This is a genomic window from Saccharopolyspora sp. NPDC003752 (assembly GCF_053605825.1).
Genome location: NZ_JBSGJZ010000028.1, coordinates 1 through 55,934 on the forward strand (window position 1 = coordinate 1; position 55,934 = coordinate 55,934).

General features: G+C 70.6%; 51 protein-coding genes, 2 tRNA genes, 1 pseudogene and 1 riboswitch. Of the genes and pseudogenes, 22 read left to right on the plus strand and 32 right to left on the minus strand.

Going from position 1 to position 55,934, the window contains the following annotated elements:
* Window positions 1-99: 99 nt before the first annotated feature.
* Together ACWEV3_RS29725 and ACWEV3_RS29730 are read right to left on the minus strand one after the other, a co-directional pair.
* Complete coding sequence (locus ACWEV3_RS29725; RefSeq protein ID WP_093265895.1) at window positions 100-693, minus strand: TetR/AcrR family transcriptional regulator; 594 nt, start codon at window positions 691-693, stop codon at window positions 100-102.
* A gap of 174 nt (window positions 694-867) precedes the next feature.
* The gene (locus tag ACWEV3_RS29730) at window positions 868-1,836 is read right to left on the minus strand and encodes an acyl-CoA desaturase (protein WP_452617044.1); all 969 of its coding nucleotides are present in this window, start codon (window positions 1,834-1,836) and stop codon (window positions 868-870) included.
* Between the two features lie 418 nt (window positions 1,837-2,254).
* Here ACWEV3_RS29730 and ACWEV3_RS29735 point away from each other — a divergent pair.
* From ACWEV3_RS29735 to ACWEV3_RS29750, 4 genes are all read left to right on the plus strand, one after another.
* Window positions 2,255-2,325 (plus strand) — tRNA-Gln (locus tag ACWEV3_RS29735).
* Between the two features lie 77 nt (window positions 2,326-2,402).
* On the plus strand, window positions 2,403-4,169 hold the full coding sequence (locus ACWEV3_RS29740) for a tetratricopeptide repeat-containing diguanylate cyclase (protein WP_452617045.1): 1,767 nt from the start codon (window positions 2,403-2,405) through the stop codon (window positions 4,167-4,169).
* Between the two features lie 342 nt (window positions 4,170-4,511).
* The gene (gene glmU, locus ACWEV3_RS29745) at window positions 4,512-6,026 is read left to right on the plus strand and encodes a bifunctional UDP-N-acetylglucosamine diphosphorylase/glucosamine-1-phosphate N-acetyltransferase GlmU (RefSeq protein WP_452617046.1); all 1,515 of its coding nucleotides are present in this window, start codon (window positions 4,512-4,514) and stop codon (window positions 6,024-6,026) included.
* 38 nt (window positions 6,027-6,064) lie between these two features.
* Window positions 6,065-7,036 (plus strand): ribose-phosphate diphosphokinase, encoded by a 972-nt coding sequence (locus tag ACWEV3_RS29750; protein WP_218157324.1) that lies wholly within the window; start codon window positions 6,065-6,067, stop codon window positions 7,034-7,036.
* A gap of 432 nt (window positions 7,037-7,468) precedes the next feature.
* Here ACWEV3_RS29750 and ACWEV3_RS29755 read toward each other — a convergent pair whose 3' ends face one another.
* Together ACWEV3_RS29755 and ACWEV3_RS29760 are read right to left on the minus strand one after the other, a co-directional pair.
* The gene (locus ACWEV3_RS29755; RefSeq protein WP_452617047.1) at window positions 7,469-8,083 is read right to left on the minus strand and encodes a malonic semialdehyde reductase; all 615 of its coding nucleotides are present in this window, start codon (window positions 8,081-8,083) and stop codon (window positions 7,469-7,471) included.
* A gap of 127 nt (window positions 8,084-8,210) precedes the next feature.
* Window positions 8,211-8,846, minus strand: coding sequence for an NAD(P)-dependent oxidoreductase (locus tag ACWEV3_RS29760; RefSeq protein ID WP_452617048.1), 636 nt, complete (start codon window positions 8,844-8,846; stop codon window positions 8,211-8,213).
* Window positions 8,847-9,212: 366 nt separating this feature from the next.
* Between ACWEV3_RS29760 and ACWEV3_RS29765 the strand changes: the two genes are divergently transcribed.
* Window positions 9,213-9,815 (plus strand): 50S ribosomal protein L25/general stress protein Ctc, encoded by a 603-nt coding sequence (locus ACWEV3_RS29765; RefSeq protein WP_452617049.1) that lies wholly within the window; start codon window positions 9,213-9,215, stop codon window positions 9,813-9,815.
* 90 nt (window positions 9,816-9,905) lie between these two features.
* Complete coding sequence (gene pth, locus ACWEV3_RS29770; protein WP_452617050.1) at window positions 9,906-10,481, plus strand: aminoacyl-tRNA hydrolase; 576 nt, start codon at window positions 9,906-9,908, stop codon at window positions 10,479-10,481.
* A gap of 64 nt (window positions 10,482-10,545) precedes the next feature.
* Here pth and ACWEV3_RS29775 read toward each other — a convergent pair whose 3' ends face one another.
* The 13 genes from ACWEV3_RS29775 to ACWEV3_RS29835 form a co-directional block, all read right to left on the minus strand.
* Complete coding sequence (locus tag ACWEV3_RS29775; RefSeq protein WP_452617051.1) at window positions 10,546-12,198, minus strand: fatty acyl-AMP ligase; 1,653 nt, start codon at window positions 12,196-12,198, stop codon at window positions 10,546-10,548.
* Window positions 12,199-12,305: 107 nt separating this feature from the next.
* Window positions 12,306-14,087: an ABC-F family ATP-binding cassette domain-containing protein gene (locus tag ACWEV3_RS29780; RefSeq protein WP_452617052.1), complete on the minus strand. Its 1,782-nt coding sequence runs from the start codon at window positions 14,085-14,087 to the stop codon at window positions 12,306-12,308.
* 119 nt (window positions 14,088-14,206) lie between these two features.
* On the minus strand, window positions 14,207-15,163 hold the full coding sequence (locus ACWEV3_RS29785) for a 4-(cytidine 5'-diphospho)-2-C-methyl-D-erythritol kinase (RefSeq protein ID WP_397526056.1): 957 nt from the start codon (window positions 15,161-15,163) through the stop codon (window positions 14,207-14,209).
* Between the two features lie 342 nt (window positions 15,164-15,505).
* Window positions 15,506-16,318: a MetQ/NlpA family ABC transporter substrate-binding protein gene (locus ACWEV3_RS29790; RefSeq protein ID WP_452617053.1), complete on the minus strand. Its 813-nt coding sequence runs from the start codon at window positions 16,316-16,318 to the stop codon at window positions 15,506-15,508.
* A 78-nt stretch (window positions 16,319-16,396) separates the two neighbouring features.
* Window positions 16,397-17,080 (minus strand): ABC transporter permease subunit, encoded by a 684-nt coding sequence (locus ACWEV3_RS29795; protein WP_165968414.1) that lies wholly within the window; start codon window positions 17,078-17,080, stop codon window positions 16,397-16,399.
* The gene (locus tag ACWEV3_RS29800) at window positions 17,077-18,093 is read right to left on the minus strand and encodes a methionine ABC transporter ATP-binding protein (RefSeq protein ID WP_132492852.1); all 1,017 of its coding nucleotides are present in this window, start codon (window positions 18,091-18,093) and stop codon (window positions 17,077-17,079) included. Before ACWEV3_RS29800 ends, ACWEV3_RS29795 begins: the two co-directional genes overlap by 4 nt.
* Window positions 18,094-18,337: 244 nt before the next feature.
* Window positions 18,338-18,425, minus strand: a riboswitch (SAM riboswitch).
* A gap of 175 nt (window positions 18,426-18,600) precedes the next feature.
* On the minus strand, window positions 18,601-19,470 hold the full coding sequence (gene rsmA / locus ACWEV3_RS29805) for a 16S rRNA (adenine(1518)-N(6)/adenine(1519)-N(6))-dimethyltransferase RsmA (RefSeq protein WP_452617054.1): 870 nt from the start codon (window positions 19,468-19,470) through the stop codon (window positions 18,601-18,603).
* A 387-nt stretch (window positions 19,471-19,857) separates the two neighbouring features.
* Window positions 19,858-21,354 (minus strand): transglycosylase family protein, encoded by a 1,497-nt coding sequence (locus ACWEV3_RS29810; RefSeq protein ID WP_452617055.1) that lies wholly within the window; start codon window positions 21,352-21,354, stop codon window positions 19,858-19,860.
* A gap of 583 nt (window positions 21,355-21,937) precedes the next feature.
* Complete coding sequence (locus ACWEV3_RS29815; protein WP_452617056.1) at window positions 21,938-22,294, minus strand: transglycosylase family protein; 357 nt, start codon at window positions 22,292-22,294, stop codon at window positions 21,938-21,940.
* Window positions 22,295-22,475: 181 nt separating this feature from the next.
* The gene (locus ACWEV3_RS29820; protein WP_452617057.1) at window positions 22,476-23,315 is read right to left on the minus strand and encodes a TatD family hydrolase; all 840 of its coding nucleotides are present in this window, start codon (window positions 23,313-23,315) and stop codon (window positions 22,476-22,478) included.
* Between the two features lie 95 nt (window positions 23,316-23,410).
* Entirely contained in the window at window positions 23,411-25,204 is a 1,794-nt protein-coding gene (metG, locus tag ACWEV3_RS29825; RefSeq protein WP_132492860.1) for a methionine--tRNA ligase, read from the minus strand.
* Between the two features lie 317 nt (window positions 25,205-25,521).
* Window positions 25,522-26,373, minus strand: coding sequence for an esterase/lipase family protein (locus tag ACWEV3_RS29830; protein WP_452617058.1), 852 nt, complete (start codon window positions 26,371-26,373; stop codon window positions 25,522-25,524).
* A gap of 195 nt (window positions 26,374-26,568) precedes the next feature.
* Window positions 26,569-27,594: a DUF4185 domain-containing protein gene (locus ACWEV3_RS29835; RefSeq protein WP_452617059.1), complete on the minus strand. Its 1,026-nt coding sequence runs from the start codon at window positions 27,592-27,594 to the stop codon at window positions 26,569-26,571.
* Between the two features lie 197 nt (window positions 27,595-27,791).
* Here ACWEV3_RS29835 and ACWEV3_RS29840 point away from each other — a divergent pair, with 197 nt between their 5' ends.
* Window positions 27,792-29,060: an aminodeoxychorismate synthase component I gene (locus ACWEV3_RS29840; RefSeq protein WP_452617060.1), complete on the plus strand. Its 1,269-nt coding sequence runs from the start codon at window positions 27,792-27,794 to the stop codon at window positions 29,058-29,060.
* A gap of 88 nt (window positions 29,061-29,148) precedes the next feature.
* Here ACWEV3_RS29840 and ACWEV3_RS29845 read toward each other — a convergent pair whose 3' ends face one another.
* On the minus strand, window positions 29,149-29,547 hold the full coding sequence (locus tag ACWEV3_RS29845; RefSeq protein ID WP_452617061.1) for a VOC family protein: 399 nt from the start codon (window positions 29,545-29,547) through the stop codon (window positions 29,149-29,151).
* A 93-nt stretch (window positions 29,548-29,640) separates the two neighbouring features.
* Between ACWEV3_RS29845 and ACWEV3_RS29850 the strand changes: the two genes are divergently transcribed.
* Window positions 29,641-30,630 (plus strand): helix-turn-helix transcriptional regulator, encoded by a 990-nt coding sequence (locus ACWEV3_RS29850; protein ID WP_452617062.1) that lies wholly within the window; start codon window positions 29,641-29,643, stop codon window positions 30,628-30,630.
* Window positions 30,631-30,714: 84 nt separating this feature from the next.
* Here the strand turns inward: ACWEV3_RS29850 and ACWEV3_RS29855 are convergent, their stop codons facing one another.
* Together ACWEV3_RS29855 and rsmI are read right to left on the minus strand one after the other, a co-directional pair.
* A complete protein-coding gene (locus ACWEV3_RS29855) occupies window positions 30,715-31,299 on the minus strand; it encodes a cysteine hydrolase (protein WP_452617063.1) in 585 nt (194 codons plus the stop codon).
* A 33-nt stretch (window positions 31,300-31,332) separates the two neighbouring features.
* Window positions 31,333-32,169, minus strand: coding sequence for a 16S rRNA (cytidine(1402)-2'-O)-methyltransferase (rsmI, locus tag ACWEV3_RS29860; RefSeq protein WP_452617064.1), 837 nt, complete (start codon window positions 32,167-32,169; stop codon window positions 31,333-31,335).
* An 83-nt stretch (window positions 32,170-32,252) separates the two neighbouring features.
* On the opposite strand from rsmI, the gene ACWEV3_RS29865 reads away from it, so the two are divergent.
* Entirely contained in the window at window positions 32,253-33,827 is a 1,575-nt protein-coding gene (locus tag ACWEV3_RS29865) for a dolichyl-phosphate-mannose--protein mannosyltransferase (protein WP_452617065.1), read from the plus strand.
* Window positions 33,828-33,907: 80 nt separating this feature from the next.
* Here ACWEV3_RS29865 and ACWEV3_RS29870 read toward each other — a convergent pair whose 3' ends face one another.
* Together ACWEV3_RS29870 and ACWEV3_RS29875 are read right to left on the minus strand one after the other, a co-directional pair.
* Window positions 33,908-34,627 carry an ABC transporter permease gene (locus ACWEV3_RS29870; protein WP_452617066.1) on the minus strand — a complete coding sequence of 240 codons (720 nt, stop codon included), beginning with the start codon at window positions 34,625-34,627 and terminating at the stop codon, window positions 33,908-33,910.
* A complete protein-coding gene (locus ACWEV3_RS29875; RefSeq protein WP_452617067.1) occupies window positions 34,624-35,517 on the minus strand; it encodes an ABC transporter ATP-binding protein in 894 nt (297 codons plus the stop codon). Before ACWEV3_RS29875 ends, ACWEV3_RS29870 begins: the two co-directional genes overlap by 4 nt.
* 140 nt (window positions 35,518-35,657) lie before the next feature.
* Here ACWEV3_RS29875 and ACWEV3_RS29880 point away from each other — a divergent pair, with 140 nt between their 5' ends.
* The 7 genes and pseudogenes from ACWEV3_RS29880 (at window position 35,658) to ACWEV3_RS29910 (ending at window position 42,136) form a co-directional block, all read left to right on the plus strand.
* The gene (locus ACWEV3_RS29880) at window positions 35,658-36,851 is read left to right on the plus strand and encodes a sensor histidine kinase (RefSeq protein WP_452617068.1); all 1,194 of its coding nucleotides are present in this window, start codon (window positions 35,658-35,660) and stop codon (window positions 36,849-36,851) included.
* Window positions 36,848-37,444 carry a response regulator transcription factor gene (locus tag ACWEV3_RS29885; RefSeq protein WP_452617069.1) on the plus strand — a complete coding sequence of 199 codons (597 nt, stop codon included), beginning with the start codon at window positions 36,848-36,850 and terminating at the stop codon, window positions 37,442-37,444. The genes ACWEV3_RS29880 and ACWEV3_RS29885 overlap by 4 nt, the downstream gene beginning before the upstream one ends.
* 335 nt (window positions 37,445-37,779) lie before the next feature.
* A complete protein-coding gene (locus tag ACWEV3_RS29890; protein WP_452617070.1) occupies window positions 37,780-37,899 on the plus strand; it encodes a keywimysin-related RiPP in 120 nt (39 codons plus the stop codon).
* Between the two features lie 521 nt (window positions 37,900-38,420).
* Window positions 38,421-39,731, plus strand: a pseudogene (locus tag ACWEV3_RS29895) (asparagine synthase-related protein).
* A 16-nt stretch (window positions 39,732-39,747) separates the two neighbouring features.
* Entirely contained in the window at window positions 39,748-39,996 is a 249-nt protein-coding gene (locus ACWEV3_RS29900; protein ID WP_452617071.1) for a lasso peptide biosynthesis PqqD family chaperone, read from the plus strand.
* Window positions 39,993-40,415: a lasso peptide biosynthesis B2 protein gene (locus tag ACWEV3_RS29905; protein WP_452617072.1), complete on the plus strand. Its 423-nt coding sequence runs from the start codon at window positions 39,993-39,995 to the stop codon at window positions 40,413-40,415. The genes ACWEV3_RS29900 and ACWEV3_RS29905 overlap by 4 nt, the downstream gene beginning before the upstream one ends.
* Entirely contained in the window at window positions 40,412-42,136 is a 1,725-nt protein-coding gene (locus ACWEV3_RS29910; RefSeq protein ID WP_452617073.1) for an ABC transporter ATP-binding protein, read from the plus strand. The genes ACWEV3_RS29905 and ACWEV3_RS29910 overlap by 4 nt, the downstream gene beginning before the upstream one ends.
* A 163-nt stretch (window positions 42,137-42,299) precedes the next feature.
* On the opposite strand, the gene lat is transcribed toward ACWEV3_RS29910, so the two are convergent.
* Both lat and ACWEV3_RS29920 read right to left on the minus strand, forming a co-directional pair.
* Entirely contained in the window at window positions 42,300-43,667 is a 1,368-nt protein-coding gene (lat, locus tag ACWEV3_RS29915) for an L-lysine 6-transaminase (protein WP_452617074.1), read from the minus strand.
* A 173-nt stretch (window positions 43,668-43,840) separates the two neighbouring features.
* The gene (locus ACWEV3_RS29920) at window positions 43,841-44,695 is read right to left on the minus strand and encodes a spermidine synthase (RefSeq protein WP_452617075.1); all 855 of its coding nucleotides are present in this window, start codon (window positions 44,693-44,695) and stop codon (window positions 43,841-43,843) included.
* A gap of 355 nt (window positions 44,696-45,050) precedes the next feature.
* Between ACWEV3_RS29920 and ACWEV3_RS29925 the strand changes: the two genes are divergently transcribed.
* Window positions 45,051-45,254: a helix-turn-helix domain-containing protein gene (locus ACWEV3_RS29925; RefSeq protein ID WP_452617147.1), complete on the plus strand. Its 204-nt coding sequence runs from the start codon at window positions 45,051-45,053 to the stop codon at window positions 45,252-45,254.
* A 1,347-nt stretch (window positions 45,255-46,601) separates the two neighbouring features.
* Here ACWEV3_RS29925 and ACWEV3_RS29930 read toward each other — a convergent pair.
* From ACWEV3_RS29930 to ACWEV3_RS29950, 5 genes are all read right to left on the minus strand, one after another.
* Window positions 46,602-46,674 (minus strand) — tRNA-Ala (locus tag ACWEV3_RS29930).
* Window positions 46,675-46,748: 74 nt separating this feature from the next.
* Entirely contained in the window at window positions 46,749-47,516 is a 768-nt protein-coding gene (sepX, locus tag ACWEV3_RS29935) for a divisome protein SepX/GlpR (RefSeq protein ID WP_452617076.1), read from the minus strand.
* 270 nt (window positions 47,517-47,786) lie between these two features.
* Window positions 47,787-48,452 carry a GNAT family N-acetyltransferase gene (locus ACWEV3_RS29940; RefSeq protein ID WP_452617077.1) on the minus strand — a complete coding sequence of 222 codons (666 nt, stop codon included), beginning with the start codon at window positions 48,450-48,452 and terminating at the stop codon, window positions 47,787-47,789.
* A 7-nt stretch (window positions 48,453-48,459) separates the two neighbouring features.
* Entirely contained in the window at window positions 48,460-49,683 is a 1,224-nt protein-coding gene (gene glp, locus ACWEV3_RS29945; protein ID WP_452617078.1) for a molybdotransferase-like divisome protein Glp, read from the minus strand.
* A gap of 46 nt (window positions 49,684-49,729) precedes the next feature.
* On the minus strand, window positions 49,730-50,632 hold the full coding sequence (locus ACWEV3_RS29950; RefSeq protein ID WP_452617079.1) for a UTP--glucose-1-phosphate uridylyltransferase: 903 nt from the start codon (window positions 50,630-50,632) through the stop codon (window positions 49,730-49,732).
* A 37-nt stretch (window positions 50,633-50,669) separates the two neighbouring features.
* On the opposite strand from ACWEV3_RS29950, the gene ACWEV3_RS29955 reads away from it, so the two are divergent.
* The 4 genes from ACWEV3_RS29955 to mscL all read left to right on the plus strand — a co-directional run bounded on the left by ACWEV3_RS29955 (window position 50,670) and on the right by mscL (window position 53,119).
* Window positions 50,670-51,266, plus strand: coding sequence for a 5-formyltetrahydrofolate cyclo-ligase (locus ACWEV3_RS29955; protein WP_452617080.1), 597 nt, complete (start codon window positions 50,670-50,672; stop codon window positions 51,264-51,266).
* A gap of 97 nt (window positions 51,267-51,363) precedes the next feature.
* Complete coding sequence (locus tag ACWEV3_RS29960; protein WP_452617081.1) at window positions 51,364-51,672, plus strand: FmdB family zinc ribbon protein; 309 nt, start codon at window positions 51,364-51,366, stop codon at window positions 51,670-51,672.
* Between the two features lie 214 nt (window positions 51,673-51,886).
* Window positions 51,887-52,537 (plus strand): SAF domain-containing protein, encoded by a 651-nt coding sequence (locus tag ACWEV3_RS29965; RefSeq protein WP_452617082.1) that lies wholly within the window; start codon window positions 51,887-51,889, stop codon window positions 52,535-52,537.
* Between the two features lie 120 nt (window positions 52,538-52,657).
* The gene (gene mscL / locus ACWEV3_RS29970) at window positions 52,658-53,119 is read left to right on the plus strand and encodes a large conductance mechanosensitive channel protein MscL (RefSeq protein WP_452617083.1); all 462 of its coding nucleotides are present in this window, start codon (window positions 52,658-52,660) and stop codon (window positions 53,117-53,119) included.
* Between the two features lie 14 nt (window positions 53,120-53,133).
* On the opposite strand, the gene ACWEV3_RS29975 is transcribed toward mscL, so the two are convergent.
* Window positions 53,134-53,319, minus strand: a complete 186-nt coding sequence (locus ACWEV3_RS29975; RefSeq protein ID WP_452617084.1) for a hypothetical protein — start codon at window positions 53,317-53,319, stop codon at window positions 53,134-53,136.
* Between the two features lie 149 nt (window positions 53,320-53,468).
* On the opposite strand from ACWEV3_RS29975, the gene ACWEV3_RS29980 reads away from it, so the two are divergent.
* Complete coding sequence (locus ACWEV3_RS29980) at window positions 53,469-53,747, plus strand: antitoxin (protein ID WP_452617085.1); 279 nt, start codon at window positions 53,469-53,471, stop codon at window positions 53,745-53,747.
* Window positions 53,748-53,820: 73 nt separating this feature from the next.
* Here the strand turns inward: ACWEV3_RS29980 and ACWEV3_RS29985 are convergent, their stop codons facing one another.
* Window positions 53,821-54,321 carry a MogA/MoaB family molybdenum cofactor biosynthesis protein gene (locus ACWEV3_RS29985; RefSeq protein ID WP_132492910.1) on the minus strand — a complete coding sequence of 167 codons (501 nt, stop codon included), beginning with the start codon at window positions 54,319-54,321 and terminating at the stop codon, window positions 53,821-53,823.
* 256 nt (window positions 54,322-54,577) lie between these two features.
* Window positions 54,578-55,912, minus strand: coding sequence for a S1C family serine protease (locus ACWEV3_RS29990; protein ID WP_452617086.1), 1,335 nt, complete (start codon window positions 55,910-55,912; stop codon window positions 54,578-54,580).
* Between the last annotated feature and the right edge of the window lie 22 nt (window positions 55,913-55,934).

Consider the following 55,934-nt stretch of genomic DNA (forward strand, 5'->3'; position numbering starts at 1 on the left):
CCATCTACCAGGAGCTTCACCATTTCCCCCGCAGCGACACGCCTTCCCGCCCACCTCACCTGCAAAGATCAGGATGAAAAAGGCTCAATGGAAATTGCGTCACTTCGTGGACAGGCGGGGCTTGTGCTCCAGGTGGGAGAGGCCGTTCCAGGCGAGGTTGACCAGGTGCGCGGCCACCTCCTCCTTCTTCGGCTTGCGCGCCTCCAGCCACCACTGGCCGGTCAGCGCCACCATGCCGACCAGCGCCTGGCTGTACAGCGGGGCGAGCTTCGCGTCGTAGCCCCGCGCGCTGAACTGCAGGGCGAGGATGTGCTCGACCTGGCTCGCGATGTCGTTGAGCAGGCTGGAGAAGGTGCCGCTGTTGCTGGCCACCGGCGAATCGCGCACCAGCACCCGGAAACCGTCGGTGTTGTTGTCGATGTAGTCCAGCAGCGCCCGCGCCGCCTGCTCCAGGAGATCCCGCGGATGCCCCGCCGACAGGGCGGAGACGACCAGGTCCAGCAGGTTGCGCATCTCGCGGTCGACCACCACCGCGTAGACGCCTTCCTTGCCGCCGAAGTGCTCGTAGACGACCGGCTTCGACACCCCGGCGCGGTGCGCGATCTCCTCGATGGACGTGCCGTCGAAGCCCTTCTCCGCGAACAGCGCCCTAGCGACGTCCAGCAGCTGCTGCCGACGTTCCTTGCCCGTCATCCTGACCCGTGCGGTGCGCCCTTTCGGCCGCGCCTCGGGTTCGGGCGCAGTCCGCCCGCGTCGCCGTGATACCACTCGCACAACCCTAAGGTGCTGGCCCGACACGCATGTCCAGGCCTGATGAAAAAGTGCCCGCGCGATTTCGCCGCGCGGGCACCTCGAACCGGGTGGGGATCAGCCCTTGTACTCGGTGACCGAGATCCGGGCGAGCCGCTTCTCGTTGGACCAGCGGACGTTCCAGGCCCAGCCGAGCTTCTCGAAGATCCAGATGACGCGCGCCGAGATGTCGATCTGGCCGCGCAGCACGCCGTGCCGGGCGCAGGTCGGGTCGGCGTGGTGCAGGTTGTGCCACGACTCGCCGAAGGACAGGATCGCCAGCGGCCAGAAGTTCGCCGCCTTGTCCCGGCTCTTGAACGGCCGCTCGCCGATCATGTGGCAGATCGAGTTCACCGACCAGGTGATGTGGTGCAGGAACGACACGCGCACCAGCCCAGCCCAGAAGAACGCCGTCAGCGCGCCCCACAGGGACCACGTGAACAGACCGCCCAGCAGCGCGGGAAGCACGAAGCTGAGGGCCGTCCACACCGGGAACAGCCGGTTGACAGCAACGATGTCGCGGTCCTTGAGCAGGTCAGGAGCGAACCGGTCCTCGTTGGTCATCTCCCGCTTGAACATCCAGCCCATGTGGGAGTGCCAGAAGCCCTTGGTCAACGCCAGCGCCGAGGTGCCGAACAGCCAGGGCGAGTGCGGGTCGCCCTCGCGGTCGGAGAAGGCGTGGTGGCGCCGGTGGTCGGCGACCCAGGTGATGACCGGCCCCTGGACCGCCATCATCCCGGCGATGGCCAGCGCGATCTTCACCACGCGGTTGGCCTTGAAGGAACCGTGCGTGAAGTACCGGTGGAAGCCGACGGTGACCCCCAGGCCGCTGATCAACCAGAAGAGCACGGCGAGGCCGATGTCGACCGGCCCCACGCCCCACCCCCAGGTGACGGGGACCGCAGCGATCAGCGCGGCCATCGGGATCAGGAGAAACGCGTACACCAGCGACGCCCGTCCAGCGCCCTGCGGACCCGTGGTCAGCGGCTTCGGCCCGGACTCGGCGCCGGCGTCCGGAGCGGCAACGCGCTCGGTTGCTGCGGTCATACTCAATACCTCGAATGGCTTGGGGAGGTGGGAAAACTGCGGTCAGCACCGGGAACGCACGGCCCCGCAACACCTCCACCCTACGGGACCGTAACCTACGCAAGCGTAAGTTATTCGATGCCGAATCGTCACCCCCGGACGGCAACATTGCGGCGTGTCGCACCCCTCCGGGCGTGTCCGAATCGCCCTCGTTCACCCGAACAGCGGTGATCTTGTACGCAACCGGTGGACGCCGGCGTACGTCCCATCCACGTGCCAGCGCGCGAGGAAACCCGAGAACCCGCAAGCCCGACGCCGACCCGGCGGCGGAGGCATGCCACGATGTCGGCCGGGTACCACCGCCTGTCGGCCCGGGCCGGTAAGCTCGGGCCGCGGTGCCGGGGATCACAAGCCGGCATCGCGGGCAGACAGCGCCCGATCCGCCGTGGTGTAAAGGCAGCACCTCGGATTTTGGTTCCGATGGTCCAGGTTCGAATCCTGGCGGCGGAGCGAGCGGTCCTCCCGGACCCGGCGCGGCGCGCAGCCCCTCGTGAGGCCCAGCGCGCCGCCCAGGCCGCCGGGGAGCGATGGTGAACAGGGGGTGTGCGCCGCTGCGCGACGACACGACCGCCGTGCGCGAAGACCCGATGACCACGCTGAGCGAGGTGTCCGACGCCTGGCTCGTGGGGCGCGCACGCGAACTCAACGCAGTCGGCCAGCACAGCGATGCGTCCGGCCAGCGAAGCACCATCCGCGAGGCTGACGACCTGCTCGCCGAGGCCCAGCGGCGCGGCGAGCCGCGCATCGTCGGCCAGCTCCTGCGGCACTGCGCCTCGATGCGGCTGGCGACGCCCGGCCTGGTCGACAGCGCTGATCCGCTGCTCGACGAACTCCTCATGCACACCCGCCGGCACGGGCTGAGGGTCCTGGAAGCCGATGCGCACGCGCTGCGCAGCCGGCGCGCGCTGATCGGCGGCAGCGAGGACAGCGCGCTGACCGAGGTGGCGCACGGCCTGGCGATGCTCGACGACGAGCTGGTCCCGGACCGCACGCTGGGCCGCCGGTCGTGGGAGCGGCTGCTGGCCACCTCGCTGATCGACATCGGCCTGGTGCTCACCCAGCTCGGCGTCTACGAGACGGCCGACGAGGTGATGACCCGCGCCCACCAGCGGATCCGGGAGAGCGGCGGCCCGCACGAGATCGCGGTGCACATGATCAACCGGTGCCGGATGCTGCTCGGCTGGGGCCTGCGGCTGGAGCGCATCGGGCAGTACGAGGAGGCGAACACCCGGTTCGACACCGCCTCGCAGATCGCCGTCGCGGTGGAGGGCCCGTGGCGGGAGTCGCTGTTCCCCCGCGTCTCCGACCGCCCCGCCGCCGAACAGGTCCCGGTGCTCGGTGCCGCCCACGCGCTGGCCCAGCCGCACATCGAGTACATCGAGCGGCTGGAGGTGCTGCGCAACCTGGACCGGGCGATCCACCCGCGGGAGGAGATCATCGTCGCGATCGCGCTGTCCCGGTGCCTGACCCTGGCGGATCGCAGCGACGAGGCGGTGCAGGTCCTCTCCGATGCCCGCGCCGACATGGAGACCGACACTTCGGAGCCGACGCTGCGGATCTCGCTGGCCCGGGAGCACGCGCAGCTGGTCGACCTCGGGGGCCGCCCCGCCGCGCTGCGGGACTACGCGCTGGAGCTGGAGACCGAGCTGTGGGCGATGCGCCAGGCCCGTCTGTCCACTTTGGTCATCAGGCTGGAGAACTCGCGGCTGACCCACAAGCACGACGCGATCACCCGGCAGGCGCTGCAAGACCCGCTCACCGGCCTGTCCAACCGCCGCGCGCTGGACGACCGGCTGGAGACGATGCTCACCGCGCCCGACGCGCAGCCGCTGGCGGTGGCGCTGGTGGACCTCGACGGGTTCAAGGGCGTCAACGACCGCTGCTCGCACGCGGAAGGCGACGACGTGCTGCGCACCGTCGCGATGACCTTGCGCGACACGTTGCGCGTCGACGACTTCGTGGCCCGCTACGGCGGTGACGAGTTCGTCGTGCTGCTGCCGGGCGCGACGCTCGGCGCCGCCGAGGCGGCGTTGCAGCGCACCACCGAGGCCGTCGACAGCCTGCCGAGCGAGGTCTCGTACGGGGTGACCCTGTCGATCGGCGTCGTCGCGATGCGCCCGCAGGAGTCGGCCGCGCAGGTGCTGGCTCGCGCGGATGCCGCGATGTACCAGGCCAAGCGCGGCGGCGGGAACCGCGTCTCGGCGTTCTCCGGCGTGACCACCACGCCGCCGAGCAGCCCGTCGGCCGAGGGCCCGTCGGATCACTCGGTGTGGATTCCCCCAGATGCTCTCTAACCCGATCAGGTGGTGCCCGGCGGCCTCCCCGCCGGGCCGCGCCGACCGGACCTGCCGTTCGATCGGCGCGGAAACACCCGTGTGATCGGCCACAGCGAGGCCCGCCGCGGACCACCCGGAGTGCATCGAAGATCACATAACCGCAGCTAGAAGGCTGGCTTCGAGCACGTATCAGGGCCGGTCGGCGGTACCATCACATCCGCTGGACAGGCGCGCAGGGGCACCGGAGCCGTGGGGGTACCGGGCCGGTTACCCTTCACCCGCTTGGACGCAACAGGCACCGTCGGCCCGACGGCTGAACCACGCCGCCGAGCCGCATCTAGAGATCAAGGGAGAGCGCTGATGCTCCAGGGCGACACCGCCCAGCCCTCCTCCCGCAGCGATGCGTCTTCGGAAACCGTCAGCACGATCGTGCTCGCCGCGGGCGAGGGCACTCGGATGCGATCGGCGACGCCGAAGGTCCTGCACCGGCTTGCGGGCAGGCCCCTGGTCGAACACGCCGTGCGCGCCGCGGCCGGTCTCGACCCCGACTCACTGGTGGTCGTGCTGGGACACGGCCGCGAAGCCGTGGCCGAGCACCTGACCGGCCTGGCCGACGCCCTGGACCGCACGGTCGTCACCGCGGTGCAGGAAGAGCAGCTCGGCACCGGACACGCTGTCTCCTGCGGGCTTTCCGAGCTGCCGGCCGGCCTCACGGGCACGGTGCTGGTCAGCTACGGCGACGTGCCGCTGCTCGACAGCGAAGCGTTGCGCTCCCTGCTCTCCGAACACCGCGAAGCCGGCAACGCCGTCACCGTGCTGACCGCGGTCGTCGACGAGCCGACCGGCTACGGCCGGATGCTGCGCGATGCCGACGGCCAGGTGACCGGGATCGTCGAGCAGAAGGACGCCACCCCCGAGCAGGCGGCGATCACCGAGATCAACTCCGGCGTCTACGCCTTCGACGCGGAAGTGCTCGCCGACGCGCTCAAGCGGCTGTCCACCGACAACGCCCAGGGCGAGCTCTACCTGACCGACGTGCTGTCGATCGCGCGCGGCGACGGCCGCCCGGTCGGCGCGCTGATCTGCACCGACCCGTGGCTGGTCGAGGGCGTGAACGACCGGGTGCAGCTGGCCCGCCTCGGCGCCGAGCTCAACCGCCGGCTGCTGCTGCGCTGGATGCACGCGGGCGTCACCATCATCGACCCGAACTCGGTGTGGCTGGACTGCGATGTGGAGCTGGACCGCGACGTCCTGCTGGAGCCGGGCGTGCAGCTGCGCGGCGGCACCAAGGTCGGCGAGGGCGCGGTCGTCGGCCCGGACACCACGCTCACCGGCTGCGTGATCCACCCCGGCGCGTCGGTGGTGCGCACCCACGGCGAGGGCGCCGAGATCGGGCCGGACGCCAAGGTCGGGCCGTTCGCGTTCCTGCGCCCCGGCACCCGGCTCGGCACCAAGGGCAAGATCGGCACCTTCGTCGAGACCAAGAACGCCGCGATCGGCGACGGCACCAAGGTGCCGCACCTGACCTACGTCGGCGACGCGACGATCGGCGAGCAGAGCAACATCGGCGCCGCCACGGTCTTCGTCAACTACGACGGGGTGGCCAAGCACCACACCGTGATCGGATCACACGCCCGGACCGGCGCGGACAACATGTTCGTCGCCCCGGTGGAGATCGGCGACGGCGCCTACACCGCCGCCGGCTCGGTGATCACCCAGGATGTCCCGCCCGGCGCGATGGCGGTCGCCCGCGGGAAGCAAAGCAACATCGAAGGCTGGGTCGCCAGACGCCGCCCCGGTACCGCCGCAGACCAGGCCGCACAACAGGCTTTGTCGAAAGAACCAACCACCAATCCGACGAATGGCGCCCAATGACGGGCGTCTTACGGGGAGGGACGATGACCGTGAGTGCGATGTCTGCGACTCCGAAGAAGAGCCTGAAGCTCTTCTCCGGCAGCAGTCACCCGGAACTTGCCGAGGAGGTGGCCAAGCAGCTCGACGTAACGGTCACGCCCCAGGCTGCCTACAAGTTCGCCAACGGCGAGATCTTCGTGCGCTACGACGAGTCGGTTCGCGGGTGCGATGCCTTCGTCATCCAGTCGCACTGCAACCCGCTCAACGACGCGATCATGGAACAGCTGATCATGGTGGACGCGCTCAAGCGCGCCAGCGCCAAGCGCATCACCGTGGTCATGCCGTTCTACGGCTACGCCCGCCAGGACAAGAAGCACAAGGGCCGCGAGCCGATCTCGGCGCGGCTGATGGCGGACCTGTTCAAGACCGCCGGCGCGGACCGGATCATGGCGGTGGACCTGCACACCGACCAGATCCAGGGCTTCTTCGACGGTCCGGTGGACCACCTGATGGCCCAGAAGCTGCTGGCCAGCTACATGCGCGACACCTACGCGGGCGAGCAGATCACCGTGGTCTCCCCCGACTCGGGCCGGGTCCGGGTGGCGGAGAAGTGGGCCGACGACCTCGGCGGCACGCCGCTGGCGTTCATCCACAAGACCCGCGACCCCAGCAAGCCCAACCAGGTGGTCGCCAACCGCGTCGTCGGTGACGTCGAGGGCCGGCTGTGCGTGCTGGTCGACGACATGATCGACACCGGCGGCACGATCACCAAGGCCACCGAGCAGCTGCTGGCGGCGGGCGCGAAGGACGTCATCATCGCGGCCACCCACGCGGTGCTGTCCGGCCCGGCGGTGGAGCGGCTGTCGTCCTGCGGCGCGAAGGAGGTCGTGCTGACCAACACGCTGCCGATCCCGGAGGAGCGCCGGTTCCCGAACCTGACGGTCCTGTCGATCGCCCCGCTGGTCGCGGAGGCGATCCACCAGGTCTTCGAGGACGGCTCGGTCACCAGCCTCTTCGACGGCCGCGCCTGACCCAGCGGCGCCTCCCGAGGGCGCCCGCGGCGAGCGCGAAGAACCCCGAACGGCCCCGGTCCACTTCGGACCGGGGCCGTTCGACGTTCGAGGCCCGAGGCCCGAGGCCCGAGGCCCGAGGCCCGAGGCCCGAGGCCCGAGGTTCGAGGTTCGAGGTTCGAGGTTCGAGGTTCCGCAATTTCAATGGAAATCGAACCTCTGATTTCCATTGAAATTGCGGGAGTTGTCCACAGGCATCGGCGTGTCGGGTCCCGACACGCCGATGGTCCGCAATTTCCATTGAAATTGGATCTTCGATTTCAATGGAAATTGCGGACCACTCGTGGGGGCCGCGTAGCGGACCTCGTGCGCGGACCTCGTGCGCGGTCAGCGTGCGCGGTCAGCGTGCGCGGTGGGCGTGCGCGGACCCGCGTGCTGGGATCGGCGTGTGGGTCAGACGGTGGTGACGACCTCGTCGTAGTCGAGGCGGGGCAGGCGGTCGAACCAGGGGTTCTCGCCCGGCTTGCCGATGTTGACCACGACCAGCGCCTGCTGCTTGCCACCCGGGAAGAACTCCGCGTCGAGGCCCGCCTTGTCGAAACCGGTCATCGGACCGGCCGCCAGCCCGGCGGCGCGCACGCCGAGGATGAAGTACGCGATCTGCAGGCTCGCGTTGAGCTTCGCGTTGGTCAGCCGGAGGTCGTCGTTGCCGGCGAACATCTCCCGGACGCCCTCCGCGTGCGGGAACACCCGCGGCAGGTTCTCGTGGAAGTCGGTGTCGGCGGCCAGGATCGCCACCAGCGGGGCCTTCTCGGTCTTGGCCCGGTTGCCCTCCATCAGGTGCGGCAGCAGGCGCTGCTTGCCCTCGTCGGAGCGCACCAGCACGATGCGCAGCGGCTGCTGGTTCATCGACGTCGGGGCCCACTTGACCAGGTCGTAGACGGCCTGGATCTGCTCGTCGGTGACCGGCTCGTCGCTGAAGCTGTTGGCGGTGCGGGCTTCGCGGAACAGCAGGTTCTGGGCGTCCGCGCCGAGCACCAGCTGCTCGGCCTGGTCGATCGCGGTCATGAACTCACTCCTGGAGCGGTCGGGATTCCGGGGATCCGCCCGCGCACCGGGCGGATCCCCCATCCCAACATTGTTTGAGGTTTCAAATATTCCGGAACCGGCTCACTGTGACCGACCTCACGGACGGTCAGTAGCCGACCGTGAAGCGCCGCCGCCGGTGCGCGGGCTTCTCCAGCTCGTCGACGAACGCGATCGCGTAGTCCTCGCCGCCGATCGCGGAGTTCCCGTCGGCGTCGGTCACGAGCACGTCGCCGCCGAGCCGGTAGGAGCCGGTCCGCTCGCCCGGAGCGTAGGCCCCGAACGTCCCCGCCGGGCTGAGGTAGAACCAGTCCACCTCGGCGGGCGCCTGCTGGAGCGCCGCGAGCACCTCGGCGTGCGCGCCGGCCTCCGGCTTGAACTCGTCCGGGAACCCGGGCGTGTCGATCACCCGCGGACCGTCATCGGACACGCGGAGGCTCCCCGCGCCACCGACCACGCCGATCCGCAGTCCGTGCCGCTCAGCCGCCGCGAAGAGCGTGGGCACCGCGTCGAGCAGCTTCGTGCCGTCGGGCATCGGCCGTGCCGGGATGGCCACCAGCAGTGCGTCCGCGCCCGCCGTCACGTCGAGCACGAACTGCTCGTCGTGCAGCGAACCCGCTTTCCCGGGCTCGGCCAACGACTCGGCGCTCCGGGCCACGCCGATCACCTCGTGGCCGCGCCGCTTCGCCTCCCGCAGGATCGCGCCGCCGGCGTAGCCGGTCGCGCCGAACAGGACCAGTCGCATCGCATCCTCCTTCTGTGCTGGTCACCGACGCTAACCATCGGTTACCGGTGACTTCAACGTGCACTGAGTTCCTGCGGGTAACCATTGGGCGAGCGCGGCCGGAACCGGGTGGGGTCACCCGTGCGAAAACGACTATGCAAGCACCGTTTAGACTATTCGGGTTGCCTCGGCGAGGTCGGGACGTTCGCCCGGCGTGATCGGCGCGGTGGCACGGTGGCCGCCGACCACTTTGGTTGGCGCACTGATGTCGCTCACACCCCGGGTGCCCGTTCGGCACCGCGTCGTAATCACGCCAGTAGCGCGCCCCACCGCCGCAGGCCAGCGACCAATTCACGTTCCGCCCGACGTCATGAGGAGTGCACCACCGTGTCCGAGGTACGTATCGCCGTCGAGCAGCGCACCGAGTTCGGCAAAGGAGCGGCCCGCCGCACCCGCCGCGCCGGCAAGATCCCCGCGGTGCTCTACGGTCATGGCTCCGACCCGAAGCACCTGTCCCTGCCCTCCGTGGAGTTCGCCCGCGCGATCCGCGAGAACGGGCACAACGCGGTGCTGACGCTTGATGTGTCCGGTGGCGACAGCGAGCTCGCCCTCACCAAGACCATCACCACGCACCCGATCAAGAACTACATCGAGCACGTCGACCTGCTGCTGGTCAAGCGCGGCGAGAAGGTCACCGTCGCGGTGCCGGTCGTGCTGGTCGGCGAGGCCGGCCCCGGCGGCCTGGTCAGCCAGGAGGTCACCGAGGTCGAGATCGAGGCCGAGGCCCTGCACATCCCCGAGCAGCTGGAGCTGTCGATCGCCGGTGCCGAGATCGGCACCCAGCTCCACGCCTCCGACATCCAGCTGCCCGCGGGCGTCATCCTGCAGGCCGACCCCGAGGCGCTGGTCGTCAACGTCACCGAGGCCGCGGCTTCGATGGCCGAGGAAGCCGCTGAGGCCGCCGAAGGCGAGACCGCCGAAGAGGCCTGAGCCTCCGACGTCGGGCGCACCGCGCGCCGTCCCGATCCCTGTGATCGGGACGGCGCGCTGCGTGCCATCTAGAGCAGGAGACTTCTTCCCGTGAGCACTCCGGATTCGGTCGCGTTGATCGTCGGACTCGGCAATCCCGGGCCGCGCTACGAGGGGAACCGGCACAACATCGGTTTCCTGGTCGCCGACGAGCTCGCCGACCGGATCGGCGGGAAGTTCAAGGCGCACAAGGCCGGTGCCGACGTCGTCGAGGGGCGGCTGGCCGGCGCGCGCGCCGTGCTGGTGAAGCCGCGCTCGTTCATGAACCTCTCCGGCGGCCCGGTGGCCGGCGCGGTGAAGTTCTACAAGGCGCCGCCGGAATCCGTGATCGTGATCCACGACGAGCTCGACCTGCCGTTCGGCACCGTCCGGCTCAAGCGCGGTGGCGGCGAGAACGGCCACAACGGGCTGCGTTCGATCAGCAAGTCCATCGGCACCCGCGACTACCTGCGGGTCCGCTTCGGCATCGGCCGCCCGCCCGGCCGGATGGACCCGGCCGATTACGTCCTCAAGGACTTCTCCGGTGCCGAGCGCAAGGAGCTCGCGTACTTCATCGACCTCTGCGCGGACGCGGTGGAGGCCCTGGTCACCGACGGCCTCGAAGCCGCCCAGAACCGCTTCCACTGACCCGCGAGCTGAAGGGCCCGCACCGAGCTCGGTGCGGGCCCTTCAGCGTGACCGTCCACAAAGGTCATTCGGTGGGGACCAGCGCGGCCGTGGCGGCCCTCTTGAGCTTCCCCGACGGGGTCTTGGGCAGCGAGCCCGGCTGCAGCACGACGACCGCCGACGGGCGCACTCCCACCGCGTCGACGATGCGCGCCGCGACCTCCTTGCGCAGCGCCTTCTCCGCGGACTCGTCGCCCGCCAGGCGCGACTCCAGCACCACCGCGAACCGCTCGCGGCGGCTCCCGGCGTCCTGCCGGACCGCGGCGGCGTTGCCCGCGCGCACGCCCTCGACCTGGCAGGCGGCCCGCTCGATGTCCACCGGGTAGATGTTGCGGCCGCCCATGATGATCACGTCCTTGCGGCGCCCGCAGATCACCACCTGGCCGTCGACCAGGTAGCCCTCGTCCCCGGTGTCCAGCCAGCCGTCATCGTCCTGCGTGGACAGCGGGCCGTCCATGGTCAGGTAGCCCGGCGTCACCGCCTCGCCCCGGATCCGCAGCCGCCCCACCTGCCGCTCCTCCAGCCGCCGGCCCGAGTCGTCGACGACGTCGACGTCCAAGCCCGGCAACGGGTTTCCCAGCAACGCGAACCGCCGCGCCCGCTCGGCGTCCGGCGATGCGGGTTCGGCCCGCCGCTGCTGCTCCAGCGCATCCGCGTCGACGGTGTCGACCTCCAGCCCGCGCCCCAGCGGCGCGAACGACACCGCGAGCGTGGCCTCGGCCATCCCGAACGCGCACACCATGCAGTCCGGGCTCATCCCGAACCTGGCCCCCGCGTCGGTGAACGCCTGCGCCGCCGCCGGATCGATCGGTTCGGCGCCGTTGAGCGTGAACCTCAGGCTCGACAGGTCGAAGTCGCCGTCGTCGGCGCGGGCCATCCGGCGACCGACGATCGCGTAGGCGAAGTTCGGCGCGGCGGTCACGGTTCCCCGGTAGCGGCTGATCAGCTCGGGCCAGAGCAGCGGCCGGGCCAGGAAGTCGGCCGGGGTGACCTTGACCGCCGACATGCCGATCGCCATCGGCACCGTCAGGCAGCCGACCATCCCCATGTCGTGGAACAGCGGCAGCCAGGACACCGCGACGTCGTGCGCGGGATCGAGCCGGGCGGCGGTGACCATCGCCCGGAGGTTGGCGTGGAGGTTGCCGTGGGTGATCCGCACGGCCTTGGGGTCGGCGGTGGAGCCGCTGGTCAGCTGCAGCAGCGCGGTCGCGTCCTCGTCGACGTCGACCGGCGCGGCGAGCGGTTCGCCGCCGGTGAGCCCGGCCAGGTTCCGGCAGCCGATCGCGTTCTCCTCCAGCACGCCGGCCAGATCCTCGAACGGGGCGCCCAGCAGCACCAGCCGGGCACCGATCATCTTGAGCACCCGGACGGTGTCCTCGGCCCAGTGCGCGAGGTCGGTGCGCGGCGTCGGCTGGTGCAGCATCGTCACGCTGCCGCCGCCGAGCCACACGGCCTGCACGGCGGGAGCGATCAGGCCGGGATCGGCGGCGAGGATCGCGACGACCCGCCCGGGCCCGAGGTCGTCGCCCAGCGCCCCGGCCATCCGCAGCGCGTCGGCGTGCACCTCAGCCCAAGTCCGGAACCACGGCTGCTCGGGCTCGCCCGTCGTGAGCCCCCGCGCCTGCGGACCGGAGTTCTCCCGCGCGGACGCCACCAATGTCTCCACGAACCGACTCATGTGACGCAGCTTACGAGCACGGTGATCGCGCGCACAGGTTTCGCCACAACGGCCAGCTCATCGAGCACCCCGCAAGGGCGAAGATCCCGATTTCAGGCGAAGTCAGGTCAGCCGAGCTGGTCGGCGAGCTCCATCCAGCGCATTTCGACCTCGTCCTTCTCCTGCTGGAGCCCGCGCAGCTCCGCGTTCAGCTCCGCCAGCCGCTCCGGCGCTGTCGCGGCCTCCGCGAGCTTCTCGTGCAGCCGCGCTTCGCGCTCCGCGAGCTTGTCGAGCTGACGCTCGCAGCGCGCGAGGTCCTTGCGCGCCGCGTGCTCCTCCGCTCCGGAGAGCCCTCGCGGCTTCGCCGCGTCGGTCGCCTGCTTGCCGACGCTGCCTTCGGCCGCTTCCAGCAGCGACTGACGCCGCTGCAGATATTCGTCGATGCCGCCCGGCAGGTGCGTGAGGCCGCCGTCGCCGAACAGCGCGTGCACGCTGTCGCACACGCGCTCCACCAGGTACCGGTCGTGGGAGACGACCACCAGCGTGCCCGGCCAGGTGTCGAGCAGGTCTTCGAGCTGCTGCAGGGTGTCGATGTCGAGGTCGTTGGTGGGCTCGTCGAGGATCAGCACGTTCGGCTCGGCCATCAGCAGCCGGGCCAGCTGCAGGCGGCGGCGCTCGCCGCCGGAGAGGTCTTCGACGGGCGTCCACTGCCGTCCCTTGCCGAAGCCGAAGCGCTCGCCGAGCTGCGATGCGGACAGCTCGTACTTGCCGAGGGTGACCCGCTCGGCGACGTTCTCGATCGCCTCCAGCACCCGCCAGTGCCCGGGCAGGTCGTGCAGTTCCTGGGTCAGGTGCGCCAGCCGCACCGTCTTGCCCTCGATGCGCTTGCCCGCGTCGGCTTCGCGTTCGCCGGCGAGCAGCTTCAGCAGCGTCGTCTTGCCGGAGCCGTTGACGCCGACCAGGCCGATCCGGTCGCCGGGGCCGATGCGCCAGGTGACGCCGTCCAGCAGCGTGCGGTCGGCGATCCGGAGGTCGACGTCCTCCAGCTCCAGCACCGTCTTCCCGAGGCGGCGCTTGGCGAACGCCACCAGCTCGACGGTGTCGCGCGGCGGCGGCACGTCGGCGATCAGGGCCTCGGCCGCCTCCATCCGGTACCGGGGCTTGGAGGTGCGGGCCTTCGCGCCGCGCTGCAGCCACGCGAGTTCCTTGCGCGCGAGGTTCTGCCGCTTCTCCTCCGCCTGCTGGGCGATGCGGGCTCGTTCGGCGCGGGCGAAGACCCAGTCGGCGTAGCCGCCTTCGTACTGCTCCACGCGGCCCTGGACGACCTCCCAGGTGCGGTTGCAGACGGTGTCCAGGAACCAGCGGTCGTGGGTGACGATCACCAGCGCGCACTTGCGCTCCAGCAGGTGATCGGCCAGCCAGTGCACGCCCTCGACGTCCAGGTGGTTCGTCGGCTCGTCCAGCACCAGCAGGTCCAGATCGCGCACCAGCGCGGCGGCCAGCGCGACGCGGCGGCGCTCGCCGCCGGAGAAGTCGGTGACCGGGGTGTCCAGGCCGAGACGGGTCATGCCGAGGCCGCTGAGCACCGAGCGCACCTGCGGATCGGCGGCCCATTCGTGCTCGGCGCTGAAGCCGTGCGGGTCGAGCACCGCGTTGCGCACCGTGGAGTCGGCGGGCAGCTCGGTGCGCTGCGTGACGACGGCCATCCGCAGGTCGCGGCTCTGGCTGACCCGGCCGTTGTCGGGCTCCGCGAGGCCGGCGAGCACCTCCAGCAGCGTGGTCTTGCCGCCGCCGTTGAGGCCGACGACCCCGATGCGCTCCCCCGCCGAGACCCCGAGCGAGACGCCGTCCAGCAGCGGGCGCACGCCATAGCTCTTGCTGACCGATTCCAGATTGACCAGGTTCACCATCGGGTGTTCGTCTACTCCATCAACTGCGTTGCGTGATCACGGGCTGGGGTCCCGACCCGAGTTTCAATTGAAACTGCAGACCGGGGTCCTAGGCGCGCAGTTTCAATTGAAACTGCACTTCAGGCGTGGACCTGGGGCGGGGTGGGGCGGTGAGCGGGCTCCTCGGAGACCACCCGGGCTCCCGGGACGGGACCGTGGGCGACGCGGACCGTGCGGCACACGCCCGCGCCGGAGAGCTCGGCCGCCACCCGGACCGCCGAATCCGCGTCGGTGCAGAGGAAGGCGCAGGTCGGGCCCGAGCCCGACACGATCCCGGCGAGCGCGCCCGCCTGCACTCCCGCGCGCAGCGTGCGCCGCAGCCCGGGGCGCAGCGACACGGCCGCCGCCTGCAGGTCGTTGCCCAGCAGCAGGGCGAGCTGCCGCGGGTCTCCGGAGGCCAGCGCCTCCAGCAGCGGCTCGACCTCCCCGACGCGGTTCGGCTTCGACTCCGCCCGCAGCCGGTCGAGTTCGGTGTAGACGCCGGGCGTGCCCAGCCCGCGGCGATCGAGCGCGATGACCCAGTGGAAGGTGTGCCGCGCCAGCACCGGCACGAGCCGCTCGCCGCGGCCGGTGCCCAGCGCCGTGCCGCCCTGCAGCGAGAACGGGACGTCGCTGCCCAGCTTCGCGGCGATCTCGCTGAGGTCGTCGCGCCCCAGCTCCAGCCGCCAGAGGTGGTTCAGCGCCAGCAGCGTCGCCGCCGCGTCGGCGCTGCCGCCGGCCATCCCGCCGGCGACCGGGATGCCCTTGTTGATCGACAGCCGCACCCCGGGCTCTTCCGGATCGCGCCCGCTGTGCTCGGCGAGCAGCTGCACGGCCTTCCAAGCCAGGTTGCTGGGGCCGGTGGGCACCGAGTCCGCACCATCGCCGTGCACGTCGATGCCGGGTTCCTCGGCGACCAGCACGGTGACCTCGTCGGTCATCGACAGCGCCTGGAAGACGGTGACCAGCTCGTGGTAGCCGTCCGGGCGCGGGTCACCGACCGACAGGTGCAGGTTCACCTTGGCCGGGACGCGAACGGTGATGGGTGTAGGAACCACGGAGAGCACTCTTAGAGCGTACGTGTAGAGGAAACCCCGCCGCCGACTTCCCTGCGTATAAGAGCCTATCCAGCCCACCTTTCGGAGCGGTGCGGGTAGCGGAACCTCAGACGCCGCCTGGACTCCGGGATCCCCGACACACGTATGCCCAATACGACGCGTCGGGGCTGTCCTCGCCAAGAACCCCGTCGGGGTGGGCACAGCCTGAGAACCCGCGGCGGTGCTAGTTGCGTGCGTGGGCTAAGCGGCTCCGCCGCTTCAAGAACAAAGCGGAAAATGCGGTGAAGGGCGCTTCCCGGCGATCAACTCGCCGGGAAGCGCCCTCCAGCGCGGATGCTGCGATCAGGCCGCCGGGATGACCGCGACGCCGCCGTACTTCTGGTTGATGAAGTCCTTGACCTGCTGGGACCGCAGCAGCTCGGCGAGCTTCTGGATCCGCGGGTCCTTCTCCAGCGCCGGGCTGGTCACCAGGCCGTTGGCGTACGGGTTGTTCTCCGGGCTCTCCACGAGGACCGGGTTCTGCAGGTTCGCCTTGATCGCGTAGTTGCCGTTGACCACCGCGGCGGCGGCGTCGTCCACCGAGCGCGGCAGCTGGTCCGGCGACAGGTCCTTGAACTTGATGTTCTTGGGGTTCTCCGCGATCGCCGACTCCAACCGGGTGCCCACCGCGGCGTCCGGCTTGAGCTTGATCAGGCCGCCCTGCTCCAGCAGCTTCAGGCTGCGGAACTGGTTCGCCGGGTCGTTGGACAGCGTGACCGTCGCGCCGTCCTGGACCTCCTGCAGCGACTTGACCTTGTTGGAGTACACCGCGAGCGGCTCCAGGTGCACGGCCTGGATCCAGACGAAGTCGCCGCCGCGCTGCTTGCGGTACTCGTCCAGGTAGGGCTGGTGCTGGAAGTAGTTCGCCTCCAGCTCGCCGTGCGCGACGGCCTCGTTCGGCCGGTTGTAGTCGTCGAACTTGACGATCTCGATGTCGAGCCCGGCCTGCTTCGCCAGGTTGTCCTTGACGTACTGCAGGATCTCGCCGTGCGGCGTCGGGCTGACCGCGACCCGCAGCGGGGCGTTCGGGTCCGAGGAGGCCTGGCCGCCGCCACCTCCGCACGCGGCCAGCACCACGCCGGCCGCGGCCACCAGGGCGGCAAAACGCAAACGCATCAGAGTTCGTCCTTTCTGGACAGTGGTTGGGAGGTCGTCCCAAGCAGGAAGAGGTTCGGGTGGGCGTCGCCCACGAGGTCAGCTCGTCGCGGTCCGGCGCCGGTCGACGAGCTTCGCGGTCCGGTCGGTGATCAGCTGCATCGCGAAGGCCAGCACGCCGAGCACGACCACCGATCCCCACAGGATCCGGTCGTCGTAGCCCTGGTAGCCGTCCTGGATCGCGGTCGTGCCCAGCCCGCCGCCGCCGATCGCGCCGGCCATCGCGGCATAGCCGACCAGCGCCACGGCGGTGACGCCGACCGCGCCGACCAGCGCGGCCCGCGCCTCGCCGAGCAGCACCGTCCACACGATCCGCAGCTTGCTCGATCCGGTCGTGATCGCAGCCTCGACCACGGTGAAGCTGACCTCGCGCAACGCGTTCTGCGTCAGCCGCGCGAAGAACGGGATGGCGCCGATGGTCAGCGGCACGATCACCGCGGTGCTGCCGATCGACGTGCCGATCAGCAGCCGGGTGAACGACGCCAGCACCACCAGCAGAACGACGAACGGCACCGAACGCACCACGTCGACGACCACGCCGAGCACCCGGTACAGCACGGGCTTCGGGTTCAGGCCGACCGGCGAGGTCAGGTGCAGCAGCACCCCGAGCGGCAGGCCTCCCAGCACCGCCAGCAGGGTCGACACCAACACCATGTAGAGCGTGTCGATCGTCGCTTCACCAAGAATTCCAAGGACCTCCGACCAGGGGGTCACATCACTCACGCAGCAGCTCCGTCAACGCACACCGGGGCGCGTCGCACATGCGCGTCCCGCTCGACCATCCACTTCAGGGCCGCCTCGGCTCGCTCGCCGGTCAGGCCCACCTTGAACTTCGCCACGGGCGTGTCACCCAGCCTGGTCAACCCGCCGCCCAGGATCGCGAGCTCGACCCCGAACCGGCCGGCGGCCTCCGGCAGCAACGCGCCGACCGCGGCGAAACCGACCAGCACGACCTCGGCGACGACGTCGTGCCGGCCGCCGGGCCGCAGCGAATCGCCCTGGTCGGTGCCGGGCAGCAGCGTGTCGCCCACCCGGCTGCCGGGCTCGGCGACGAGGTCGATGACCTTGCCGTGCTCGACCACCCGGCCGTCCTCCAGCACCGCGACGTCGTCGGCGATCTTGCGCACCACGGCCATGTCGTGGGTGACCACCAGCACGGTGACGCCCAGTTCGGCGCGGGCGCGGTCCAGCACCGTGAGCACCGAGTCGGTGGTGCTCGGGTCGAGCGCCGAGGTCGGCTCGTCGGCCAGCAGCACCGACGGCTTGGCGGCCAGCGCACGCGCCACCGCGATCCGCTGGCGCTGCCCGCCGGAGAGCTGGTCGGGGTAGACGGAGGCCTTATCGGTCAGGCCCACGAGGTCCAGCAGCTCGCCGACGCGGGTGCGCCGCTGCGGGCCGCTGACACCGGCCGCTTCCAGCGGCAACGCGACGTTGCCCGCGGCGGTGCGCTGGCGCAGCAGCGAATCGCCTTGCGGCACAACGCCGATCTGGCGACGCGCCGCGCGAAGCGCCTTGCCGCCGAGGGAAACGAGGTCGGTGCCGTCGACGCGGATGGCGCCGCCGTCCGGCTTCTCCAGCAGCGCGATGCACCGGGCCAGGGTCGACTTGCCGGCCCCGCTCGGACCGACCACCCCGCACACCGCACCGGCCGAAACCTCCATCGACACGCCGTCGAGGGCGCGGACGGTTCCGTTGTTGTGCTGGAAGGACTTGGTCAGGTTCTCAACTGTGATCACGATCGGCTCCACATCAGCTCGCGACGGCCGCGCGCACGACAGGGCGGCAGGCCAAGGAACTTCGGAAAGGGAGGAAGAGCTGGGTCACATCTCGCGACGACAGGCGGTGGTGGTGCGACGCCCGTGGTCGATGACGCGACGCTGCGTCAGCAGCCTCCGGATGTGGTTCTGCCGGGATCGGGCCAGCTGAGCTCGGGTCTGACCCGCAGGCGGGCTGGCTAACAGCGCGTTGGAATCCACAACAACTCCATCGGTCCTGGCGTTAGCACCTGCCCATCGGGTGGTTGCTGCGGCGTCGCGGAGCCAGGTCTCTCGGCCGCTCGGGATGGATTTCCCGAATAGTAGAACCCACTGGCGGATTCCAGCGCAAGTTGATAGTCGTCACTTTCCGAAATCGTCTGTCAAATCACACACCCGGACGAGCGGGAATTTTCCTGGCGCGCCAGGTGTTCTCAGTGACTCCGAGTAGTGGATCGACCTCGGTTGGCAAGCGCCCGGACGGGTGGTTCAGCGACCGCTCTCGGTAGCCGCGGCCTCCGCGATGCGCGCGAAGTCGGCGATCTCCAACTGCTCACCGCGAATCGACGGATCCACCCCGGCGGCCCGGAGGACTTCCTCCGCGCGCGCCGCGGACCCGGCCCAGCCGGACAGCGCGGCGCGCAACGTCTTGCGCCGCTGGGCGAACGCCGCGTCCACCACCCGGAAGACCTCCGCGCGCGGCGCGGTCGACGGCGGTTCGACGCGCTCGAACGACACCAGCCCGGAGTCCACATTGGGCACCGGCCAGAACACCTTGCGCGGCACCGGACCCGCGCGCCGCACGTCGGCGTACCACGCGGCCTTGGCGCTGGGCACGCCGTAGACCCGGCTGCCCGGCTTGGCGGCCATCCGGTCGGCGACCTCGGACTGCACCATGACCAGGCCGTGCCGCAGGCTCGGCAGTTCGGCCAGCAGGTGCAGCACCACCGGCACGGCGACGTTGTACGGCAGGTTCGCGACCAGCGCGGTCGGCGGCGCCGGGAAGTCCGCGGCGGTCACCCGCAGGGCGTCGGCCTCGATCACGGTGAGCCGGTCGGCCAGCGCCGGGGCGAACTCGGCGGCGGTGCGCGGCAGCCGCGCCGCGAGCACCGGATCGATCTCGACGGCCGTCACGGCACCGGCGGCCGGGAGCAGGGCGAGCGTCAGGGAGCCCAGGCCGGGGCCGACCTCCAGCACGACGTCGTCCGCCGTGACCGACGCCGAGGCCACGATGCGGCGCACCGTGTTCGGGTCGTGCACGAAGTTCTGGCCGAGCTTCTTCGTCGGGCGGATGTCGAGCTCCTCGGCCAACCGGCGCACGTCGGCCGGGCCGAGCAGAGTCGCCTGCTGGTCGTCCACACGGAAAAACTACCCGCGCCCCGAAGCCACCGTCCCCGCACCCCGACCAGCAGAACCACGAAGGGCACCTACCACCGGACCATCCGGCGAGAGGCGCCCTTCATTTCGCGCAACGCACATGATCGACACCCGGACGAAGCCGCTTCGACCATCCGCTCGACCGCGAGCGCGACGCCCAGTCCGCGTGATCGAAAGCCGCCGCAAGCGGCGTAGCCGCTTAGCCCACGCACGCAACTAGCACCGCTGCGGGTTCTCAGACGTCGTCTGGCGAGGACAGCCCCGACGCGTCGTATTGGACATACGTGTGTCGGGGATCCCGGAGTCCAGGCGGCGTCTGAGGTTCCGCCACCCGCACCGTCACGCAAAATGCGTCTGGAATACCGCTTGTCAGCTGAGGCCCAGCTTGGAGGAGCAGCCCGGCCAGGCTCCGTAGCCGCCGCCGCGGGCCGCGCGGACCTTCTCCGCGACCGCGATCTGCTGCTCGCGGCTCGCCTGGTGCGGGTACGGCGCGTACTGGTCGCCGCCGTAGGCGTCCCAGGTGGACTTGTTGAACTGCAGGCCGCCGTAGTAGCCGTTGCCGCTGTTGATCGCCCAGTTGCCGCCGGCCTCGCACTGCGCCAGCTTGTCCCAGACCCCGCTGTTCGGCGGCTGCTTCCCGCCGACGCGCACGACCTTGGGCTGCGCTTCCTTGGTGATCTTCTCGCCGACGGCTTCCCGGCCGATCTCGTCGCCGTTGCGCGTGGTGACCCGGGTGAACACGATCTTCTCGCCGGGCACGCCGGGGAACTCGACCCGCTCCTCGCCCTTGAACATCGTGTTGTCGACGATCTCCTGCACCGGGGGCGCGACCGGCATCGTCACGTTGATGACCATGCTGCCGGTGCGGTCGATGCGGATCTCGGCGCCGGTGACCAGCCGCTGGTCGCCGCCGGGCGTGATCGTGTCCTCGGGGCCGAGTTCGAGCTTCTGCTCCTTGACCAGCTCGTCGATGTTGACGGCGGTCGTGGTCAGCTGCCGCGGCTCGTTGCCACCGTCGATGACGGTGATGTTCTTGCTGGTCTTGACGACCAGGTCCAGGCCCTGCTCGGGCACGGCCATGGTGCGGTCGGCGGAAAGCCACGCCCCGTCGGCCTGCACGCCGAGCTGGCGCAGCGCCTGGTCCACCGTGACCGAGCGGACCCATTCCTCGCGCGGCTCGCCGTCGACGGTCAGCTTCAGCAGCCGACCGCGGTCGAGGGTGATGGTGTCGCCGTGGCTGACCTTGGCCTGCGGCGAGGGGCTCAGCGCGTCGTGCTGGCCGACGGCGATGCCCTCGTCCTCGAGCACGTCGGCGACGGTGCCCTCGTAGGTGCTGACGGTGCGCTCGTGCCCGTCGACCTCGACGGTCACCGACTTGTCCATCGCGGCGGCCGCGCCGCCGGTGCCGGTGAGGGTGAGCAGCACGCCGGCCACCGCGCCCTTGAGGAAGCGCCGCTTCCAGGTGGCGATCGCGTCGACGACCTCCTGCGGCGGGGTGTCGTCCTCCTCCGCCTCCGGCAACGCGTCCGGGATGACCAGCGGCGGCAGCACCGTGGTCTCGGCGTTGATCAGCCGGATGACCTCGTCGACGTCGATCTCGGCGGTCGCGAGCATGTCCGCGGCGTCCGGGCCGAGAACGTCGTAGATGTCCGCCGGGGTGATCTCGAGCGAGCCCGGCGGGAAGCTCGGGTGGTCCTCGGCCGGGTACCGCTGCGGCTCCGGGCGGTCCAGGAGTCCGACTGCGGTGTGCTGCTCGGCCTGGACCGGGGTGAACCAGTCCGTCGCAGGCTCGAAGGATTCGGCCCAGTAGCCGTCGTCCGACCGGTAGGCATGGCCGGGATAGCTGGGCTCGCCGCGTCCGTTCACAGGGTCGTTACCTCCCGAAGGCGGAAGTCGCGCTCGCGTGATGCGGAGCGGAGGTGGCGTCGGGCGAGACCCATGTCGTCGCTCAACTCCCTCGCTCCTCGCGTGCACACAACCTTCGTGCTTCGTGTCTGTATCCGACTCCCGCAGCCAAGCGCCGTCCTAGCCGACCGAGGCTCCGTTGCCCACGGCCCGCTTCCCCGACGTACACCGGCGAGACTTACGGGCGTTCCCCATGACTGGTTGTCATCGGTTACGAGGCCGAGACTCTAGCGTGATCAATGCAGCCAGCCAAGGACCCCGATCGGGCTTGTGATCTGCGTTACACTGATTTGCCGAGCAACCGAGCACGATCAGTAAGCGAGATCGCCCGCATTTGGTCCGTTCGGGGGTACCGTCGCCGCCCCGTTAACTGGGCGACCAGGCTCTTGGGTGACATATCACACGCCCCCGACACCTGCGGTTTCCATGACCGGCACGCGGTTTCCGGGCCGGGAACCGGACCCGGCCCGAGCACTCAACGCGCTCGGGCCGGGCCTCCCTCCCCTCACCCGAGGGATCTGTGCCCCGCAGCGAGTTGATCACCTCATCGCGGCAGGCCCAGCTTCCGCGCGCACGCGGGCCAGGCTCCGAAGCCGCCGCGCGCCACGCGCAGCGCCTCCGCGATGACGATCTGCTGCTCCCGCGACGCCCGGTGCGGGAACTTGTGGAACCGGTTGCCACCGTGCGCGGCCCAGGTCCGGCGGTTGAACTGCAGGCCGCCGTAGTAGCCGTTGCCGGTGTTGGCGGCCCAGTTGCCGCCCGATTCGCACTTCGCGAGCCGGTCCCAGACGCCCGCCCGCGCGGCTGGCGGCGCGCTCGGAGACGCCGCCGCCATCGGCGCCGCACCGCAGACCACGATGCTCGCCACTACCGTCGCCTTCGCGAACAAACCGAACTTCATCGCAATCCTGACTGCCGTGCCTCCGGGTAGGAGGTTCTCCGCCCAGCGGGGCGGAATTTCGGGGTGCTGGCCCCCATCCCGGCTTCCGAAGTGGACGGTAGGGACGACGTAGCGGACTGCAAGCGGGCGCGATTCGGCGCGCAATAGCAAAGAACTGCGAGTGAAAGGAATACGGGTGGGGTTACGCCTGATCGAGCCGGAACACTCGCTCGGCCGTGGCGGTGGTCGCCACCACGAGTTCTTCAAGCGTCATTCCACGGAGTTCGGCAAGATCCTGAAGGGTGTAATTGACGCAGTACGGCTCGTTCGGGCGTCCGCGGAACGGGTGCGGGGTCAGGAACGGGGCGTCCGTCTCCACCACGAACTGGTCCAGCGGCACCAGCTGCGCGGCCTCCCGGAGCGCCTTGGCGTTGGCGTTGCGGAAGGTCGCGGTCCCGGCGAAGGACAGCACGTAGCCGGCGTCCACGCAGGACCGGGCGAACTCGGCGTCCCCGGAGAAGCAGTGGAACACCACGGTTTCGGGGGCGCCCTCTTCTGCCAGGATCCGCAGGATGTCCTGGTGCGCCTCGCGGTCGTGGATCATCAGCGGCTTGCCGACGCGCTTGGCCAGGTCGATGTGCCAGCGGAAGGCCTCCTGCTGCGGCTCCGGCGGCGAGTAGTCCCAGTAGTAGTCGAGCCCGGTCTCGCCGACCGCGACCACCCGGGGGTGCGCGACGAGCCGCTCCAGCACCTGCCGGTCGGCGTCGTCGAAGTCCTTCGTCCGGGTGGGGTGCAGCGCCACCGCCGCGAACACCCGGTCGTCCCAAGTGGACGCCTCGACGGCCCACTCGGCGGAGGAGATGTCGTCGGCGACGGTCACCACCCGACCGACCCCGGCGGCCTGCGCGCGGTCCACCATGGCGCGCACCTCGTCGGGCGTCTTCGCGCCGCAAGCGTCGAGATGGGTGTGCGCGTCGACCGCGGGCGCGGGCAGCGCCTCCGGCACCGGCGGCAGCTCCCGCTTCCGGTCCCGCTTGCTCATCGCACCTCTCCAACGCAGGCAGCACTCGGGTGGGTCGACCAACGAGGGGTGGGGCACCGACGGACTCCGTCATGGGTGCCCCAACCCTCGGGTGATCAGCTTTCGATCGGGGCCCATTCCGGGCCGGTCTCGCCGAGCTTCGGGTCCAGCTTGGCGAACAGCGGCGTCGGCTTCTGCAGCGGCCGGCCGACCTCGATCTCGGTGGACCGCCATGCCGCCTGCTCGCCGGCGTAGTCGCCCATCAGCACCGGGTACTCGATGCTCGGGTCGTCCAGGTCGGTCACCTCGCGGATCTCCGGCTGGGCCGACCAGACCCCGGTGCCGCCGAGCAGCTCGTGCACCTTCTGCGCCGAGTGCGGCAGGAACGGGGTGAGCAGCGTGTTGGCGTCGGAAACCACCTGAAGCGCCGTGTGCAGCACGGCGTCCCGCCGGTCCGGGTCCTCCTTGAGCTTCCACGGCTCCTGGTCGGACAGGTACTTGTTCGCCGCCGACACGACCCGCATGGCCTCCTGCGAGGCGGCCTTGAAGCGGGACCGCTGCAGGTGCCCGCCGACGGTGTCGAAGGCGTTGCGGGACAACGCCTTCAGCTCCTCGTCGGCGGCCTGGGGCGCGGTCGGCGCGGGCACCGCGCCGTTGTTCTTCGCGGCCATCGAGATGGACCGGTTGACCAGGTTGCCCCACTCGTTGGCCAGCTCGAAGTTGGTGCGCCGGACGAACTCGTCCCAGGTGAAGTCGGTGTCCTGGTTCTCCGGCCCCGCGACCGAGATGAAGTACCGCAGGGTGTCCGGGCCGAACTCGCGCAGGAAGTCCCGCACGTAGATCACCGTGCCGCGGGAGGTGGAGAACTTCGACCCGCTCATGGTGAGGAACTCGCTGGAGACGATCTCGTCCGGCAGGTTCAGCTCGCCGTACGGGCCGACCTCGCCACCGCGGTCGCCCTGGCCGTTGTGGCCCATCAGCAGCGTCGGCCAGATCTGGGCGTGGAAGGTGATGTTGTCCTTGCCCATGAAGTAGTAGCCCTGGGCTGCCGGATCGGTCCACCACTGCTTCCAGGCGTCCGCGTCACCGGTCCGGCGGGCCCACTCGACGCTGGCCGACAGGTAGCCGATCACCGCGTCGAACCAGACGTAGAACCGCTTCATCGGCTGGTCGCGCCAGCCGTCCAGCGGGATCGGCACGCCCCAGTCCAGGTCCCGGCTGATCGCCCGGGGCCGCATGTCGTCGACCAGGTTCTGGGCGAACTTGAGGACGTTGGGCCGCCAGCCGGTGCGCGTGGACAGCCACTTGCCCAGCGACTCGGTGAACGCGGGCAGGTCCAGGAACAGGTGCTCGGTCTCGACGAACTCCGGCTTCTCGCCGTTGATCCGGGACACCGGGTTGATCAGGTCGGCCGGGTCGAGCTGGTTGCCGCAGTTGTCGCACTGGTCGCCGCGCGCGCCGTCGTAGCCGCAGATGGGGCAGGTGCCCTCGATGTAGCGATCGGGCAGCGTGCGGCCGGTGGACGGGCTGATCGCGCCGGTGGTGGTCTTCGGCAGCACGTAGCCGTTGCGGTACAGCGCGAGGAAGATCTGCTGGACGACCTCGTAGTGGTTGCCCGTGGTGGTGCGGGTGAACAGGTCGTAGGACAGGCCGAGGCCCTGCAGGTCCTCGGCGATCACCCGGTTGTACTTGTCGGCGAGCTGGCGGGTGGTCAGCCCCTCGTTCTCGGCCTGCACCGAGATCGGCGTGCCGTGCTCATCGGTGCCGGACACCATGAGCACCCGGTTGCCGGCCATTCGCTGGTAGCGAGAGAAGACGTCCGAGGGCACACCGAAACCGGAGACGTGGCCGATGTGCCGTGGACCGTTCGCATAGGGCCAGGCCACAGCGGTCAACACAGAGGCACTCATGGTGCTTAGCCTACGGTTCGAGGGGTCGTGACCTCGAACCGGTTCTCGTTAGAGCTTGTCAGAGAACTCGCTTTGCGTGGCGGTGCGGGTGGCGGCCCCCCTGCGGGAGTTACAGACGCCGCCTGGCTGTGGGATCCCCGACACACGTATGTCCGATACGACGCGTCGGGGCTGTCCTCGCCAGACGACGTCTGAGAACCCGCAGCGGTGCCGGTTGCGTAGGTGGGCTAAGCGGCTGCGCCGCTTCAAAAACAACACCCGCCCCTTCCGCACTCAACATCAAACCTCTAGTCGTGAGCGGCAGGTGACGACCGGGATCAGCACCGCACGGGCTGGGCCCCGGCCGGGTCGAGGGCGTTGAGCACCATGCGCCCGACGTGCGGGTTGAACGCCACCGCGACGTGCTCGGAGAAGTCCTGCGGGCAGACGTCCTGGAGCACGATGTTGGTCGCGTTCGGCGCGTCCAGGTAGCCGCTGGTGTACGGGGTGACCAGCTGGTCGTACTTGGTCATGATCGTCGTGTACTCGATGCCGGGCACCGCGGCGCCGTCGGCGTTGAGCTTCGTCATGAACTCGGAGTCCTTGAAGAACTGGCGGCACGAACCGCACAGCTCGTCCGGGATCTGGCCGACGACCGGCAGCTCCTCGGCCAGCCGGTCCAGCAGCTCCGAGGTGTTCTGCAGCGTGGTGCCGTCGTAGAGCGGCGTGATCGCGACGTAGCGCTGCACCTTCTCGGCACCGCCCAGGAACTTCAGGTAGTACTGCGGCATCACGGTGCCCTCGGAGTGGCCGACCAGGTCGACCTTCTCGGCGCCGGTGGCGGCCAGCACCCGGTCGACGAAGTCGGCGAGCTCGGGCGCGCTCTCCTCCATCGGCGCGAATCCTCCGGTGATCTGCGGGACCCCGGGCGGGAGGCCGTAGGTCAGGGCGAAGGCGCAGTAGCCCTGGTCGGCCAGCACCGGCCCCAGGTACGCCCAGTTCGTGGTGGCGGCACCGCCGAGGCCGTGCACCAGGACCACCGGCGTCGGGTGTTCGGCGCTGGGCTGGCAGCTCCAGTCGTTCACGCCGGACGGCGCGGCGGCCGCGTCGGGCTGGGCCGTCGCGGGCGTCGCCGCCGCGGTGACCGCGAGCAGGGCCGCGAGGGCGGCCAGGACACCTCTGATGCGCATCTTCAACCTCACCTCGTCGTGCGGTTTTTCGATGCACAACGGGCCCGGAACCAGGAAGTGACGCGGCCGGCCGCAACATCATCCCGACGGCCCAGCCGCCAAGAGCACGCGCGGCTTCAAGACCCGTGCGCACTTTGTGCCGCTACAGCAGCAAGAAGTGCGCACGGGTTCTGCGCCTCTCGATGCGGCGGCTGATCAGGCCAGGTCGGCGCGGAAGAAGTCGACGTTGTACGGGCCCCACTGGGTCAGGGTGAAGTAGATCGCCGGCCGGTCCGCGGCCCACGGGTGCAGGAAGCCGCCGTAGAGCCCCGGGCAGTCGGCACCGGACACCACGACCTCGCCGCCGGTCCACGGCCCGGTGAGCTCCGGCGCCGTGCGCAGCACGATCGCCGCGCGCCGCTCGTCGAGGTGCACCGCGAACCACCGGTCGAAGTGCCGGTTGTACTGCACCGACAGCTCGGCGACCGGCGCGGGCAGCACGGGCGCGGCGGCGAGCGGGTCGCCGCCCCAGCCGGCGCCGGTCCAGTACTCGTAGGCCGCCGGGTCGAGCAGGTCGTCGGCGCCGACGCGGGCGAGGTGCCCGGCGCCGAACCGGCCGCTCGGGGTGCCCAGCAGGTGGGCGCGGCCGTCCAGGACACCGGCGAAACCGATCATCTGGAACGGATGACCACCGGGGTCGCGGCGCCGGAACCGGCTCAGCCAGGGCTGCCGCGAGTTCCGCCACACCGCCGTCTCCGACTTCGTCCAGGTCGCCCCGCCGTCGTCGGAGTACGCGAGCGCGCCGTAGTTCGTGTGCCACACGCCCGGCATCCCCCACCGCCGCACGGACATGTAGTGCAGGTAGTTGCGGCCGCCGATGGCGATCCCCGCGGTCGGGATCACGGTGTGCTCGCGCACCCCGGTCCGGTCGCCGGGCAGCGCCTGCCCGGCCATGCCGTCCTCACGCGACAGGACCGAGTCGAACTTCAGGCCCTCGTCCAGATCGGTGTTGGTGGACCGCGCGATCACGTTGTACCGCCAGTCGGCGCTCTTGGGGCCCGCGCCGTGCCCGCCCCAACCATCGCCGTAGGTATCGCCGAACGCCGCGAGCACGCCGCCCCGGCCGTCGTCCCACATGATCCCGAGGTCCGTCGCGCGGATGCCGAACCGGCTGGCCGTGCTGTTGCAGGAGTCCTCGCCGGTGATCCTCGTGAGCCTGGTCGCACCGATCACACTCACCATGCGGCCACCGTACGCACGGCAGACGCGTCGCGCGGGGAAGGCGTTCGCGCAGGTAGCCACAGCGAGCTCGCGGCGCTGCCCGGCGGCTCGGGATCCTGGCCGGGACATGACCTCGGCCACTCCCCACCTGATTGACCAGCGCAAACGACGGTAGCCGGGGCTGTGGTCCCGGCTCGGTGCGCGGTCATACTGTCGGCGTGCCGGTCTTCACCCGTCCGATTGACGGCGAGGCGAGCGCAGCCCAGGTGCTGCGGCGCCTCGCGGCCCGCGCGCGCCGCCGCGGGCTGCCGCCGCCGGCCGCGCTGACCGGCGACTGGTTCGGCGGCTCCGCCGTCCTCGCCCCGTCCGCGCGGATCGACGCCACCGCGCCGGACCGGGCCTTCACCACCACCGACACGCCTGTCGGCCGGGCCGGACCCGGCCCGGTCGGCGGCGGCTGGATCGGTTACCTCGGCTACGGCCTCACCGACCCGGGTCGGCACGCCGAACCCCGCCGGCTGCCCCTCGCCGCGTGGGGCTGGGCCGATCACGTGCTGCGGCTCGACCCGGACGGGCAGTGGTGGTTCGAGGCGCTCAGCGCCGCAGAACCGGGACTGGTCGCGGAGCTCGCCGAGGTGGTCGCCGGAGGCGATCCGCCGCAGGCCTCCTGGGAGGCGGGGCCGGTCGGCAGACCGGACGCCGACCGGCACGGCAAAGCCGTGCGCGGATGCGTGGAGGAGATCGCCGGAGGCGAGATCTTCCAGGCGAACATCTGCAGCCGGTTCGCGGTGCCGTTCCGGGGCGATCCGCTGGAGGTGTTCGCCGCAGGCAGCGCGCGGTTGCAGCCCGCGCGGGCGGCTTACGTGGCCGGGTCGTGGGGCGCGGTCGCGTCCTTCTCGCCCGAGCTGTTCCTGGCCCGGCACGGCCGGGTGGTGCGCTCCAGCCCGATCAAGGGCACGCTGCCGCGGCGGGGACCGCAGGACGACCGCAACGCCGAACTGCTCCGTTCGTCCACAAAGGACGTTGCGGAGAACGTGATGATCGTGGACATGGCGCGCAACGACCTCGGGCGGGTCGCCGAGATCGGACGCGTGACGGTGCCCCGGCTGCTGGACGTGCAGCCACACCCCGGCGTGTGGCACCTGGTGTCGGACGTGCGGGCGGAAATCCCCTTGGAGCTGCCGAATTCGGCACTGCTGTCGGCGGCGTTCCCGCCCGCGTCGGTGACCGGCGCGCCGAAGGCGCGGGCGCTGGAGCTGATCGCGGAGCTGGAGTCGCAGCCGCGCGACGTCTACTGCGGCGCGGTCGGCATGGTCTCGCCCGTCGCGGGCATGGAGCTCAACGTCGCCATCCGCACTCTGGAGTTCGCCGACGGCGTGCTGCACCTGGGCGTCGGCGGCGGGATCACCGCAGACTCCGACGCGGACCGGGAATGGCAGGAAGTGCTCACCAAGGCCGCCCCGGTCCTGTCCCTGCTGAACCGCTAGCTGTGGTGTCTCGGGACCTTGGTTGCGCGAAGTCCTCGAAGGTGAGCTGCTGCAGGATGTCCGCGAGTGGTTCGGGCGGCTGATCGCGTCAGCGTGCGAACTTTTCGACAGCCGCTGGGGTGACGGGGGTGAAGAAGTTGACGAGGTTGCCGTCGGGGTCGCGGAACAGCAGCGACCGGTTGCCCCAAGGCATCGTGGTGGGCTCGGTGACGAAGCCGGTGACGAAGCCGGTCAGGTTCTGGTGAACGCGGTCCACGTCGTCGACGAGGAACTCGATGATCACGCTGTGGTTGTCCGCCGGGCGGGCAGAGCCCGGGGCGAACAGCGGGACGGTGCTGGTGCCTGCGATCGCGAGGGTGGCGCCCGCGGTGTTGAGTTCGGCGAAGTCTTCGGTGGCCCACGTCGCCCGCGCCCCGGTGGCTCGCTCGTAGAACTCGACGAGGCGCGCTACGTCGCTGGTGATGATGCGGATCGAGACGAACTCCATGGGGATCTCCTCGGCTGTGCTGGAGGCGTGCACTGCGCAGGCTAGGAGAAATAGTGGACAGAATCGGTCCTGTATTCGCGTTAGGTTGTGCGCATGCCCCGACCCACTGCCCGCGTGCTGATACTCCTGGAGCTGCTGCAGTCGGGCGGTACCCGGACGGTGGCCGAACTAGCCGACCGGCTCGGCGTCGAAGGGCGCACCGTGCGGCGGTACGTGGACCAGCTGATCGACCTGGATGTGCCCGTGGAATCGGTGCGCGGCCGCTACGGCGGGTACCGGCTCGCTCCCGGGTACCGCTTGCCTCCGCTCATGCTCAGCGACGACGAGGCGCTTGCCGTGCTGCTCGGCCTGGTCGCCGGCCGCCGAGCAGGGCTGACGACGACGCAGCACACGGCAAACGAGACGGCATCGGCGAAGATCCGGCGGGTGCTGCCCAAGCACATCGCCCGCCGGCTCGACACACTCCTGGAATCCCTCGCCTTCACGGACCAGCCCGGAGACTTCGACACCCCGGACGCCGGGGTCCTGCTCACCATCGCCGATGCGGTGCGCCACCGCCGACCGGTCTCGATCCGCTACACCGACCGCGACGGACGGCGCAGCGAACGCACGCTGCACGCGTACGGGATCGTCGCCCATGCGGGCCGGTGGTACGTCACGGGCAAGGACGCCCAGATCGGCGAGGACCGAACCTTCCGGCTCGATCGCATCGCAGACGCGCGGGCCCTGCCCGGATTTTTCGAAGTGCCCGTGGGTCCCGGTCCGGCACAGCGCGTGTTGTCAGCGTTCGCCACGGCCGAGTACCGGCATGAGGTGACCTTGCGGGTCCACGGGACAGTTGAGCAGATCCGCGCCCACCTGCCCGCCAGCATCGCGAGCCTGGAGGAGCACGAGCCCGCGGCAGGCCAGGACCGGGCGACCGAGCGCTGGCTGCGCGTCGAGCTGCGGGCGGAGCGGCTCGACTGGTTGCCTCCAGTACTCGCCTCGCTCGACCGGCCGTTCGTCATCGAGCACCCGGATGAGCTGCGCGACCTCGTCACCGCGCTCGCCGATCGCCTTGCGTCCTACGCTCGCCAAGCCTGACCGCGAGGAGCCAATGTCATGAGGTGGCGCACTAGCCGCGGGCGGACGCCGTTTTCGCGCGAAAACGCCACCCGGCAGGGCGCGTCAGCCGAGGAGGGCCAGGGCCTCTTCGGCGGTGCGGCAACCCGCCGTCGCCAGGTCGAGGTTCGCCAGGGACGCGGCGTGCACCGCTTCGTCGGCCGCCGCCACGCAGTCGCGCACCACGTGCACGGTGAAGCCGAGGTCAGCGCCGTGCCGGGCCGTCTGCTCGACCGTCAGGTTCGTGGCCACCCCGGTGATCAGCAGGGTGTTGATGCCCTGCTCGTGCAGCCACGGCACGAGGTCGTTGCCCGCCAGGCCGGAGAGCCGCTGGTTGTCCACCACCCGGCCGCCCGAGTCCGCCATCGCCGTGATCAGCCCGGAGCCCGGCGCGTCCGGCCGGAACGCCTCCTGCGCATCGCCGACGGCGCGCATGAACGCCGTGTTGCGCACCAGGTCGCCCTCCCCGACGGGCACCGTGAACCGGGTGAACACCAGCTCTGCCCCGGCCTCGCTGGCCGCCCGGTGGAACCGCGCCGCGCGCTCGACCACGCCGCTGCGGGCCACCGGTTCGGCCAGCATCCCGCCGAAGAATCCCTCGGGCTCGATCACGTTGACCTGCCAATGCAGGCCCAGCACCGCACAACGCATCATTCGATCTTGCCCGAGAGCCCGGCCGCGTCTCTACCGCCGGGCGGCGAGGACCGCGTCGTATAGCTCCTTCTTCCGCACGCCCGCGAGCTCCGCGACCTCCGCTACCGCGTCCTTCAGCCGCACGCCTTCGGCGGCGCGCTCCTCCACCTGCGCCACCAGCTCCGCCGGGTCGGTGGCCGCAGGCGGCTCGGCTCCGCCGAGCACCACCGTGATCTCGCCGCGCACGCCTTCGGCGGCCCAGGCGGCGAGCTCCGCGAGGCTGTCGCGGCGGATCTCCTCGTAGGTCTTGGTCAGCTCGCGGCAGACCGCCGCCCGCCGCGAGCCGCCGAGCACCTCGACGGCGTCGGCCAGGGTGTCGGCGAGCCGGTGCGGCGCCTCGAAGAACACGCAGGTGCGTTCCTCGGCGAGCAGCCGGCCGAGCCAGCGGCGGCGTTCGCCCTGCTTGCGGGGCGGGAACCCCTCGAAGCAGAACCGGTCCGACGGCAGCCCGGACACCGCGAGCGCGGTGGTCACCGCGGACGGCCCCGGCAGGCAGGTCACCGGCAGCTGTTCGGCGACGCAGGCCGCGACCAGCCGGTATCCGGGGTCGGACACGCTGGGCATCCCGGCGTCGGTGACCAGCAGCACCGTGCGGCCCTCGCGCAGGGCGTCCAGCAGCATCGGCGCCCGCGCCGCTTCCACGCCCTCGTAGTAGCTGACCACCTTGCCGCCGGGCGTGACGCCCAGCGCGCTGGCGAGCGCGCGCACCCGCCTGGTGTCTTCCGCCGCGATGACGTCGGCCGAGCCGAGCGCGTCGATAAGGCGCGCCGAAGCGTCGCGGGCGTCGCCGAGCGGGGTGGCGGCGAGCAGGAGCGTGCCGGAGTCCATAACCGCACAGCGTATTTCCGCAGGCGCGCCGCCCGGGGCGGCGGGCCACCGACTTCGCGGCTGGTCTCCTACGATCGGGGGCTGTGAGCGTCCTCGTCCCCAATCCCGGTGGCCGCAGCGCCGACGAACTCGTCAACGTCGGCCGCAGGCCACCGGCCCGGCAGCCGGGCGAGACCGATCCGCGCCCGCTGCTCGACGTGACGATGCCCACCGACCGGCTGCGCGGCTGGCTGGTCACGATCGCAGTCACGGTCGTCGCGGGCCTCGTGCGGCTGTGGGACCTCGGGCGCGCCACCAACGAGGGCACCCCGGTCTTCGACGAGAAGCACTACGTGCCGCAGGCGTGGCAGATGCTGCGCAACGGCGGCTACGAGGACAACCCCGGCTACGAGCTGGTCGCGCATCCGCCGGTCGGCAAGCAGCTGATCGCGATCGGCGAGTGGCTGTTCGGCTACAACCCGTGGGGCTGGCGGATCATGGCCGCGCTCTGCGGCACAGTGATGGTGCTGCTCGTCGTGCGCATCGCGCGCCGCATGACCCGGTCCACGCTGCTCGGCGCGGTGGCCGGCGTGCTGCTGATCTGCGACGGGCTCAGCCACGTGCAGTCCCGGGTCGGGATGCTCGACGTGTTCCAGGCGATGTTCCTGCTCGCCGCGTTCGCCTGCCTGCTGGTCGACCGCGACCAGGTGCGCAGCCGTCTGTGGCAGGTGTGCGTCGAGGGCCGGCTGGACGCGAGCGGCTGGGGCCCGCGGCTGGGGTTCCGCTGGTGGCGGTTCGGCACCGGGCTGATGCTCGGGCTGGCCTGCGGCGTGAAGTGGAACGCCATCTACTACATCATGGCGTTCGGCCTGCTCAGCGTCATCTGGGATGCGCTGGCGCGACGCGCGGCGGGGGTCCGGCGGCCGTGGCGGGCGGCGCTGGTGCGCGACACCGCGCCGGCGCTGTGGTCGCTGGTGGCGATCCCGCTGCTGGTCTACTTCGCGACCTGGGCGGGCTGGTTCGCCAGCGAGACGGCGACGGACCGGCACGCCGTGATCACCGCCGACGACGTCGGCTTCGGGTCGCTGCCCGACGCGCTGCGGTCGCTGCTGTACTACCAGCTCAACGTGCTGGACTTCCACACCCACCTGGTCACGCCGAAGAACCCGCACCCGTGGGAGTCGAAGCCGTGGGCGTGGCCGATGGGCATGCGCCCGATGCTCTACTACTACGAGTCCGGGATCTCGGGCTGCGGCCGGTCCAACTGCATCGGGGCGACGATGCTGATCGGCACGCCGGCGATGTGGTGGCTGGCGCTGCCCGTCGCGGGCTGGGCGGTCTGGCGGGCGACCAGCAGGATGGACTGGCGCTACGCCGCGGTCCTGGTCGGCTACGGCGCGGGCTACCTGCCGTGGTTCACCAACCTGGACCGGCAGATGTACTTCTTCTACGCGACGCCGCTGGCGCCGTTCCTGGTGCTGGGCATCGTGCTGGTGCTGGGCGAGGTGCTGGGCACGGCGCGCGACCACCTGGAACGGCGCCAGACGGGGCTGCTCGCGGTGTCGCTGTACGTGGGGCTCGTGGTGGCGAACTTCGTGTGGCTGTGGCCGATCCTCAACGGCGAGCCGATCACCCAGGAGCACTGGCAGGCCGAGCTCTGGCTCCCCTCCTGGCGCTGACCGCAGCTACGAGGCTGTGAGCGTTTTGGAGTGCTATGGCACCCCGAAACACTCACGGCCCGTGACCAGCGGAAACAGGATCAGGCGCGCGGTTCCCAGCGGAACCAGGTTCGGGCCAGCAGGCCCAGCACCGCGGTCCAGGCCACCAGCACGCCTAGCGCCGGAAGCCCGCCCAGCAGGTCCACCCCGGACATCGCACGGTGCACCAGGTCCCCGAAGGCCCCGCCGGGCAGCAGCACCACGGTCGGCGAGGTGCTCATCGACGCCCACACCGCGCTGCCGAGCAGCACGAGGAGCCACGGCATGGTGGTGATCTGCGCCTGCTCCGCGGTGGACGTCCGGCCGCTCGTCGCCGCTCCCGCCGCGACGGCGAGCGCGACTCCCGGGATCATCGCGAGCACCAGCGCGACCGGGCTCGCCGGCAGCGGCGCGCCCAGGCCCACCGAAATCCCGAACAGCACGATCATCTGGCCGAACCCGAGCAGGACCGCCGGGCTCAGCAGCCCGGTCAGGATCGTCGCGGCCGACTGCTCGCTGCTGCGCAGCCGCTTCAGGTACAGGTCCTCGCGGCGGCTGGTCAGCGCGGTGGTCACCGTGAAGTAGACGGTGAGACCCTGCACCGCCAGCAGCTGCGTGGTCAGCGTCGCGGACCAGACCCGCAGGTCGGCGCTGCCGGGCACGCTGGTGCCCAGGAACAGGCCGAGCAGCAGCGGCATCAGCGTCGCGCTGAGCGCCACGGTCTTGTTGCGCATCAGCAGCTTCCACTCGGCGCTGCTCAATGCGAGCACTGCTGCGCTCATGGGACGGCCACCTCCTGGCGGACGGATTGGAAGATGTCTTCGAGCGACGCCTGGTGCGCGCGCAGGCCCGCGAGGTCCAGGCGTCCGTCGGCCCAGGACAGCAGCGCGTGCAGGTCGCGCTGCAGGGCCGGGGTCCGGACCTCCACGCGGGTGCCGGTCCACGTCGCCGTCCCGGCCAGCGGCGGGAGCTCGACGCGGTCGCCGGGGTCGAAGCTGATCCGCGCCTGCTGGGAGGCCAGCACGTCGACCAGCCTGCCGGACACCGCGATGCGGCCCTGGTGCATGATCGCCAGCCGGTGCGCCAGCCGTTCGGCCTCCTCCAGGTAGTGCGTGGTCAGCAGCACCGTGGCGCCCCGCGCGAGGCGGGCGCGCACCATTTCCCAGGTGGCGCGGCGGGATTCCGGGTCCATGCCGGTGGTCGGCTCGTCCAGGAACAGCAGGTCCGGATCGCCGAGCAGGGCGAGCGCGAGGTCCAGCCGGCGCCGCTCGCCGCCGGAGAGCTGCTTCACCCGCGTCGCGCGCCGGGCCGCCAGCCCCACCGCTGCCAGCGATTCGTCCACATCGGACTTGCGGGAGGTCAGCGCGGCGCCGAGCCGGGCGGTTTCGAGGACCGTCAGATCGCCGGCGAAACCGCCCTCCTGCAACATGATCCCGGTCCGGCGGCGCACCGAGCGATCCCGTCGGGGGTCCTGGCCGAAGACCCGCACCGCGCCCGCGGTGGGCGCCCGGTGCCCCTCGATGGTCTCCAGGGTCGTCGTCTTGCCCGCCCCGTTGGTGCCGAGCAGCGCGAACAGCTCACCGGAGTGCACGTCGAAGTCGATCCCGCGGACCGCCTCGAAATCGCCGTAGCGGCAACGCAGTCCGTTGACGCTGATCACTGGTGTCGTCATGCCGTCAAGGCTCGCCGGATCGCATTCGCGCCGGTAGAGCGTTCCGTCAGCCCCGATCGCGAGTCCTGTCAGGGAAATTGATGACTGATGTCATGCCGGAATCGGCGAGCGGGGCGGGACGGATGCATGATGCTGGACCGGTGAGCGATCCCGACCCCGTCCAGTTCGACCCTCGCCGCATCGTGCGACTGCGCCGCTACACGTGGTGGTCGCTCGTGCCGCTGATGCCGGTGTACGCGTTTTTCCCGGTGCTCAACCTCGTGGCCGGCGCGCGGGAGGGCTTCTACGGCACGCCCGAGATCGTCGTCCTGGCGCTGGTCCTGGTCGCGATCGCGGTGGACGGCACGATCCTGTCGATCAGCCTGATGCGCGGCCTCGGCCAGGGCACGTCGCGCCCGGTCCTGCACGGCACGATCTTCGCGCTCTCCCTCGCCGCCATGGCGTACGCGCTGAGCCAGGACGGCACCGGGATGACCTGGTCGGTGCTGGTCAGCGGGCTCGCCGCGGCGCACATCGCGGCCGGCCCGCACCGGTTCCGCTGGCAGCTGGCCGTCGCGGCCACGTTGCTGATCAGCACGGTCGCCGGGCTCGCGGCCCTGCCGCGGATGCCGCACCCGATGCTCGCCGTCATCACCGGCTTCACCGCCGTGGTCACCGTGGCCGCGGTGATCTTGCTGGTCTTCGTCGCCGCCTGGTTCTGGGACATCGTGCTGGAGCTGGACCGGGCCCGTGCCGTCAGCGCCGAGCTCGCCGTCGCCAAGGAACGCCTCCGGTTCGCCGCCGATCTGCACGACGTCCAGGGCCACCACCTGCAGGCGATCGCTTTGAAGGCGGAGCTGGCCGAGCGCCTGGTCGGCGTCGACGACGACCGGGCGCGCGCCCAGGCCGCCGAGGTGGCCGAGCTCGCGCGGACCGCGCTGAAGGACACCCGCGAGGTGGTGCAGGGCTACCGGCGCAGCAACCTGATCACGGAACTCGACAACGCGCGCGAAATCCTGGAGGCCGCCGGCGTCCGGACCACGGTGCGCGGTGACGCGGCGATGGTTCCGCCGCCGCTGCAACCGCTCTTCGGCGCGCTGGTGCGCGAGGGCACCACCAACATCCTCCGGCATTCGCGCGCCGAGAACTGCGAACTCGTCATCGCCGTCGACGGCCCGCGCGCGCAGGTCGTGCTGAGCAACGACCGCCCGAACCCGCCGAACGGCGACGCCGGGTCCGGCATCGACGGGCTGCGCCAGCGGTTCGGCACACTGGGCGGGCGGGTCGACGCGAACCGGGTGGCGGACCGGTTCGAGCTGCGCGGTTCCGCCGACGAACCCGGGAGGACTTCGTGATCCGAGTGGTGCTGGCCGACGACGAGGACCTGATCCGGGGCGCGCTCGCCGCGCTGCTCGACCTGGAGCCGGACCTGGAAGTGGTCGCCCAGTGCGGCAACGGGGCGGAAGCGCTCCGGGCGGTCCGCGAGCACGCGCCGGACATCGCGGTCTTCGACCTGGAGATGCCGGAGCTCGACGGCGTGCAGGCCGCGCAGCGCCTCGACGGACAGCTCCCGATCGTGCTGGTCACCCGGCACGCCCGCCCCGGGGTGCTGAAGCGGGCGCTCGCCGCGGGCATCCGCGGCTTCGTGCCCAAGACCACGCCCGCATCCCGGCTGGCCGTGATCCTGCGCGACGTGCACGCCGGCGCCCGCTACATCGACCCGGAGATCGCGGCCAGCGCGCTGACCGGCGGCGCCTGCCCGCTCACCGACCGGGAACTCGAACTGCTCGGGCACACCCTGCAGGGCGGCACGATCGCCACCATCGCGGCGGCGGTGCACCTGGCGCCCGGCACGGTCCGCAACTACCTGTCGGCGGCGATGACCAAGCTCGGCGTCGAAACCCGGCACGAAGCGGCCCGCCGCGCCTGGGAAGAGGGCTGGATCTAGCGTCGAGGGTCGTGAGCGTTCATTCCGGTAAGAACCGGAACGAACATCTTGCGGAGCGCGCCGCGCACGGGCGGACACGCTCCGTCACGCCACAACTAATCCGATCGACCAATAAAAACACTCCATCTCGCGATTCCATTTCTGCGTTTTCTTAAAAACCAAAAGGATGCTCGCGGAACAATTTCGACTATTCCGACCCGATTTGAGTCAGCGCACCATGCAAAACGGCTCGAGCCATGACCGAAGCTCTGACCAGCGGCTAAGTCCAACCAGCGGAGAAATTCGAAAGGCTTTCCGCAGACGCGGACGAAGACCGCGATCCACGAGGATAAACCATGAAACGCACCTATGAAGCGCCGATGCTGATCAAACTGGGCTCGTTCCGGAAGACGACCGGCTTCCTGGGCTTCCGGGGCCGCGACCGGATCATCCTGAGCAAGCACTTCCCCCATTGATGACAGATATGCAAGCAACTGAGAACGTCACGAGCTGCGGTGCGGCGCACTTCGCGGTCCTGCCGGACGCGGAGGCCAGCCGCACCGCGGCCCGTCGGCTGGCCGGCCCGCGGGTGCTCCGGCACCCGTCGGGCCGGCCGTGGCTGGTGGGCCGGTGGCCGGATGCGGAGCTGCGGGTAGCCGGAACCGAACGGGCCCGCATCGTGCTCATCGGGTGCTGCCTGATCGACCAGGACGAGCTCACCCGGCACGCCATCCGGCTGCGCGACCTCGCCGACCTGGACCGCCTGGCCCGGCGGCTGCCGGGCAGCTTCCACCTGATCGCCGCCCTGGACGACAGCATCCGGGTGCAAGGCTCGGCGGCGGGACTTCGGCTGGTCTTCCACACCCTGATCGACGGCACTGTGGTGGCCGCCGACCGCGCGGACCTGCTCGCCACCGCGATCGGCGCCGCGCCGGACGAGTCGCAACTCGCGGTCCGGCTGCTCTGGCCGGTGCCGCACCCGCTGGTGGAACGCCCCATGTGGCGGGGGATCAACGCGGTGCCGCCCGGCTCAGCGCTGATAGCAACTGGCGGCCGTGCCCGGCTGTCGCGGTGGTGGCAGCCACCGCGGGCGACGCGATCCATCGGAGAGGCCGCGTCCGAGGCTCGGGAGGCGCTCAGCACGGCGGTCGACGCCCGGGTACGCCGCGGGGTGGTCAGCTGCGACCTCTCCGGTGGCCTGGACTCCACGTCGATCTGCTTCCTGGCCGCGGAAACGGCCGACAAGGTCATCGCGAGCACCTGACCCGGTCTCGATCATGCGGACACCGATCTGCAATGGGCCCTCCGCGCGGCAAAGTACCTGCCCAGCATCGACCACATCGTCTGGCCCGCCGAGCAATCACCGCTGGTCTACAGCGATCTGCTGCAGATCGACGACCTCCTCGACGAGCCCACCATCAGCGTCATGGACCGCTCGCGCGTGCTCGCGCACCTGCCCGTCCTGCGGCAACGCGGCAGCACCTGCCACCTCACCGGGATCGGCGGTGACCACGTCGCCTGGTGCTCGGAGGCCTACTACCACCGGCTGCTGCGCCGCCGCCCGTGGCTCGCGCTGCAGCGACTGCGGGGGTTCCGCGCCCTCTGGCAATGGCGGATCCCGGACCTGGTCCGCGCGCTGGCCGACTCCAGGCCGTACCGGCGCTGGCTCGCCGATGCCGCCGACGAGCTGACCGGCCCACAGCCGCCGGCGATCGCCGGGGCGCTCGGTTGGGGCATGCCGCCACGGGTCTTCGAATGGATGACGCAGGACGCCGTGCGCGCCGCGCAGCGGACGTTGCGCGAAGCGGCGGCGACCGCCGAACCGCTCGGCCCGGATCGCGGCATGCACGTCGGCCTGGAGCAGATCCGGATGTGCACACGCGTCGTCCGGCAGTGGGACCAGATGGCAGCCCGCGCCGGCCTGCCGATGGCTTCGCCGTTCCTCGACGACCGGGTGATCGAGGCGTTCCTATCGGTGCGCCCGGAGGAACGGGTCACGCCGTGGCAGTACAAACCGCTGCTCGCGACGGCGATGCGCGGGATCGTGCCGGACGAATGCCTCGCGCGGACCAACAAGGCCCAGTCCGAGCTCGATGACGCCGCCGGTCTGTGGGAGCACCGCGACGATCTGCTGGCGCTGTGGGAAGGCTCGCGGCTGGCCGACCTCGGCCTGGTCGATGCTGCGAAGCTCCGCGCGCTGGCGCATCGCCCGGACACCCCAGCCCTGCGCCATGCCGTCCTGTATTCGACGATCGCGTGCGAAGTCTGGCTGCGCACGCGCACTGCGCCGGTGCCAACCGGCTCCTGAAGGAGGGAGGCCAGCCATGCAGTTCAACACCGAGGTCGCCACCGCCGAGACCGAATACGGCACGGTCCTGCTGGACCAGCTCAGCGGCGAGTACTGGCAGCTCAACCCCACCGGAACCCTTGTCATCCGAACACTGCTGGCGGGCGGCGGCGAAGATGACGCCATCCGAGCGCTCACCGAGGAGTTCGACGTGGATCGCGAGCAGGCGGCACATGACGTGCAGACGCTGGTGACCCAGCTGCGCGAGTCCGGGCTGGCGTCATGACCGTTCCGAGCGCTCTCAGCAGGCCGACCGGCGTGCCACTGCACCACAGGGCTGCCGCGGTGGTCGCGGTGGCTGCGGCGCGAGCCCTCGCCCTGCTCCCGCCACGCCAACTCCGCCGCGCCTTGCTGGTCCTGCGGCGGGGCGCGCGACCAGCCGACCGAGCGCAGGCGCAAGCCGCCCGGGATGCGGTGTGCGCGGCAAACCTGACCTGCGCCGCCCCGCGCGGTTGCCTGCCGCGGTCTTTGGCGAGTGCGCTGTTGTGCCGCATGTGGGGCGTCTGGCCGACGTGGTGCACCGGAGCACGGGTGGCGCCGCCGTTCGGCGCGCACGCGTGGATCGAGGTCGACGGCGGACTGATCGGCGAGGACGTGCCGGACGACTACTTCAGCCGTCTCGTCGTCGTCGGGCCGCGCGGATGACCCGAGCGGGCTTCCGCGACCTGCTCCGGTTGTCCCGCGGCCACCGGCGGACCATCGCCGTTGCGGTCGCACTGAGCCTGGTGGGCTCCGGGCTCGGCTTGGCGCAGCCGCTGGTCGCCCAGCGCGCGGTGGACGTCGCCGCGCACGGCCCCGTCCTGGCGCTGCTGGGCGGTCTCTTCGTGGCTGAAGCGCTGATCAACGCCTTCGGCCGCTTCGTGCTGGAACGCATGGGCGAGCGCGTCGTCCTCGGCCTGCGCCGGGGCATGGTCGGGCGGCTGCTGCGGCTGCGCATGTCGGTCTACGACGAGCAGCGGACCGGTGACCTGATCGCGCGCGTCACCACCGACACGACCGTGATCCGGGAAGTGGTGTCGCAGGCGCTGGTCGACCTGGTGACCGGCGCGCTGACCGCGATCGGCGCGATCGCGCTGATGCTGTGGCTGGACCCGCTGCTGTTCCTGCTCGTCCTCGGCACCGTGGCGATCGCCGCAGTGGTGGTTTCGGCGCTGCTGGCCGGAATCCGGGCTGCCAGCGAGCACACCCAGGGCGCCGTTGGAGCGGTCGCCGCCGAGCTGGAGCGCGCGCTGGGCGCGATCCGGCTGGTGCGGGCGAGCCGGGCCGAGCCGCGCGAGGCGGAGCGCATCGGCGAGCGCATCGACGCCGCGTGCGCTGCGGGTGTGCGGACGGCGAAGCTGGCCTCGTTGATGAGCCCGGCAGTGGAGCTCGCGGTGCAGGGCTCGTTCCTGCTCGTGCTGGTGGTGGGCGGGGTGCGCGTCGCGAACCACACCGCCTCGATCGGCGAACTCGTGGCCTTCCTGCTCTACGCCTCGTACCTGGTGGTGCCGTTGTCCTCGGTGTTCCGCGCGGTCGGCCTGATCCAGAAGGGCATGGGCGCGTTGCAGCGCATCGAGGAGGTGCGCGCCCTTCCGGTCGAAGAGGACGTAGCGGTGGTCCACCGGCTGCCGGTCCCGCACAGCTCTGTGCTCGAACTACGCGATGTCCACTTCGGATACGACGCTCATCCGGTGCTGCGCGGTGTGTCGTTCTCCGTGGCGCAGCACCAGCAGGTAGCGCTGATCGGCCGCTCAGGTGCCGGCAAGAGCACGGTGTTCGCGCTGATCGCCCGGTTCTACGAGCCGGCCTCGGGTGCGGTGCTGTTCGACGGGCGCAACGCGGCAACCCTCTCCCGCGACGAGTGCCGCTCGCGCATTGCGCTGGTGGACCAGCACTCGCACGTCGTGCACGGAACGCTCTTGGACAACATCACTTACGCCACCCCCGGCGCCGATCCGTCCGAAGTGGACAGGGTCGTCGAGCTGGCCAACCTCGAGGAGCTGGTGGGCCGCCTGCCGGACGGTCTGGCCAGCCGGATCGGCGAGCGCGGTTGCACCCTTTCGGCCGGTGAACGCCAGCGGGTGGCGATCGCCCGAGCCCTGCTTACCAGGCCTGCCCTGCTCCTCCTGGACGAACCGACGTCGAACCTGGACGCCCTCAACGAAGCCGCGCTGACCGAGGTGATGCGCAACGCGACCGAGCAGTGCGCCCTGCTGGTCATCGCCCACCGCCTGTCCACCGTGCGCAACGCGGACCGGATAGTCCTCCTGGAAGGTGGTCGCGCCACGGCCACCGGAACCCACGAGACCCTGCTGACCACCAACGCCCTCTACCAGCGGCTGGTGAAAACCCAAACCCTCGCCACAACCGGCCTGGAACCCGCCTGAGCACTCATCGCGCACTTGCCCGGAGGGGCCGCCGCACCGGGGAAGTCGGGTTGATGGCACGGGTGGGTGGTGACGGTTTCGCGCGAGAACGGCGGCGCCTGAAATGAATGAAGCCGCGCGTGGTCGCTCCGGGCTGGAACGACCACGCGCGGGTCCCGCCCCCTCAGGCCAGGTCGGCCAGGGTCTTGCGAAGCGCGGCCACCGCGTCGACGATCTCCTCCGGCCGGACCGAGAGCGGCGGACGGCAGCGCAGCGCGTCCGGACCCGACGGCAGGAACAGCGTGCGGTAGCTGTCGCGGGCGATCGCCAGCGCGCGGTCGCGCTTGGCCGGGTCTCGGAAGGTGATCGCGCACATCAGGCCGCGGCCGCGCGGGTCGCGGATCACCGACGGGAATTCCGCCGCCAGGTCGCGGAGCTCGCCCAGCAGCAGCTCGCCCATCTGCCTGCTGTGCTCGAACAGGCCCTCGCGCTCGACGACCTCCAGGATCCTGGTCGCGCGGACCATGTCGACCAGCGAACCGCCCCAGGTGGAGCTGATCCGGCTGGCCTCGCGGAAGGCGTTGTCGGCGACCTCCAGCACGCGGCGCCCGCCCATCACCCCGCACACCTGCAGGCGCTTGCCGAAGGCGACCAGGTCCGGCTCCAGCCCGAGCGCCTCGTGCGCCCAGGCCCGCCCGGTCAGCGCGCCGGTCTGCACCTCGTCGGCGACGGTGAGGACGTCGTGCTCCCGGCAAAGCTCCTGCACCGCGTGCAGGAACTGCGGCCGCAGGTGCCGGTCACCGCCCTCGCCCTGGATCGGCTCGTACACGAAGCACGCGATCTCGTTGCCGTACCGGCGCAGCGCGGCGCGGGCGGCGTCGAGCGCGATCGTCTCCTCCGGCAGCAGCCCGGCGCTGTCCCACCGCTCGCCCGGCTCGATCGCGGGGCTGGGGATGCGCGGCCAGTCGAACATCGGGTAGTCGCGGATCTTCGACGGATCGGTGTTGGTCAGCGAGAGCGTGTAGCCGCTGCGGCCGTGGAAGGCCCGCTCCAGGTGCAGCACGCGGCTGCCGCGCACCGCGATCCCGTTGCGCGCGTTGACCTTGGTCTTCCAGTCGAAGGCGACCTTCAGCGCGTTCTCCACCGCGAGGGTGCCCCCGTCGATGAAGAACAGCAGCGGCAGCTCGGGGACGCCGACCACGCGGCGGAAGGTCTCGGCGAAGCGGGCCTGCTCGGCGGTGGCGAAGTCCGGGTTGGACGGCTTGACGCGCCCGACGCGCACCAGGTCCGCCTCGAACTCGGACGTGCGCAGGCCGGGGTGGCCGTGCCCGAGCGGCGCGGAGCTGAAGAACATCGTCATGTCGAGGTACTCGGTGCCGTCTCGGGCGTCGCGGAGCCGGCAGCCGTCGCCGGCGTCGAGGTCCACGACGATGTCCATCAGGTCGCCGGTGACGTGCGCTTTCAGCGCCGCGACGACGTCGGTCGCCGCGTCTCGCTGGCTCGGGACTTCGGTCGGTACGACGTCGCGAACGGTCTCGTGCTGAGCGGTCATGTTCGGCCTCCCGGCGCCGTGTGGTGCGGTGTCGAGCATCACTTGTCAATAAGAATTACATCAGGATTCCGCAGAGAAGCAACATCCTTCAGTAAAGACTGCGCTTCGGAGAAAGATTTTCTTTCGCTGCGGCATGCGTGGGGCGCGTACCACTGCTGGGTGAGCTCGAACGGTCAGGCGAGGCGGGAGCCGGACCACCAGCCGCGAACGGGCGGCACCGGGTCGAGCAGCGGATCGGTCTCGGTCAGCGGCGCGGCTGTTCCGCACACGTCGGCCAGCCGTTCCGGCGTCAGGCAGTAGGCCCGTTCCGGCGCCGAGACCGCCCAGTCGGCCAGTTCCGCCGCCGGGAGGCGGCTCTCCGAAGCGACGACGACGACATTGCCGGACTGACGGCGCGCCACCACGCGGGGGTGGGCGAAGACCAGCACGTGCGGGAACACCTCGCAGGCCGCGGCGATCGCGCGCAGGGCGAAACCGAGTTCGGCGGCATCCCACAGGTTCGCCGCGAACAACCCGCCGGGCCGCAGCACCCTGGAAACCTCGGTGAAGAATTCGACGGTGGCCAGCCCGGTGACGACGTCCCCGCCTTGGAAGGCGTCCAGCACGACGAGGTCGGCACTGCCGTCCAGCGCGCCCTCAACGCCGGCCCGACCGTCCTGCACCCGGACCTCCAGGCCCGGCACCTCGTCGAGTCCGAGGTGCTCGCGCACCAACTCGACCAGCTTCCCGTCGAGCTCGAACACGAGCTGCTCCGAACCGGGCCGCGTCACGGCGAGGTAGCGGGGCAGCGCGAAACCACCGCCGCCCACGAACAGCGCCGACACGGCACCCGGCGCCCAGTGCCGGTCGATCGCCTGGGCGATCCAGTCCGTGTAGGGCATCTTCAGGTGGGCCGGATCATCGAGATCCACATAGGACTGGGAGACGCCGTCGACGGAAACGGTCCACCCGCCGGCCCGGAGGCGATCGGGGATCAGCTCGGCGACACCGAACCGGACGGCCGCCTCAACCCGTTCGCGCGTCCCCACGGAGGCCTCCCCTCGGCTGAGCCCGCCAGCCGGAAGCAGCACCTCGATCCTAGCCCCGCCGCGACGACCCCCGGCGCCATCGAGCCCGGGCTGCGACGGCGGGGCGGCCAGGAAAACGGCGTCGGCAATCTTCGCCACATATGCCGGAACCGCCCAGCGCATTCCTGATAAGCCCCGCGGTCGAATTTATTCAGCCGGATGCACACGCGAAACACGCCCCCGGGAAGCAATGCCGTTAAAGCCAGCTGCTCCGTTCGGGTACGCGTGGCGGCGACAATGGATTCCTTTACTCGCGGCGCGGTAGATTGCACGGCGGCCAACTCGTGGGGGTTCCACAGGAAAGGGTGGTCCCATCATTCTCACCGCTCATGAAATGCGTATCGCCGAGTCGATCGTCGACGGCAGGTCGAACCGCGAGATCGCCGGCGAGATGCAGGTAGCACAACGAACCATCGAATTCCACATCACAAATATCTACCGCAAGCTGGGAATATCGCGCCGGGTGCAGCTGCCCGACGCGTTGACCCGGCTTTCGGAACGAGGTTCGAACCCGCGGTGAACCGCGTGCAACGCAATCCCCGGCTCATCGCCGTTCACCGCAACCGAACCCGCCACCCAACGCCGAGTGGCGGGTTCGCCGCATTTTCCGGACGCCACCGGGAGAGATTCGCCGACTCCTGCGGAATACCGCAGGGACACGCCGTTGCGGCGGCCCTACGTTGAATTCGGGCCGCAGTGGCGCGGCCGGATCGAACCCTGATCGCACTTCGATCGGCCACGTTCCGGAAATCCGGTGATTTCTCGTCGGCGCGGCCGTCATGGTGCGCCCCCTGCGCGAATCGGATGGTCGTCGTGCGTGCACAACCTCGGATTCCGAAGTCCGGCGGAACATCGTTGGCGACGAACATTGGAGCGGACCGGCGGGGTGAACCGCGCGCTCGTCCAGCGGCTGCACTACGGGCGACAGATCAAGAGACCGTCCCGGATGCGGTGGGCAGCCGCTGAGATTCCACAAGGAGAACCCGGTGAGCAGGACGTCGCGGCGTACTTCCAGCAGTAGCAGGCGTTCTCACCGTTGATGACGAGCATCGCGTTCCTGCCCTACGAGATCGCGATGTTCGCCACGGGCCTGTTCGCCGTATGGCTGGCGGTGACCGCGGGCGCGCGCCGCATGACCGCCACCGGATTCGCGGTCGGCGCGGCGGGGCTGGCCCTGCTGGGGCAGCTGGACGTCGCCTCGCCGTGCGTCGGCACCCTCCTGGCCGGGCTGGTCGTCTTCCCTGTCGGTGCCGCGCTGATCTCTCGGCGGCGACCGCGGCCGCGATGGACGACGTGCCCGACCGGCAGGCCGGACTGGCGGGAGGGGTGCTCAACACGGCTATGGAGGGCGGCCGACGATCGGGTTCGCCCTGCTGGTCTCGATCGTCGGCACCCGCACCAGCGGGCTGATAGGCGGCGGAACCGACGCCGCCGAGGCGATCGCGCTCAGCCTGCTCGCCCTGCGGCCGAGATGAGAGCTCGCACCCCGGATTCCTCAGGGACGCACGGACCAGACCGTGGCGGAAGACGTCGTATAGGAGGCCAGCAGCAGCGCGTCCGGGTTGCGGTAGTCCTATGTGGTCAGATGACGGTAGATCGTGGCGACCTGCTCCGGCAGCGACGGAGGAAGGGAGCCGGATCGCCAAAAAGCCAGGACCTCACCACACCAGCAATCAGCTGCAGCCCGGCGAGTCTCGGAGTCAACATCGGACGGCTGGTAGGTGAGCAGGTCGGGAACGCTCCCCACCGCAAGGAGCCGGCGCGAAGAATCCACCGCACCGTGGGGGGTTTGGGGGCTCGGCCCCCTAGCAAAAAAGGAAGATCCCCATCTGCGCCCTCTGCAGATGGGGATCTCCCAGATCTTCCGTGGAGCTGAGGGGAATCGAACCCCTGACCTTCTCGATGCGAACGAGACGCGCTACCAACTGCGCTACAGCCCCTTGTTGAGTGCTGACGAAAGCTTAGCAAGGCCCGAAATCAGCCTTCGCAGCACCCCCCTCTAAAGGGTCACGGCCTACTCGCCGGAGGCTCGCCGGTAGGGCTCCCAGGTGCGTTCGTCCAGCTCATCGAACATGGGGTCCTCGTCATCGATCTCCACGCGCACGGCGTTCGAGTCCGGTCGGCGGTCCGCGGGGCGGCCGTCTTCGCGGTCGTCGTCCTCGTCGTACTCGTCGACCAGCTGGTCGTCGACCTCGGCGTCGTCGTACTCGTCGTACTCGCCGTGCTCACCGCTCATCCGGGCCAGCCGCCGGCTGCGGACGTCCTCTTCGATGCGGACCTGGCGGCGCAGGTACGTGAGGTAGCCCACCGTCGACAGGTCGGTGATGCCGTGCACCCACCACAGGACCGGCCACACCATGGCGGCCAGCAGCGCGGTCGTCACGGCCAGCAGCAGCATGACGAGCACGATGCGCTGCCGACGGGCGTACTTCACGCGCGCGGCCAGCGCGGCGGCTTCCGGATCGAAGCCACCGCGGCCAGGGCGGTAGCGGCGCCCGGCCCGGACGTCGTCGCTGTGCACGCGTCGCCACGAGCCGTCGGCCTCGTGCTCTTCGAGGGCCTCGTCCCGGTCGGTGTCAGGCATCCCGAAAGCCTCCTCCACCTCGTCGGTTGTCGCGGCTCCGGGCGTCGCCGGTCGCCGCCCGCTGCCTCGCCGCACAACTCGTGCGGCGAGCGCGGAATCGGTGGTCTTGGACACTTCTTGGCGACGGCGGGCGAACATCGGAACCAGTACCACCAGCCACGCCGCCGCCAGTGCAGCGAAGATCAACGAGCTGGGCATGCCTCGCCACCTCCCCCTGGCCACCGGCAGCACACAAGTCTGCGATCGCCACGCTAATCACATCAGCCACTTCTGTCTCGGAGCCACGCCGAGTCACAGTGGTTCCCCAGGGACAAGAAAACCGCACGTTCAGAGCAGCCAGCGGCAACATCGACACCGGCGTGTCGGCTTCCGCACCGCCAAATGCCTGCGATCTTGCGTCTGTTCGGGCTAATTTCGGCCGGTGATCGCGGGTTCTGCGGTGACGGTGCGTGATCAAGATCTCGGCGTTCAGGGCCGCCTCGCGCCGCCGGACTCGATCAGCCGGTTCACCGCGCCGCCGGGGATCTCCTCGATGGTCAGGGCGTACACGTAGTGGTCCCGCCAGGCGCCCGCCACGTCCAGGTACCGGTGGAACAGCCCCTCGCGGCGGAAACCGGACTTCTCCAGGACCCGCACGCTCCGCTGGTTCTCGGGCCGCACCGTGGCCTCCAGCCGGTGCAGTCCGACCGCGCCGAAGCAGTGGTCCACCGCCAGCGCGACGGCAGCCGTGGCGATCCCGCCGCCGGCCAGCTGCGCGGCCACCCAGTAGCCGATCCACCCGGAGCGCAGCGCGCCGCGGACGATGTTGCCGACGGTCAGCTGGCCGGCGAAATCGCCGTCGACGGTGATGCTGAACGGCAGCGCCTGGCCGCGGCGGGCCATGCCGCGCAGCGCGCTCCACTGCGCGGGCCAGGCCATCCGTGCGTTCCGCTCCTGCCAGCCGCCGACCGCGGTGGGCTCCCATTCCTGCAGGTAGACGCGATCTTGCAGCCTGATCCGGCTCCAGGCGGAGCCGTCGCGCAGCCGAGGCGGGCGCAGCGCGACGGCGCCCCGCGCGGTGATCAGCGGGCCGAGGCGCGCCGGCCAGCCGGGGTGGCGGCCGATCGGGAACCCATCGGCGTCGGCGGGCTGCATCGGTGGCTCACGCGCGCTGCGAGAGGAACCGGACCTGCACGTCTTCGCCTGCCGCGACTTCGGTGGTGTCCTCGTCGACCACCACCAGGCAGTTCGCCTCGGCCAGCGACGCCAGCAGGTGCGAGCCGGAGGTGCCCAGCGGTTGCACCAGGTAGGAGCCGTTCTTCGGGTCGCGCAGCAGCTGGCCGCGGAGGAAGCCGCGGCGCCCCTTCGCGGAGCCGATCGGGGTGAGCAGCTCGGCGGACACGGTGCGGCGGTGCGGGTTGACCTTGCCGAGCGCGGCGCGGATCAACGGCCGCACGAGCACCTCGAAGACGACCAGCGCGCTCACCGGATTGCTGGGCAGCACGAAGGTCGGGATCTCGTCCGGGCCGAGCCGGCCGAAGCCCTGCACCGAGCCGGGCTGCATGGCCACCCGGGTCGCGTCGAGCTCGCCCAGGTCGGCCAGGGCCGCCCGGACCTCGTTGCCCGCCGCGCCGCCCGCGCCGCCGGCGATCACCACGATCTCGGACAGCAGCAGCCGCCCTTCGACGACCTCGCGCAGCCGGCGCGGGTCGCTGTTGACGATGCCGACGCGGGTCACCTCGGCGCCTGCGTCGCGCGCGGCGGCGGCCAGCGCGTAGGAGTTGACGTCGTAGACCTGGCCCTGCCCGGGCGTGCGGTCGACGTCCACCAGCTCGTCGCCGATCGAGATCACCGACACCCGCGGCCGAGGGTGCACCAGCACCTTGTTGCGGCCCACCGCCGCCAGCAGCCCGACCTGCGCCGCGCCGATCGGTGCGCCGCGGCGCACCGCCACGTCACCGGTCTGCACGTCCTCGCCGGTGCGGCGGACGAACGCCGCCGATGGCACCGCCTGCCGCACCGTGACCTTCGCCGGGTGCTCGTCGGTGTACTCCAGCGGCACCACCGCGTCGGCCAGCGTCGGCAGCGGGGCACCGGTGACCACCCGCACCGCCTGCCCCGGCTGCAACCGGCGCGGCTGCCGCGACCCGACCGGGATCTCCCCGACGACCGGCAGCACGGTCGACTCGTCGACGGCCGTCTGCACGTCGACGCTGCGCACCGCGTAACCGTCGACCGCGGCCTGGTCGAATCCGGGCAGCGCCTGCTCGGCGACGACCTCTTCGGCGCACAGCAGGCCCTGCGCCTCGGAGATCGCGACCCGGACGGGCGCGGGCCGGACGGCCGCCGTGAGTACGCGTGCGAGCTGCTCGTCCACTGACCTCATGGCTGACCTCTTCCCGCGTGCCCGAGCCGTGGCCTGGCGCAGCGTGTTAGCTCCTGCTCATCCGTTGGACGAGCCAGTCTCGCAAGTCCGGCCCGTACTCGGGATCCTCCAGCGCGAAGTCCACCGCAGCTTTGAGGAAACCGCCAGGATTTCCCAAGTCGTGTCGCCCACCGCGATGAACCACCACGTGCACCGGGTGTCCTTCGGAGATCAACAACGCTACGGCATCGGTGAGCTGGAGCTCGCCTCCGGCACCTGGTTCGATGCGCTTGAGCGCGTCGAAGACCGCGCGGTCCAGCAGGTAGCGACCGGCGGCGGCGAAGGTGGACGGGGCCTCGTCGGGCGCCGGCTTCTCGACCATGCCGCGGACTCGCTTGACATCGTCGTCATCGGTGTCGGTGACGTCGAAGATGCCGTAGGCGGAGATCTGCTCGCGCGGCACGTCGAACGCGCACAGCACGCTGCCGCCGAAGCGGGCGCGCACCTCGGCCATCCGCGTGAGCACGCCGCTCGGCAGCACGAGGTCGTCGGGCAGCAGCACCGCGACCGCGTCGTCGTCATCGGTCAGGTTCGGTTCCGCGCAGCCCACGGCGTGGCCGAGGCCGAGCGCCCGCTCCTGCACCGCGGTCTCCGCGGCGATCAGCGCCGGCCCGCGGCGGACCTTCGCCAGCAACTCGTCCTTGCCGCGGTCCTGCAGGGTCTGCTCCAGCTCGGGTTGCGGCCGGAAGTACTCGGCGACCGCCCGCTTCTCCGGCGAGGTCACGATGACCAGGCGTTGCGCGCCGGCTTCGGCGGCCTCGGCAGCCACCAGTTCGATCCCGGGGGTGTCGACGACCGGGAGCAACTCCTTCGGCACCGCCTTCGTCGTCGGCAGGAACCGGGTTCCCAGGCCGGCTGCGGGCACGATGGCGGTCCGGAACGCTTTGGGCGTGCTCGTCGGGCTGCTCATGGCCAGGGAGCCTATCGGGCAGCCCTAGAGTGGACCTGTGAGCTCACTGGACGAATCGCTTACTACCAAGTCCGAGTGGCGCCGCGCGTTGCTCCAAGCGCGCCGGAACGTCGCCGAGGACGCTCGATCGTCCGAGGCCACGGCGCTGCAGGAGGCGCTGCTGCGCTGGCTGGACGGACAGCAGGTGCGGACCGTCACGGCGTACGTCCCGGTGGGCGGCGAGCCGGGGGCGCCCGGCACGCTCGACGCGCTTCGCGACGCCGGGCTGCGGGTCCTGCTACCGGTCGTGGTCCGCAACGGGCCGCTGGAGTGGGCGGAGTTCACCGGCCCGGACTCTCTGCGACCTGCGGGTTTCGGCCTGCTGGAACCGGCAGGCGAGCGGTTGGGCCCGGCCGCGATCGGCGAGGCAGACGCGCTGCTGGTGCCCGCGCTGGGCGTGGACCACCGGGGTGTTCGGCTGGGACGTGGCGCCGGTCACTACGACAGGTCGCTGCCGTTGGCCGCGCCGAACGCACCGCGCATCGGCGTCGTCCGGGACGAGGAGTTCGTCGCCGAACTGCCCGGGGAACCGCACGACGTGCGGATGACGGGCGTGCTGACGCCCGGTCGTGGGATCGTGGCGCTACCCATGTGACATAGGAGTGTTTGCGCTGGGCACCCAACGTGACGCATTATCGTATTAGCACTCCTGCAGTTCGAGTGCCAGGACGAGATGTCGGAGGTTCACGGCCGTGCCCACTTACCAGTACGCCTGCACCGAATGTGATCACCGGTTCGAGGCGGTGCAGTCGTTCAGCGAGGACTCCCTCAGCGAGTGCCCGAAGTGCACCGGCCGGCTCCGCAAGCTGTTCAACGCCGTGGGCATCGTGTTCAAGGGCTCGGGCTTCTACCGCACCGACAACCGGTCGTCGAACTCGTCGTCCTCGACCACGAGCAACGGCTCGTCGTCCTCCTCGTCGTCGAGCAGCAGCAAGTCCGCCGAGTCGAGCTCGTCGTCTTCGAGCAGCAGCTCCTCGACCACCACGGCCGCCGCTTCCTGATCCCCGCCTCCGGTTCGCCGACCGCAGCTACCGCGGTCGGCGATTTTCGTGTGCGCGCAGAGTGATCCCGTCCGCCGCGAGGGCAATTCGTCCGGGTGAGCCGAGTTGTCCACAGCAGCCCGGTTTGTCCACAGATTTCCGCTTCCCCCTCCCGCTCGGGCCGGCGACTCCCTAACTTCGGAGGTCGTCGACCGCCGCGAGCGAGGAGTGGATCATGGCGTCGAAAGACCGTCTCAACTCGACAGTGCTGCACCGCATCGGCGCGCTTTTCCTTGGCCGGCCGGGCTTTCGCCTGCACGCCCTGCGCAGGGCGGCCGCCGTGGCCCTGCTGCTGCTCGCCGCCGGACTGTCCGTGCAGCCACGTCATGGACCACCGGAGTCACGCGTCGCGGTTCTCGTCGCCGCCCGCGATCTGCCGCCCGGCCGGGTCCTGTCGAAGACGGACGTGGCGCGCCGCGAGCTGCCCGCCGACCTGGTGCCGGACGGCGCGCTGCGCGACATCGCCACCGCCGAGGGCCGGGTGCTCGGCAGCGCCGCGCGCAGCGGCGAGCCGCTGACCGACGCCCGGTTCAACGGTCCCGCGGTGGCCTCCGGCGGAGGCGGGACGGCGGCCGCGCCGATCCGCCTCGCCGACCCCGAGGTAGCGGACTTCCTGGTGCCTGGCAGACGAGTGGACCTCGTCACAAACCTCACTCGATCGGGTGCGGCTTCGGTACTTGCGGAGGACGTCCGGGTCGTCGCGGTGCAGGCCCCGCAGGGCCATCGGGACCAGGGCAGACTCATCTTCGTGGGCCTGCCGGAGCAGGCCGCTGCGACGGTCGCCGCGGCCGCTCTGAGCCAATCGGTCACCGTTACCCTCCGCTGAGTACACGTCACGCGCCGATCTCTATCGATTCGGCGCGTCATCCATCCGTGCCGCGGACGTCGCATCTTTCGAACCGGCGTTCGCCCGGACACACCCATGATGTGGAGAGGAGCTCCCAGCGTGCTCAAGGGCTTCAAGGACTTCCTGATGCGCGGCAACGTGATCGAGCTGGCCGTGGCCGTGGTCGTCGGTAGCGCGTTCACCGCGCTGGTCACGTCGTTCACCACCAGCATCATCAAGCCGGTCATCGCCGCCACCGGGGGCGGCAACGTCACCGGCCTGAGCATCCAGTTGCGCGCCGGCAACGAGGCGTCGATCATCGACTTCGCCGCGGTGATCAACGCGGTGATCACGTTCTTCATCACGGCGGCGGTCGTGTACTTCCTGTTCGTGCTGCCGATGAAGAAGCTCACGGAGCGCCGCAAGAAGGGCCAGGAGGAGGCCCCGGTCGACCCGACCGACGTCGAACTGCTGCAGGAGATCCGCGACCTGCTGCGCCGCGAGCAGGGCCTGCCGAAGATCGAGGGCCTCGCCGTGAGCGAGGAGAAGACGAGCGCCTCGGGCAACGGCCAGCAGAAGTGAGCCTGCCGCCGGGCTCAGCGCGCGTCGTGGTGCGGCGGCCGGTTCTCCCGGTACCAGCGCTCGTCGTCGCCCGCGGGGGCCCGGTCCGGGCGGTCGTCGGAGGTGGTCTCGGGGAGGACGTCGCCGAAGATCTCGGCGAGCTTGCGCCGCCGTTCCCGCTCGGCGGGATCGGAGGTCTTGCCGGAATCGTTCTCGGTCACGCCTCCATCGTCCCCCATCGCCGCGAGTGCGCGTGCGGACCGCAGGACCCAGGTGTGAAGTCGGTTACAGTTAAGACTGCTAGACGTCGAGGCGGCGGGAGCGGCGCCAGGCGTGGCTCACCGGGTGTCGAAGCCACGGGAGGCGAGAGATGAGTTTCCTGGACAAGGCCAAGGAACTGGCCAACCAGGCCAAGGGCAAGGCCGAGGAACTGGCCGAGAAGGCGGGTCCGAGCGCGGCGAAGGGGCTCGACGCGGCCAAGTCGAGCCTGGACAAGGCCACCGGCGGGAAGTACCACGACAAGATCGAGAACGTCAGCCACAAGGTCGAGGGCATGATCAAACGGGACCACCACCCGGACGGCCAGCCCCCGAAGGGCCCCGAGGAGAAGGGCCCGGAAGGCGGCGCGGAACCGCCGAAAACCCCCTGACCCGAACGAAAAGCCCGTGAAACACGACGGTGGCGGCCCCCAACGGGAGCCGCCACCGCCGGTCTCACCCGGCTCAGGCCGTTTCCAGGCCCGAGAGTTGTTCGATCACGTGGGTCACCAGGGGCGTCAGGGTGGCCATGCCGTCCCGGACCGAGGCCCGGGAACCCGCCAGGTTCACCACCAGCGTGCTGCCGGAGACCCCGACCAGGCCGCGCGACACGCCCGCCTCGACCGCGCCCGCCGCCAGGCCGGAGGCCCGCAGGGCCTCCGCGATGCCCGGGATCGGGCGGTCCAGCACGCCCGCCGTCGCATCCGGCGTGACGTCCCGCGGCGACACCCCGGTGCCGCCGACCGTGATCACCACGTCGACCCCGCCGATCACCGCGGTGTTCAGCGCGTTGCGGATGTCCACTGTTTCCCCGGCCACCGCGACGGTGCCGTCGACGATGAAACCGGCTTCCTCCAGCAACTCGGTCACCAGCGGACCGATGTTGTCTTCCTGCTCGCCCTGGGCGACCCGGTCGTCCACCACGACGACGAGGGCCCGGCCCAACCGCTGCGCGCTGCGTTCCATGCCGGTAACCGTAGTGCCAAGGAGTGCCCCGTTCAGATCCAACGAGCCGGTGAGATCGACCATTCGCACGGCCCGTCGCGGAACCACGGTGCCTGTTTCGTCGGACATGTTCCTCCCAGTTCTGCAATGCCCCCGAGCGGTTTTCGACCGTTTTGCGAAGCCTGCGCCGCCGACCGCGCCGAGCCGCCCGGAGGGGGCAGAGCGGACCCGGCACGGCCGACGCGGAACGCGGCCGGCGAACGGCCGCGCGTTCGGATCACCCCTTCTGGCCGGCCAGGGTGGCCTCCACGGTCCGGTCCCCGCCCGGGCCGGTGACGGTGACCGGCAGCCGATCACCGGGCGCGTGGGAGCGGACCGCGGCGATCAGCGAGTCGGTGTCCAGGACCGCCCGGTCGCCGATCCTCGTGATGACGTCGCCGGACCGGATCCCGGCCTGCTCGGCAGGCCCGCCAGGGGTGACGTCGCGGACCTGCGCGCCCGCCTGCTGCTGCGAGTTGGTGATCACCACGCCCAGCGTGGTCTGGGTGGCCGAGCCGGTGTCCTTCAGCTCGGTGGAGATCCGCTTGGCCTGGTCGATCGGGATCGCGAAGCCCAGCCCGACCGAGCCGGCCTGCTCCTGGCCCGACCCCGGGCTGTAGATCGCGGAGTTGATGCCCACCACGTTGCCGTCCATGTCCACCAGCGGGCCGCCGGAGTTGCCGGGGTTGATCGCGGCGTCGGTCTGCAGGGCGTTGAGCACGGTGTCCTGGCTGCCCGACTCGCCACCGGCTCGCACCGGGCGGTCCTTGGCGCTGATGATGCCGCTGGTCACGGTGCCGGAGAGGCCGAACGGCGAGCCGATGGCCACGACCGGCGCGCCGACCGGCAGGTCGTCGCTGCGGCCGAGATCGGCCGCGGTGAGGCCGGTGATGTCGGCCTTCACCACCGCGAGGTCCGACTTCGGGTCGGTGCCGACGACCCGCACCGGCGCCGAGCGGTTGTCGTGGAACAGCGCCGTGAGCCGACCGTTCTGGCCGCCCTCGACGACGTGGTTGTTGGTGAGGATGTAGCCGTCGCTGCTGATCACGATCCCGGAGCCCTCGCCGCCGCCGCGCGCGGTCACCAGCTGCAGCTGGACGACGCTGGGCAGCACCTTCTCCGCGACCTGCTGCACCGAGCCCGCCGGTGCGGTGCTGGCGCTGCGCGCCGGACGCGACTGGTCCAGCGACGTCACGGCGCCCTTGTCACCGCCGAGCTGATACCCGACGAATCCGCCGATGCCACCGCCGACGAGGCCCGCCACCAGCGCGAGGACCGCTGCGCCCGCGATCAGCCCGATGTGCCTGTTCCGCTGCTGCGGCACCGGGGCGGCGGCGGTGTAGCCGCCGGACGGCCAGGGCTGCGCGTGCGGGAACTGCTGCGTCGCATGCGGCGGCTGCGCAGCGTGCTGGGGCTGCTGCGCGGCTTGGGCGTGCGCTTGCTGGGGCTGTTGGTAGGGCTGCTGCGGAACCCCGGCAGGTGGCGTGTCGCCGGTGCCCGCGACAGGCCCGTCCGCCTGCGGCTTCGGTTCGTCCGGCTGATCGCCGGAGTGGCCCGGGGGGTGATCGGTCATGACTCCACTTTGCTCCAGACGT

What these genes read in the sequence shown, in the direction of transcription:
- ACWEV3_RS29725 (WP_093265895.1), bottom strand. Translation starts at nt 693, where the DNA reads ATGACGGGCAAGGAACGTCGGCAGCAGCTGCTGGACGTCGCTAGGGCG.
- ACWEV3_RS29730 (WP_452617044.1), bottom strand. Translation starts at nt 1,836, where the DNA reads ATGACCGCAGCAACCGAGCGCGTTGCCGCTCCGGACGCCGGCGCCGAG.
- ACWEV3_RS29740 (WP_452617045.1), top strand. Translation starts at nt 2,403, where the DNA reads ATGGTGAACAGGGGGTGTGCGCCGCTGCGCGACGACACGACCGCCGTG.
- glmU (WP_452617046.1), top strand. Translation starts at nt 4,512, where the DNA reads ATGCTCCAGGGCGACACCGCCCAGCCCTCCTCCCGCAGCGATGCGTCT.
- ACWEV3_RS29750 (WP_218157324.1), top strand. Translation starts at nt 6,065, where the DNA reads ATGTCTGCGACTCCGAAGAAGAGCCTGAAGCTCTTCTCCGGCAGCAGT.
- ACWEV3_RS29755 (WP_452617047.1), bottom strand. Translation starts at nt 8,083, where the DNA reads ATGACCGCGATCGACCAGGCCGAGCAGCTGGTGCTCGGCGCGGACGCC.
- ACWEV3_RS29760 (WP_452617048.1), bottom strand. Translation starts at nt 8,846, where the DNA reads ATGCGACTGGTCCTGTTCGGCGCGACCGGCTACGCCGGCGGCGCGATC.
- ACWEV3_RS29775 (WP_452617051.1), bottom strand. Translation starts at nt 12,198, where the DNA reads ATGAGTCGGTTCGTGGAGACATTGGTGGCGTCCGCGCGGGAGAACTCC.
- ACWEV3_RS29780 (WP_452617052.1), bottom strand. Translation starts at nt 14,087, where the DNA reads ATGGTGAACCTGGTCAATCTGGAATCGGTCAGCAAGAGCTATGGCGTG.
- ACWEV3_RS29790 (WP_452617053.1), bottom strand. Translation starts at nt 16,318, where the DNA reads ATGCGTTTGCGTTTTGCCGCCCTGGTGGCCGCGGCCGGCGTGGTGCTG.
- ACWEV3_RS29815 (WP_452617056.1), bottom strand. Translation starts at nt 22,294, where the DNA reads ATGAAGTTCGGTTTGTTCGCGAAGGCGACGGTAGTGGCGAGCATCGTG.
- ACWEV3_RS29820 (WP_452617057.1), bottom strand. Translation starts at nt 23,315, where the DNA reads ATGAGCAAGCGGGACCGGAAGCGGGAGCTGCCGCCGGTGCCGGAGGCG.
- metG (WP_132492860.1), bottom strand. Translation starts at nt 25,204, where the DNA reads ATGAGTGCCTCTGTGTTGACCGCTGTGGCCTGGCCCTATGCGAACGGT.
- ACWEV3_RS29830 (WP_452617058.1), bottom strand. Translation starts at nt 26,373, where the DNA reads ATGCGCATCAGAGGTGTCCTGGCCGCCCTCGCGGCCCTGCTCGCGGTC.
- ACWEV3_RS29835 (WP_452617059.1), bottom strand. Translation starts at nt 27,594, where the DNA reads ATGGTGAGTGTGATCGGTGCGACCAGGCTCACGAGGATCACCGGCGAG.
- ACWEV3_RS29845 (WP_452617061.1), bottom strand. Translation starts at nt 29,547, where the DNA reads ATGGAGTTCGTCTCGATCCGCATCATCACCAGCGACGTAGCGCGCCTC.
- ACWEV3_RS29850 (WP_452617062.1), top strand. Translation starts at nt 29,641, where the DNA reads ATGCCCCGACCCACTGCCCGCGTGCTGATACTCCTGGAGCTGCTGCAG.
- ACWEV3_RS29855 (WP_452617063.1), bottom strand. Translation starts at nt 31,299, where the DNA reads ATGCGTTGTGCGGTGCTGGGCCTGCATTGGCAGGTCAACGTGATCGAG.
- rsmI (WP_452617064.1), bottom strand. Translation starts at nt 32,169, where the DNA reads ATGGACTCCGGCACGCTCCTGCTCGCCGCCACCCCGCTCGGCGACGCC.
- ACWEV3_RS29870 (WP_452617066.1), bottom strand. Translation starts at nt 34,627, where the DNA reads ATGAGCGCAGCAGTGCTCGCATTGAGCAGCGCCGAGTGGAAGCTGCTG.
- ACWEV3_RS29875 (WP_452617067.1), bottom strand. Translation starts at nt 35,517, where the DNA reads ATGACGACACCAGTGATCAGCGTCAACGGACTGCGTTGCCGCTACGGC.
- ACWEV3_RS29890 (WP_452617070.1), top strand. Translation starts at nt 37,780, where the DNA reads ATGAAACGCACCTATGAAGCGCCGATGCTGATCAAACTGGGCTCGTTC.
- ACWEV3_RS29900 (WP_452617071.1), top strand. Translation starts at nt 39,748, where the DNA reads ATGCAGTTCAACACCGAGGTCGCCACCGCCGAGACCGAATACGGCACG.
- ACWEV3_RS29905 (WP_452617072.1), top strand. Translation starts at nt 39,993, where the DNA reads ATGACCGTTCCGAGCGCTCTCAGCAGGCCGACCGGCGTGCCACTGCAC.
- ACWEV3_RS29910 (WP_452617073.1), top strand. Translation starts at nt 40,412, where the DNA reads ATGACCCGAGCGGGCTTCCGCGACCTGCTCCGGTTGTCCCGCGGCCAC.
- lat (WP_452617074.1), bottom strand. Translation starts at nt 43,667, where the DNA reads ATGACCGCTCAGCACGAGACCGTTCGCGACGTCGTACCGACCGAAGTC.
- sepX (WP_452617076.1), bottom strand. Translation starts at nt 47,516, where the DNA reads ATGCCCAGCTCGTTGATCTTCGCTGCACTGGCGGCGGCGTGGCTGGTG.
- ACWEV3_RS29940 (WP_452617077.1), bottom strand. Translation starts at nt 48,452, where the DNA reads ATGCAGCCCGCCGACGCCGATGGGTTCCCGATCGGCCGCCACCCCGGC.
- glp (WP_452617078.1), bottom strand. Translation starts at nt 49,683, where the DNA reads ATGAGGTCAGTGGACGAGCAGCTCGCACGCGTACTCACGGCGGCCGTC.
- ACWEV3_RS29950 (WP_452617079.1), bottom strand. Translation starts at nt 50,632, where the DNA reads ATGAGCAGCCCGACGAGCACGCCCAAAGCGTTCCGGACCGCCATCGTG.
- ACWEV3_RS29965 (WP_452617082.1), top strand. Translation starts at nt 51,887, where the DNA reads ATGGCGTCGAAAGACCGTCTCAACTCGACAGTGCTGCACCGCATCGGC.
- ACWEV3_RS29980 (WP_452617085.1), top strand. Translation starts at nt 53,469, where the DNA reads ATGAGTTTCCTGGACAAGGCCAAGGAACTGGCCAACCAGGCCAAGGGC.
- ACWEV3_RS29985 (WP_132492910.1), bottom strand. Translation starts at nt 54,321, where the DNA reads ATGGAACGCAGCGCGCAGCGGTTGGGCCGGGCCCTCGTCGTCGTGGTG.
- ACWEV3_RS29990 (WP_452617086.1), bottom strand. Translation starts at nt 55,912, where the DNA reads ATGACCGATCACCCCCCGGGCCACTCCGGCGATCAGCCGGACGAACCG.